At 48.4% G+C, this 57,671-nt stretch carries 56 protein-coding genes, 3 tRNA genes, 1 other RNA gene and 1 pseudogene; 22 read left to right on the top strand and 39 right to left on the bottom strand.

Going from position 1 to position 57,671, the window contains the following annotated elements:
* The first annotated feature begins 108 nt into the window (after positions 1–108).
* Positions 109–1,332 carry a NupC/NupG family nucleoside CNT transporter gene (locus BZG81_RS04550; RefSeq protein WP_021022502.1) on the top strand — a complete coding sequence of 408 codons (1,224 nt, stop codon included), beginning with the start codon at positions 109–111 and terminating at the stop codon, positions 1,330–1,332.
* A 122-nt stretch (positions 1,333–1,454) separates the two neighbouring features.
* Positions 1,455–2,126, top strand: coding sequence for a pyrimidine 5'-nucleotidase (yjjG, locus tag BZG81_RS04545; RefSeq protein WP_077676834.1), 672 nt, complete (start codon positions 1,455–1,457; stop codon positions 2,124–2,126).
* 128 nt (positions 2,127–2,254) lie between these two features.
* Here the strand turns inward: yjjG and BZG81_RS04540 are convergent, their stop codons facing one another.
* On the bottom strand, positions 2,255–2,560 hold the full coding sequence (locus BZG81_RS04540; protein ID WP_077676833.1) for a hypothetical protein: 306 nt from the start codon (positions 2,558–2,560) through the stop codon (positions 2,255–2,257).
* Positions 2,561–3,003: 443 nt separating this feature from the next.
* On the opposite strand from BZG81_RS04540, the gene BZG81_RS04535 reads away from it, so the two are divergent.
* Entirely contained in the window at positions 3,004–3,501 is a 498-nt protein-coding gene (locus tag BZG81_RS04535) for a fasciclin domain-containing protein (protein WP_077676832.1), read from the top strand.
* 98 nt (positions 3,502–3,599) lie between these two features.
* Here BZG81_RS04535 and choV read toward each other — a convergent pair whose 3' ends face one another.
* The 9 genes from choV to BZG81_RS04490 form a co-directional block, all read right to left on the bottom strand.
* A complete protein-coding gene (choV, locus tag BZG81_RS04530; RefSeq protein ID WP_077460136.1) occupies positions 3,600–4,802 on the bottom strand; it encodes a choline ABC transporter ATP-binding protein in 1,203 nt (400 codons plus the stop codon).
* A gap of 9 nt (positions 4,803–4,811) precedes the next feature.
* Positions 4,812–5,654: a choline ABC transporter permease subunit gene (gene choW, locus BZG81_RS04525; RefSeq protein WP_021022506.1), complete on the bottom strand. Its 843-nt coding sequence runs from the start codon at positions 5,652–5,654 to the stop codon at positions 4,812–4,814.
* A gap of 54 nt (positions 5,655–5,708) precedes the next feature.
* Positions 5,709–6,668, bottom strand: coding sequence for a choline ABC transporter substrate-binding protein (locus BZG81_RS04520; RefSeq protein WP_077575887.1), 960 nt, complete (start codon positions 6,666–6,668; stop codon positions 5,709–5,711).
* 44 nt (positions 6,669–6,712) lie between these two features.
* A complete protein-coding gene (betA, locus tag BZG81_RS04515; protein WP_021022508.1) occupies positions 6,713–8,413 on the bottom strand; it encodes a choline dehydrogenase in 1,701 nt (566 codons plus the stop codon).
* Positions 8,414–8,433: 20 nt separating this feature from the next.
* A complete protein-coding gene (gene betB, locus BZG81_RS04510; RefSeq protein WP_021022509.1) occupies positions 8,434–9,894 on the bottom strand; it encodes a betaine-aldehyde dehydrogenase in 1,461 nt (486 codons plus the stop codon).
* A gap of 53 nt (positions 9,895–9,947) precedes the next feature.
* Positions 9,948–10,550 carry a transcriptional regulator BetI gene (gene betI / locus BZG81_RS04505; RefSeq protein WP_021022510.1) on the bottom strand — a complete coding sequence of 201 codons (603 nt, stop codon included), beginning with the start codon at positions 10,548–10,550 and terminating at the stop codon, positions 9,948–9,950.
* Between the two features lie 622 nt (positions 10,551–11,172).
* Positions 11,173–12,171: a cytochrome d ubiquinol oxidase subunit II gene (gene cydB, locus BZG81_RS04500; RefSeq protein WP_021022511.1), complete on the bottom strand. Its 999-nt coding sequence runs from the start codon at positions 12,169–12,171 to the stop codon at positions 11,173–11,175.
* Complete coding sequence (locus BZG81_RS04495) at positions 12,168–13,517, bottom strand: cytochrome ubiquinol oxidase subunit I (RefSeq protein WP_021022512.1); 1,350 nt, start codon at positions 13,515–13,517, stop codon at positions 12,168–12,170. The genes cydB and BZG81_RS04495 overlap by 4 nt, the downstream gene beginning before the upstream one ends.
* An 18-nt stretch (positions 13,518–13,535) precedes the next feature.
* Positions 13,536–14,099, bottom strand: a complete 564-nt coding sequence (locus BZG81_RS04490) for a GbsR/MarR family transcriptional regulator (protein ID WP_021022513.1) — start codon at positions 14,097–14,099, stop codon at positions 13,536–13,538.
* A 397-nt stretch (positions 14,100–14,496) separates the two neighbouring features.
* Here BZG81_RS04490 and BZG81_RS15910 point away from each other — a divergent pair.
* The 4 genes and pseudogenes from BZG81_RS15910 to BZG81_RS04475 all read left to right on the top strand — a co-directional run.
* Positions 14,497–15,288: pseudogene (locus BZG81_RS15910) on the top strand (PAS domain-containing protein); the annotation flags it as partial.
* Positions 15,283–15,816: a methyl-accepting chemotaxis protein gene (locus BZG81_RS15905; protein ID WP_269087428.1), complete on the top strand. Its 534-nt coding sequence runs from the start codon at positions 15,283–15,285 to the stop codon at positions 15,814–15,816. The pseudogene BZG81_RS15910 and the gene BZG81_RS15905, both read left to right, overlap by 6 nt.
* A 56-nt stretch (positions 15,817–15,872) precedes the next feature.
* Positions 15,873–17,264: an HD-GYP domain-containing protein gene (locus BZG81_RS04480; RefSeq protein ID WP_077676830.1), complete on the top strand. Its 1,392-nt coding sequence runs from the start codon at positions 15,873–15,875 to the stop codon at positions 17,262–17,264.
* A 157-nt stretch (positions 17,265–17,421) separates the two neighbouring features.
* Positions 17,422–17,898 carry a Dps family protein gene (locus BZG81_RS04475; protein WP_021023831.1) on the top strand — a complete coding sequence of 159 codons (477 nt, stop codon included), beginning with the start codon at positions 17,422–17,424 and terminating at the stop codon, positions 17,896–17,898.
* 95 nt (positions 17,899–17,993) lie between these two features.
* Here BZG81_RS04475 and BZG81_RS04470 read toward each other — a convergent pair whose 3' ends face one another.
* The 6 genes from BZG81_RS04470 to BZG81_RS04445 form a co-directional block, all read right to left on the bottom strand.
* Entirely contained in the window at positions 17,994–18,881 is an 888-nt protein-coding gene (locus BZG81_RS04470) for a DUF2861 family protein (protein WP_021023830.1), read from the bottom strand.
* Entirely contained in the window at positions 18,878–19,522 is a 645-nt protein-coding gene (locus BZG81_RS04465; protein ID WP_077460130.1) for a response regulator transcription factor, read from the bottom strand. The genes BZG81_RS04470 and BZG81_RS04465 overlap by 4 nt, the downstream gene beginning before the upstream one ends.
* Entirely contained in the window at positions 19,519–20,898 is a 1,380-nt protein-coding gene (locus BZG81_RS04460; RefSeq protein WP_241827349.1) for an ATP-binding protein, read from the bottom strand. Before BZG81_RS04460 ends, BZG81_RS04465 begins: the two co-directional genes overlap by 4 nt.
* 264 nt (positions 20,899–21,162) lie before the next feature.
* An RNA gene (ffs, locus tag BZG81_RS04455) (signal recognition particle sRNA small type) lies at positions 21,163–21,259 on the bottom strand.
* Positions 21,260–21,383: 124 nt separating this feature from the next.
* Positions 21,384–22,115 (bottom strand): hypothetical protein, encoded by a 732-nt coding sequence (locus tag BZG81_RS04450; protein ID WP_077676828.1) that lies wholly within the window; start codon positions 22,113–22,115, stop codon positions 21,384–21,386.
* A gap of 41 nt (positions 22,116–22,156) precedes the next feature.
* Positions 22,157–22,576, bottom strand: a complete 420-nt coding sequence (locus tag BZG81_RS04445; protein WP_021023827.1) for a YbaY family lipoprotein — start codon at positions 22,574–22,576, stop codon at positions 22,157–22,159.
* A 99-nt stretch (positions 22,577–22,675) separates the two neighbouring features.
* On the opposite strand from BZG81_RS04445, the gene tesB reads away from it, so the two are divergent.
* Entirely contained in the window at positions 22,676–23,539 is an 864-nt protein-coding gene (gene tesB, locus BZG81_RS04440) for an acyl-CoA thioesterase II (RefSeq protein WP_077676862.1), read from the top strand.
* 70 nt (positions 23,540–23,609) lie between these two features.
* Here tesB and BZG81_RS04435 read toward each other — a convergent pair whose 3' ends face one another.
* The 3 genes from BZG81_RS04435 to BZG81_RS04425 are packed head-to-tail and all read right to left on the bottom strand — an operon-like array spanning position 23,610 to position 27,632.
* Positions 23,610–25,370, bottom strand: coding sequence for an ABC transporter transmembrane domain-containing protein (locus tag BZG81_RS04435; RefSeq protein ID WP_077676827.1), 1,761 nt, complete (start codon positions 25,368–25,370; stop codon positions 23,610–23,612).
* Positions 25,363–27,123, bottom strand: a complete 1,761-nt coding sequence (locus tag BZG81_RS04430; RefSeq protein WP_077676826.1) for an ABC transporter transmembrane domain-containing protein — start codon at positions 27,121–27,123, stop codon at positions 25,363–25,365. The genes BZG81_RS04435 and BZG81_RS04430 overlap by 8 nt, the downstream gene beginning before the upstream one ends.
* 41 nt (positions 27,124–27,164) lie before the next feature.
* Entirely contained in the window at positions 27,165–27,632 is a 468-nt protein-coding gene (locus BZG81_RS04425; RefSeq protein ID WP_021023823.1) for an Lrp/AsnC family transcriptional regulator, read from the bottom strand.
* A gap of 133 nt (positions 27,633–27,765) precedes the next feature.
* Here BZG81_RS04425 and BZG81_RS04420 point away from each other — a divergent pair, with 133 nt between their 5' ends.
* Positions 27,766–28,827 carry a PLP-dependent cysteine synthase family protein gene (locus BZG81_RS04420; RefSeq protein WP_077676825.1) on the top strand — a complete coding sequence of 354 codons (1,062 nt, stop codon included), beginning with the start codon at positions 27,766–27,768 and terminating at the stop codon, positions 28,825–28,827.
* 850 nt (positions 28,828–29,677) lie between these two features.
* Here the strand turns inward: BZG81_RS04420 and BZG81_RS04415 are convergent.
* Both BZG81_RS04415 and dbpA read right to left on the bottom strand, forming a co-directional pair.
* Positions 29,678–30,172 carry a DUF1003 domain-containing protein gene (locus BZG81_RS04415; RefSeq protein ID WP_021024566.1) on the bottom strand — a complete coding sequence of 165 codons (495 nt, stop codon included), beginning with the start codon at positions 30,170–30,172 and terminating at the stop codon, positions 29,678–29,680.
* Positions 30,173–30,298: 126 nt separating this feature from the next.
* Positions 30,299–31,681 (bottom strand): ATP-dependent RNA helicase DbpA, encoded by a 1,383-nt coding sequence (gene dbpA, locus BZG81_RS04410; RefSeq protein WP_077676861.1) that lies wholly within the window; start codon positions 31,679–31,681, stop codon positions 30,299–30,301.
* 245 nt (positions 31,682–31,926) lie between these two features.
* Here dbpA and BZG81_RS04405 point away from each other — a divergent pair, with 245 nt between their 5' ends.
* Positions 31,927–32,358: an acyl-CoA thioesterase gene (locus BZG81_RS04405; protein ID WP_021024564.1), complete on the top strand. Its 432-nt coding sequence runs from the start codon at positions 31,927–31,929 to the stop codon at positions 32,356–32,358.
* Positions 32,359–32,442: 84 nt separating this feature from the next.
* On the opposite strand, the gene BZG81_RS04400 is transcribed toward BZG81_RS04405, so the two are convergent.
* From BZG81_RS04400 to BZG81_RS04390, 3 genes are all read right to left on the bottom strand, one after another.
* Complete coding sequence (locus BZG81_RS04400) at positions 32,443–32,742, bottom strand: type II toxin-antitoxin system RelE/ParE family toxin (protein WP_077676824.1); 300 nt, start codon at positions 32,740–32,742, stop codon at positions 32,443–32,445.
* Positions 32,730–32,987, bottom strand: a complete 258-nt coding sequence (locus tag BZG81_RS04395; RefSeq protein WP_077456206.1) for a type II toxin-antitoxin system Phd/YefM family antitoxin — start codon at positions 32,985–32,987, stop codon at positions 32,730–32,732. The genes BZG81_RS04400 and BZG81_RS04395 overlap by 13 nt, the downstream gene beginning before the upstream one ends.
* A gap of 316 nt (positions 32,988–33,303) precedes the next feature.
* A complete protein-coding gene (locus BZG81_RS04390) occupies positions 33,304–33,603 on the bottom strand; it encodes a hypothetical protein (protein ID WP_077676823.1) in 300 nt (99 codons plus the stop codon).
* Between the two features lie 181 nt (positions 33,604–33,784).
* Between BZG81_RS04390 and queC the strand changes: the two genes are divergently transcribed.
* On the top strand, positions 33,785–34,480 hold the full coding sequence (gene queC / locus BZG81_RS04385; RefSeq protein WP_077668875.1) for a 7-cyano-7-deazaguanine synthase QueC: 696 nt from the start codon (positions 33,785–33,787) through the stop codon (positions 34,478–34,480).
* An 81-nt stretch (positions 34,481–34,561) separates the two neighbouring features.
* Here the strand turns inward: queC and BZG81_RS04380 are convergent, their stop codons facing one another.
* Complete coding sequence (locus BZG81_RS04380; protein WP_077676822.1) at positions 34,562–37,711, bottom strand: multidrug efflux RND transporter permease subunit; 3,150 nt, start codon at positions 37,709–37,711, stop codon at positions 34,562–34,564.
* A complete protein-coding gene (locus BZG81_RS04375) occupies positions 37,711–38,832 on the bottom strand; it encodes an efflux RND transporter periplasmic adaptor subunit (protein ID WP_077676821.1) in 1,122 nt (373 codons plus the stop codon). The genes BZG81_RS04380 and BZG81_RS04375 overlap by 1 nt, the downstream gene beginning before the upstream one ends.
* 286 nt (positions 38,833–39,118) lie before the next feature.
* Between BZG81_RS04375 and BZG81_RS04370 the strand changes: the two genes are divergently transcribed.
* The 3 genes from BZG81_RS04370 (at position 39,119) to BZG81_RS04360 (ending at position 39,416) form a co-directional block, all read left to right on the top strand.
* A tRNA-Tyr gene (locus BZG81_RS04370) sits at positions 39,119–39,203 on the top strand.
* 22 nt (positions 39,204–39,225) lie between these two features.
* Positions 39,226–39,310 (top strand) — tRNA-Tyr (locus BZG81_RS04365).
* A 21-nt stretch (positions 39,311–39,331) separates the two neighbouring features.
* Positions 39,332–39,416, top strand: a tRNA-Tyr gene (locus BZG81_RS04360).
* A 61-nt stretch (positions 39,417–39,477) separates the two neighbouring features.
* Here the strand turns inward: BZG81_RS04360 and BZG81_RS04355 are convergent.
* Positions 39,478–40,446, bottom strand: coding sequence for a glutathione S-transferase family protein (locus tag BZG81_RS04355; RefSeq protein ID WP_077676820.1), 969 nt, complete (start codon positions 40,444–40,446; stop codon positions 39,478–39,480).
* A gap of 212 nt (positions 40,447–40,658) precedes the next feature.
* Here BZG81_RS04355 and BZG81_RS04350 point away from each other — a divergent pair, with 212 nt between their 5' ends.
* Positions 40,659–41,012: a DUF4168 domain-containing protein gene (locus BZG81_RS04350; protein ID WP_158011530.1), complete on the top strand. Its 354-nt coding sequence runs from the start codon at positions 40,659–40,661 to the stop codon at positions 41,010–41,012.
* 45 nt (positions 41,013–41,057) lie between these two features.
* On the opposite strand, the gene arsJ is transcribed toward BZG81_RS04350, so the two are convergent.
* The 8 genes from arsJ to BZG81_RS04310 form a co-directional block, all read right to left on the bottom strand.
* Positions 41,058–42,281 carry an organoarsenical effux MFS transporter ArsJ gene (gene arsJ / locus BZG81_RS04345; protein ID WP_077676819.1) on the bottom strand — a complete coding sequence of 408 codons (1,224 nt, stop codon included), beginning with the start codon at positions 42,279–42,281 and terminating at the stop codon, positions 41,058–41,060.
* A gap of 81 nt (positions 42,282–42,362) precedes the next feature.
* Positions 42,363–43,370: an ArsJ-associated glyceraldehyde-3-phosphate dehydrogenase gene (locus BZG81_RS04340; protein WP_077660918.1), complete on the bottom strand. Its 1,008-nt coding sequence runs from the start codon at positions 43,368–43,370 to the stop codon at positions 42,363–42,365.
* 11 nt (positions 43,371–43,381) lie between these two features.
* Positions 43,382–43,723, bottom strand: a complete 342-nt coding sequence (locus tag BZG81_RS04335) for a metalloregulator ArsR/SmtB family transcription factor (protein WP_021024015.1) — start codon at positions 43,721–43,723, stop codon at positions 43,382–43,384.
* A gap of 177 nt (positions 43,724–43,900) precedes the next feature.
* The gene (locus BZG81_RS04330; RefSeq protein ID WP_077660917.1) at positions 43,901–44,134 is read right to left on the bottom strand and encodes a thioredoxin family protein; all 234 of its coding nucleotides are present in this window, start codon (positions 44,132–44,134) and stop codon (positions 43,901–43,903) included.
* A 9-nt stretch (positions 44,135–44,143) separates the two neighbouring features.
* Positions 44,144–45,145 (bottom strand): permease, encoded by a 1,002-nt coding sequence (locus BZG81_RS04325; RefSeq protein WP_077660916.1) that lies wholly within the window; start codon positions 45,143–45,145, stop codon positions 44,144–44,146.
* 101 nt (positions 45,146–45,246) lie between these two features.
* Complete coding sequence (locus BZG81_RS04320) at positions 45,247–45,810, bottom strand: sigma-70 family RNA polymerase sigma factor (RefSeq protein ID WP_077660915.1); 564 nt, start codon at positions 45,808–45,810, stop codon at positions 45,247–45,249.
* Entirely contained in the window at positions 45,803–46,861 is a 1,059-nt protein-coding gene (gene arsB / locus BZG81_RS04315; protein ID WP_077660914.1) for an ACR3 family arsenite efflux transporter, read from the bottom strand. Before arsB ends, BZG81_RS04320 begins: the two co-directional genes overlap by 8 nt.
* 64 nt (positions 46,862–46,925) lie before the next feature.
* Positions 46,926–47,258 carry a metalloregulator ArsR/SmtB family transcription factor gene (locus tag BZG81_RS04310; RefSeq protein WP_077660913.1) on the bottom strand — a complete coding sequence of 111 codons (333 nt, stop codon included), beginning with the start codon at positions 47,256–47,258 and terminating at the stop codon, positions 46,926–46,928.
* 220 nt (positions 47,259–47,478) lie between these two features.
* Here BZG81_RS04310 and BZG81_RS04305 point away from each other — a divergent pair, with 220 nt between their 5' ends.
* The 7 genes from BZG81_RS04305 to xthA all read left to right on the top strand — a co-directional run bounded on the left by BZG81_RS04305 (position 47,479) and on the right by xthA (position 54,322).
* Positions 47,479–48,498, top strand: coding sequence for a sensor histidine kinase (locus BZG81_RS04305; RefSeq protein WP_108743373.1), 1,020 nt, complete (start codon positions 47,479–47,481; stop codon positions 48,496–48,498).
* A gap of 2 nt (positions 48,499–48,500) precedes the next feature.
* Positions 48,501–49,205 (top strand): response regulator transcription factor, encoded by a 705-nt coding sequence (locus BZG81_RS04300; RefSeq protein ID WP_021024011.1) that lies wholly within the window; start codon positions 48,501–48,503, stop codon positions 49,203–49,205.
* A complete protein-coding gene (locus BZG81_RS04295) occupies positions 49,198–50,658 on the top strand; it encodes a TrkH family potassium uptake protein (protein ID WP_077660912.1) in 1,461 nt (486 codons plus the stop codon). Before BZG81_RS04300 ends, BZG81_RS04295 begins: the two co-directional genes overlap by 8 nt.
* Positions 50,659–50,673: 15 nt before the next feature.
* A complete protein-coding gene (locus BZG81_RS04290; RefSeq protein ID WP_021024009.1) occupies positions 50,674–51,327 on the top strand; it encodes a potassium channel family protein in 654 nt (217 codons plus the stop codon).
* 1 nt (position 51,328) lies between these two features.
* Positions 51,329–52,693 carry a TrkH family potassium uptake protein gene (locus tag BZG81_RS04285; RefSeq protein WP_077660911.1) on the top strand — a complete coding sequence of 455 codons (1,365 nt, stop codon included), beginning with the start codon at positions 51,329–51,331 and terminating at the stop codon, positions 52,691–52,693.
* A gap of 494 nt (positions 52,694–53,187) precedes the next feature.
* Positions 53,188–53,388 (top strand): hypothetical protein, encoded by a 201-nt coding sequence (locus BZG81_RS15460; RefSeq protein ID WP_077460110.1) that lies wholly within the window; start codon positions 53,188–53,190, stop codon positions 53,386–53,388.
* 130 nt (positions 53,389–53,518) lie between these two features.
* On the top strand, positions 53,519–54,322 hold the full coding sequence (xthA, locus tag BZG81_RS04275) for an exodeoxyribonuclease III (RefSeq protein ID WP_077460109.1): 804 nt from the start codon (positions 53,519–53,521) through the stop codon (positions 54,320–54,322).
* A 119-nt stretch (positions 54,323–54,441) separates the two neighbouring features.
* Here the strand turns inward: xthA and BZG81_RS04270 are convergent, their stop codons facing one another.
* The 4 genes from BZG81_RS04270 to BZG81_RS04255 all read right to left on the bottom strand — a co-directional run bounded on the left by BZG81_RS04270 (position 54,442) and on the right by BZG81_RS04255 (position 57,536).
* Positions 54,442–55,119, bottom strand: a complete 678-nt coding sequence (locus BZG81_RS04270; protein ID WP_021024004.1) for an ABC transporter permease — start codon at positions 55,117–55,119, stop codon at positions 54,442–54,444.
* A gap of 6 nt (positions 55,120–55,125) precedes the next feature.
* On the bottom strand, positions 55,126–55,866 hold the full coding sequence (locus BZG81_RS04265) for an ABC transporter permease (protein ID WP_077460108.1): 741 nt from the start codon (positions 55,864–55,866) through the stop codon (positions 55,126–55,128).
* 38 nt (positions 55,867–55,904) lie between these two features.
* Complete coding sequence (locus BZG81_RS04260; RefSeq protein WP_021024003.1) at positions 55,905–56,681, bottom strand: ABC transporter substrate-binding protein; 777 nt, start codon at positions 56,679–56,681, stop codon at positions 55,905–55,907.
* A gap of 84 nt (positions 56,682–56,765) precedes the next feature.
* Positions 56,766–57,536, bottom strand: a complete 771-nt coding sequence (locus BZG81_RS04255) for an ABC transporter ATP-binding protein (RefSeq protein WP_077460107.1) — start codon at positions 57,534–57,536, stop codon at positions 56,766–56,768.
* Positions 57,537–57,671 lie beyond the last annotated feature (135 nt).

Below are 57,671 nucleotides of genomic sequence, written 5' to 3'. Positions count from 1 at the left end.
AATGAACACAAAGAGGACAAAAAGTGACTCTTGTCACATTATTAAAATCGCGTACAATACCGCCGCAATCGTTTTCCATCCTAAGTTTAACGTTTGCGGAGCAACATCATGCAGTTTGGCATTGGCCTTTTGGGGATTAGTGTCCTCTTCCTTATCGCGGTTGTCTTTTCAGAAAATCGCTCCGCGATTAATTGGCGCACAGTGGGAGGTGCGTTCCTGATACAAATCGTCTTTGCTGGCTTTATCATCTCTGTTCCGCTTGGTCAGCGTATTCTAGCTAACGCATCAGAAGCCGTGTCGGCGATTATTAGTTTTGGCGATATTGGCGCTGAATTTCTGTTTGGTGATCTGGCTAAGTTTAAACTTGGTTTTATTTTCGCTTTTAATGTACTTCCCACCATCGTTTTTTTCTCTGCACTGATCGCTGTGCTTTACCACATTGGGGTCATGACTTGGATCATTCGCCTCATTGGTGGCTTATTGCGCCGCGTACTTGGCACTTCTCGCACTGAGTCCATGTCAGCCACGGCCAATATTTTTGTTGGCTCTGTTGAAGCGCCGTTGGTTGTGAAACCTTTTCTTTCTACCATGACTCGCTCCGAGCTGTTTGCTGTTATGGTAGGCGGGCTCGCCTCAGTCGCCGGCGGCACCATGGTGGGTTACGCAGGCTTGGGGGTAGAGATGAAATACCTGATTGCAGCGGCGTTTATGTCGGCACCTGCTGGGTTAATGATGGCCAAGATAATGGTACCGCAGACCGAATCCCCCATGAATCATGCTCAACACCAAGCGCTCGAAGACGATCAAGATAAACCAGTGAATGTGATTGATGCTGGCACGCAGGGCGCCTTGAGTGGCTTACAAATTGCGATGGCCGTGGGGGCCAGCTTACTCGCCGTGATCAGTATGATTGCGCTGATTAATGGTGGGTTAGGGAAACTGGGGCCTATTTTAAACTTGCCGCAACTAAGCCTTGAGTGGCTATTCGGCTACCTATTTGCACCAGTGGCTTGGCTGATTGGCATTCCCTGGCAAGAGGCGATGACAGCAGGCACCTTGATTGGTAAGAAAATTGCTGTGAATGAATTTGTGGCGTTTGCGGATTTTATGAACCTAAAAGGGGCGCTCTCTCCCCATAGCCAAGCCATTGTTACGTTTGCGTTATGTGGCTTTGCCAACCTCACCTCAATAGCAATGTTAATGGGTGGCTTGGGCGGCATTGTCCCAGAGCGCCGCGGTGATATCGCCAAATTAGGCATGCGCGCCATTCTTGCCGCAACCTTAGCCAACCTCATGAGTGCCACCTTGGCAGGGCTATACCTCTCCCTTTAATAGCAACATTACTTTGTGTTTTCGTTATTTATCACCATGGACGGTGAGTCGCTTGTGGAGGCTCGCTAGCAAACCTCTGGGTCTGTTACACTCTTTCACTTTACATTAAGAGAGTTAAATCGATGCGATATCCTTGGGTGCTTTTTGATGCGGATGAAACCCTGTTTCACTTCGATGCCTTTGCGGGACTACAACGTATGTTTTCGCGCTACAATGTCAATTTTGACCATCACGCGTTTGCGGAATACTCAGAGCTAAACAAGCCTTTGTGGGTACAATATCAAGATGGTGAAATTGATGCTCATACGCTACAAACCGAGCGTTTTACGCGTTGGGGAGAGCGTCTTAACGTGGCGCCTGCAACATTGAACCAGGGTTTTTTAGATGCAATGGCTGAGATTTGCGAACCATTGCCAGGCGCGCGCGATCTTATTAGTGCGATCAAGCCACATGCACATATTGGTATCATTACTAACGGATTTACCGCTCTCCAAGATATCCGCCTGGAAAGAACCGGGTTGAAGTCTGCGATTTCAACCTTAGTGATATCCGAGCAAGTGGGCATCGCCAAGCCGGACCCTCGGATCTTTGAACATGCCTTTGAAAAAATGGGTAATCCCCCCAAGGACAAAATCTTAATGGTTGGAGATAATCCACATTCTGATGTGCTGGGTGGCATGCGTGCAGGGATTGATACATGCTGGCTTAATAGCGATAACATACCGTCACCAGCAGGCATTACGCCAACCCATCAAGTCGAGTCACTTTTTGATCTAAAAGCATGGTTGATCTGAAAACGTGGTTGCTCTAAAAACGTGGTTGTGGTTAACCGAAAGGCATAAAAAAAGAGAGCGTAATGCTCTCTTTTTTATGCTCAATGACTCGTGGACAAGATTTGTCCACGATGGCTCACGAACAATGCTTAGCTATGGTCGCCACGTACAAAGGCTGCTTTTTCAGCGTGCTGGCCTTGATCTGTGTTAGCGACATAGTTGACTGAACGGCTGTTCTGGTTTTGTGCATGAATAAATACACGACCAGACTCGTCAGTGACTTTCGCATCCAGACCGGATTCGCTGGTCACTTTCGCACCTTCAACCGCTTGGCCTTGCTCGGTAACGGCTACCCAAGCGCCGCCTTCAGCTGGGGTGATATCGAGGTTTAAACCACCAGCCATTACAGAGGTTGAAGCGAGCGTCAGGGCGAAAATTGCTGCAAGTTTTTTCATGGTTATTTCCTCTTTCGTATCGGGTTGACTGCTATTAAACGCCAATAACGCGGATGCTTTGTCACCTCACTGTCTCTATTTTGAAAAATGGCTATTTTTTTGAAAATGCTATTTTTCGCAGAAACTTGCTCACAAAGCATACTCCCTAGAATCGACAGTATGTTCGCGTTATTGCGTTGGAACGAGCACGAGATTACGCCGATAAAAGTGTGCGGACAATCACAATTATGCGAATGAGTTGTTCGAAAAATTTCACGTGAATATCAAGGTAATCAGGCGTAAAAGAAGGAATCGTGGCCAGGAATATTTTTGCCGCTGTGATCGGCTTCATCTCTCTCTTCGTTTTCTACAAGGCAGTCAATTAATCATTCCCAGGAAGTCACCAAGCGTTTGCAATGTTGCATCGCCGTCATGGTGGGGAGTAAAAAATGAAAGGGAGAACAATGATGTTAAAACACACAATGACCAAATTTGCAGTCACTGCCACGTTCCTCGCAAGCATGGGCTCCGCGGTCGCTGCTCACCACAAGGGTGATCATGATATTGTTGATACTGCGATGAAAAATGATGACTTTTCAACGTTGGTCGCAGCAGTAAAAGCCGCTAATCTGGTTGATACATTGAAAGGTGATGGCCCATTTACAGTGTTTGCGCCGACCAATGCGGCCTTTGATAAGCTCCCAGATGGCACCGTAGAAACACTGCTGAAGCCAGAGAATAAAGACAAACTAACCGATATCCTCACTTACCATGTTGTCCCCGGTAAGGTCACAGCCGAGCAAGTTATGGGTATGTCATCAGCAACCACGGTGCAAGGTAGCGATGTGATGATCAAAGTCTCTTACGGTGATGTGAAAGTGGACAACGCGACTGTGGTGAAACCCGATGTCATGGCGTCCAACGGCGTAATTCACGTGATTGATACCGTGATCATGCCGTAGTATTTATTCGGTTATCAACAAACTTCGCAATGATCAGAAAAGGCCTGCTCTCGAGCAGGCCTTTTGTATGGCTAGACATGGGGCTGACTCGTGGTGAGTTATGCCGCTTGGTCTGTGTCTTTTTTCTGAAATTTACCCAATAAAGCATGATAGAAGTCATGATCAGACAAGGTACCGAGAAATTCACCATTTTCTACCAGCAATACAGGCGTATTGGTGTTATAGCGAATTTCAATCGCGTCACGCATCTCAATATCGGGTGAGGCCACAACAATGGTGTTATCGCCAACTTGTGAGAAATCGAGCGTGTCTTTGTCCCACTCAACCACACGCAATGGTTGATCGCCTGCGGTTGCAGAGAAAGTGCCATCTTGCTCAGCCGTGACCCAGATTTCACGTCGATCACAGATTTTCCAACGATTCTCAACGCGCGTTAAGTTATCAGCCGTTTTCATCATTGAGCGTCCTTTTAAGACATTCAATGGGTTAGTATGAGCCACAAAGTCACGGACGTAGTCAGTTTCTGGACGTAATACAATGTCTTCCGGCTTGCCATGCTGAATCAATTGGCCCGATTCCATAATCGCAATGTTGTTACCAATCTTTAACGCTTCATCCAAGTCGTGACTGACGAACAGAATGGTTTTATTGAGTTTTTTCTGTATTTCTAACAGCTCATCTTGCAACTGGGCTCGGATCAGTGGGTCAAGCGCAGAGAAAGGCTCATCCATCAGCAATATATCGCTGTCCATGGCAAAGGCCCTTGCTAAACCAACACGCTGCTGCATACCACCAGACAGTTCATGAGGATATTGGTTAGCCCACTCATCTAGACCAACGAGCTCCAATTTCTCAAGCGCTTGCTTGCGGCGCTCTTTTTTGCTGATCCCCTTCATTTCCAAGCCAAACGCCACATTGTCGACAACCGTCATCCAAGGCATCAAGGCAAATTTTTGGAACACCATAGAAGCACGACTGGTGCGCAAGTGACGCAATGTCTGCGAATCAACAGTCGCCATATCGACCATTTGATCGCCGTCGCGGACTTCGAGGCTACCACGACTAATAGGGTTTAAGCCGTTAACTGCACGGAGTAAGCTCGATTTACCTGAGCCTGAAAGGCCCATGAGCACACAGATTTCGCCTTCTTTAACATTGAGCGATACATTATCGACACCGACAACTTGTCCAGTTTGTTCAATAATTTCTGACCGAGAAAGGCCTTTATCCAACAGATCAAGTGCTGGCTGTACGTTATCGCCAAACACGACATCTAAATTTTTAATTGCGATTGCGTCCATGGTTACCTCTTATTCGTTGCCTTGGTTGGGTGCTTTACACAAGCGGTCAAGAATGATGGCGACCAATACAATCGCAAGACCCGCTTCAAACCCTTGAGAAATGTTCACTGTATTCAGTGCACGGACAACCGGTTTACCCAGGCCATCAGCCCCCACCAGCGCAGCAATAACCACCATCGACAGCGACAACATAATACACTGAGTCACACCTGTCATAATGCTTGGCAATGCCGCCGGCAATTCCACTTTAAACAACAATTTCATACGAGTGGCACCAAATGCACGTCCCGCCTCGACCAATTCTTCAGGCACCCGCGTGATCCCTAGATACGTCAGGCGGATTGGCGATGCGATAGCAAAGATAATGGTCGAAATAAGGCCCGGAACAATCCCTAAACCAAACAACACCAGCGTTGGGATGAGATACACAAACGGTGGTACAGTTTGCATTAAATCGAGCAATGGCCGCATAAAGGTGTATACCAAAGGCCGGTGCGCCGCCATTATCCCCAGCGGTATGCCAATTAATACGGAAATCGTTGTCGCGGCAAAAACCAGAACAAAGGTTTCCAGCATCTCTTGCCAGTAGCCCAGGTTGAGGATCAACAAGAGCGCACTCACAACAAAGATCACGATAGAAATTCGACGTTGCAGGTACCAAGCAAGGGCCGCGGTCATAAGAATCGGACCAGCTGCTGGCATCCATTTAAAAATATCGACCAATAGTGTGATGCTAGTATCTAACCCAATTGAAATCGCATCAAAAAAACCGGCGGCATTCATGGTCAACCAATCAACACCGCTTTCCATCCATTGACCGAGTGGGATCTTGTTATCTGTAATAATATTCACAATAAAACCTTAGGGGCGGCGTTAACACCGCCCTCTCCTTCTACACTTTTATAGTTACGCTTCAGTCTTTTTTAGGTATTCAGTGACCGCTTCAACAGCGTCTTTACCATCAACTGTGGTGACACCGTCTAGCCACTTGTTCAACACACTTGGGTTGTTGCGTAGCCATTCACGTGCAGCCATTTGTGGCTTCTCACCGTCGTTGAGGATTTTGCCCATCATTTCGTTTTCCATCTTGAGACTAAACTCAAGATTCTCGAGCATTTGACCCACGTTTGCGCACTGCTCGACATAGCCGCTACGTACGTTGGTATGAACCGTGGCACCACCATAGTTCGGGCCGAAGTACTCATCGGCACCAGATAGATATTTCATATCAAAATTGCTGTTCATTGGGTGCGGGGCCCAGCCGAGGAAGGCAACCCATTTGTCACGACGAACGGCACGTGAGACTTGCGAAATCATGCCCGCTTCACTGGACTCGATTAGGCGGAAATCACCCAGATCAAAGTCGTTGGTGTCGATCATTTTTTGAATTTGCGTGTTGCCATCGTTACCGGGTTCAATGCCATAAATGCGTGAATCAAATTTGTCAGCATATTCCGCGATATCTGCAACACTAGTCACACCGGCATCGTACACATATTTAGGCACAGCTAAGGTGTATTTTGCCCCCGTTAGGTTAGCGCGAACGCTATCGACAGTGCCGTTATCAATGTACTTCTTAATATCGCCTGTCTGTGTTGGCATCCAGTTACCGAGGAATACGTCGATGTCGCCCGACGCCAGTGATGAGAAGGTCACAGGCAGTGACAGTAAATCTGTCTCTGTGGTGTAACCCATACCTTTAAGCACTTCCGTGGTGATAGCCGTCGTTGAAGTGACGTCTGTCCAACCGATATCCGAGAAACGCACGGTTTCACACTGATTCGCTGCAGCGCCGAACGCCATCATTGAGCTCAAGCCAACGGCAGTCATCAGCGTTTTGGTGGTTTTACGTTTATTCATTGACATATTAGTTTCCTTGTAATGCTTACTAATTAGTTTCTAGTGTGTGCTCACCCTTGGGTGGCATCGTCACTCTGCGCGTTTTGATTGCGTTGCTTGTCTTGCCACTCACCCGCAATCCATACTGGCACCTGCTCGGCAGGTAAGAGTGGCTTCTCAAGGATCATGTCAGCGGCGCGCTCCGCTACCATGATGGTTGGGGCATTCAGGTTGCCATTAGGAATCGTCGGGAAGACAGAGGAGTCCACCACGCGCAACCCTTGAATTCCACGCACACGGCATTGCTCATCGAGTACCGCCATTGCGTCGTCTTCGGCGCCCATTTTGCAAGTACACGATGGGTGATAAGCACTTTCCACATTCTCTTTCACCCAACGATCGATCGCTTCATCCGACTGAACATCCTTACCCGGCTGGATCTCATCACCACGGAATGCGTTCATCGCGTTTTGATCCATAATTTCGCGGGTTAAACGAATAGTGTCGCGCCAATCTTGGCGGTCTTGCTCAGTCGTAATGTAATTAAATAAAATTGCCGGCTTAGCATGCGGATCGGCAGACTGAATCCGAACATGGCCGCGACTTTCTGGTTTATTAGGGCCAACATGCACCTGGAAGCCATGGCCATCAAATGCCGCTTTACCGTCATAACGCATAGCAGCAGGCAAAAAGTGATACTGCACGTTTGGCCACTTCAGTCCTTCGCGTGAGCGAATAAAGGCGCAAGATTCAAAATGGTTGGTGGCACCCAAGCCTTTACGGGTCAGGATCCACTCGGTACCAATCATGCCTTTGCTAATAAGGCCCAGTTTGCTGTTCAGCGTGATGGGTTGCTTACAATGGAATTGAAAATACACCTCGAGGTGGTCTTGCAAATTTTCACCGACGCCCGGCAGCTCGTGCTGAACATCAACACCTGCACTTTCGAGCACGTCACGCGCACCAATACCGGATAGCTGTAAAAGCTGAGGCGACCCAACAGAGCCGGCACTAGAGATCACTTCTTTATCCGCCATCACATGCTCGATGTTGCCGCCTTTTTCAAATTCCACACCGACAGCACGCTTGCCTTCTAGCAAGATACGGCGCGTCACCACGCCTTTTTTCAAGGTGAGGTTGCTACGCTTCAAGGCACGGCGCAGATAGGCGTTTGATGTTGAGGCACGCACACCTTTATCGACGGTCATGTGCATTGGGCCAAAGCCTTCTTGCTGATAACCGTTGTAATCTTTGGTTTCTGGATACCCAGCTTCCACCCCTGCATCAATAAAAGCTTGATACAATGGGTTTAATTTCATGTCGTTACCGTTGCAAGTGCCGACAGGACCGTTACCACCACGGTAGGTATCTGCCCCGCCTGACCAACTTTCAGCACGCTTAAAGTACGGCAAGCAGCTAGCGTAATCCCAGCCATTGGCACCGTGCTCAACCCACTCTTCATAGTCACAAGCGTGACCACGGACATACACCATGCCATTAATCGATGAGCTGCCACCGAGCACTTTACCGCGGGGACAATGAAGTTCACGTCCATCAAGGCCTGGCTCTGGCAATGTTTCGAACTGCCAGGCATAGCGCTTGGTGTTCATAGGAATCGACAAAGCCGTCGGCATTTGGATAAAAATACTCTTATCGGTACCGCCCGCTTCAAGCAGTAGCACTTGATGTTGGCCAGATTCGGTCAGCCGATCGGCCAATGCGCAGCCGGCCGAACCCGCGCCGACGATAATATAATCGTAGCGTTGTGACATATTGGTCGCTCCGTTAGAAATTAGGCGTAAGGGCTGGCGAAGTCGCCAAGCTCAATCAGGACACTCTTGGTTTGGGTATAATGTGTGAGGGTTTCGACACCATTCTCACGACCGACACCTGAGTGTTTGTAGCCACCAACTGGCATTTCTGCGGGTGAGTCACCCCAGGTGTTGACCCAGCAAATACCGGCTTCAAGCTGATGAATAATGCGGTGAGCACGCGATAGATTCTGCGTAAAGATACCTGCCGCTAAGCCATAATGGGTATTGTTGGCACGGGCAACGACTTCTTCCTCATCAGAAAAACGCAATACCGACATCACGGGGCCAAAGATCTCTTCACGCACGTGCGCCATGTTGTCATCACAGTCTGTAAAGATGGTTGGCGCGACAAAGTTACCCTTATCAAGCCCGTTCTCAGTGACGCGGTAGCCACCGGTCAGCAAGGTTGCACCGCTTGCTTTTGCCGTTTCAATCGCCGTCATCACTTTATTAAGGTGTTCAGTCGAGATCAGCGCACCGACCTGGGTGTTCATATCGGTTGGGTCACCGATAACGAGCTTTTCTGTACGCGCTTTCAGTTGCTCAACGAAGGCGTCGTAAATGCTGTCGTGAACAAATACACGGGTGCCGTGTGTACACACTTCGCCTTGGGTATAGAAGTTCGCGACCATAGCTGCCGATACCGCATTATCAAGGTCTGCATCATCAAACACGATACAAGGTGATTTACCGCCTAGCTCCATAGTGACCGACTTGAGTGTTTTAGCCGCGTCACCCATGACCGTTTTACCGGTTCCGACTTCACCCGTGAACGAGACTTTGGCAATCTCAGGGTGTGCAGTCAGCATTTGGCCCACACGGTAGTCACCTTGAACCACATTAAACACACCGGCTGGCATCCCTGCTTCGGCAAAAATTTCTGCCAGTTTTAAGGCGGTTAGCGGTGTTTCTTCGGACGGTTTAAACACCATAGCGTTTCCCGCTGCCAATGCTGGTGCTGACTTCCACATCGCAATCTGGATCGGATAGTTCCATGCACCAATGCCTGCACACACGCCAAGTGGCTCACGACGGGTATAGAAGAATTGGTTTTCAGAAAGCGGTTGTTGCTCGCCCTGCATGGACGGGACAAGATTGGCGAAATACTCAATCGCATCCGCACCGGTGACCACGTCAACCTCGACCGCTTCTTGCATCGGCTTACCGGTGTCGAGTACTTCGAGCTTCGCTAATTCATCATTACGCTCACGTAACAGGGCAACGGCTTTTAGTAGAATACGGCTACGCTCCATCGCTGTCATACGCGACCAAACTGCAAAGCCTTGTTTGGCAGCATCGACAGCCGCTTGTACATCGTCTGCCGAAGCTTGATCAATTTGTGCAAGCGTTTCACCCGTGGCCGGGTTGACGGTTGCAAAGTGCTCACCACTGGTTGCAGCGGTCAGTTGCCCATTAATAAATAGCGTTTTCGCGTCCATAATTAATCCTGAATTCTTTTGTGTTCGAGTGTATATGTCAGGCGTTTGCGGCCTTAGCTCTGAGGACGACCATAAAAGGTCAATTGCTTATCCAAATAATCATTGATGATGGTCCGAGCGTTGTTGGCATCAATACCTTTAGGGTTCAATGCACCGCGCAACCAAATACCATCGATCAACGCCGCAATCCCCTGAGCGACCATCACCGCCTGATCAAGCGGCAATAATGCACGTAGCTCAATGCGCAAATGCGACAGTAGGCGCTTTTCGTTCACGCGTTGTAAACGGTATAATTCATCGTCATGCATGGCATACGACCAGAACGCTAACCACGTTTTAACCACATCAGATTTGGCCTGAAACCCTTCAAAGTTGGCGTTAATGATCGCGTTGATGCGCGCCTGATGGTGGTGGCGTGGGGTTTCGCGCAATGCGCTAATCACCGTTGCCGATAGCTCACGTAGAACCACGCGCATGGTTTCTTCTAGCAAGCCATGCTTACCACCAAAATAGTGGTTAATAATGCCTGTTGATACGCCGGCTTCCTTACTGATCAAAGAAATCGTGGCTGCATGCAGCCCTACTCGACCGATGACCGTCATCGTGGCCTTAACCAGCTGCGGTTTCCGTACTTCCGGCATCCCTACCTTAGGCATTACGTCTCCATTCGTTTTTTTAATTGAACGATTAGTTAAAGATAATCTTACACGCTAATCATTAGATCTCAAACATTATTTTTAACCAATTCGCTACACCCCATCCCACGAAAAAACAGCTAGATAAAGCAAAAACAATGATTTAAGTCAATTTTAACCTCACTCTTTTGTCACCTAATTGTTTGTACTGATAGCAGTATTTATCACCAAATCGCTCAATAAATGACCACAAATAAAACTATCATAAGCGATTATTAAGGGCCATAAACAAGAGAAGCGCTATGATTTAGCCTCACTCATTACCAGCGACATCATCATCAAAAACGCTAAAAAGCGTAAAAAACCAACGAAAGTCCGCTCATATCGCCGATCATCAGATAAAATAAGACAAAAATGGAATCGAGCACCAAGCTCTAACGTAATGGTCTCAGAAAAAATCAAGTCTTTGCTTGATAGACAGGAGGGCTAATCCAGCGAGATGTAATATTTAACGCAGCCAATGTTTAGGGTGACTATCTTTTTCCGCGTTAATGACAAATATGTAGGGATAAAAAAGCGCCCAGGCCATCACAAGATGGACTGGGCGCTCATAAAACAGTTAAACGGCTAACGGTGAGAGAGATTACTCGTAGTTAAGATCCGTTGCTTTACCGGAGAACACACGATAGACAAACACGGTGTACAAGAAGATCATCGGCAACACAAACATGGCACCATAACCCACAATTAATAAGGTACCTGGTGCACTCGCTGCCTCTTGTGCTGTCATTACTCCTGGGACGATGTCCGGAAAGAAACTATAGGCCAAGCCAAAAAAGCTTAATGCGAACAAGAATATCGCGCCAATGAATGGGAATTGGTATCCCACGTCATTTTCAACCGGTACATGGCGTAAATATCGGTCGACCAGCACCATAATCGCCAGACACACTAATGGAACGGGGGCGAGAAGCAAGATCTCAGGGAAGCCAAACCAACGCGCGGCAACGGTTTCACTTACCAGTGGGTTCACAATGCTAATGGCTAAGACACCTAGCGCGGCTAACCAACCACCACGACGCGACCATTTAGCCGCTCGCTTTTGTAAATCGCCTTCAGTCTTCATCACCAGCCAGGTTCCGCCGATATAGATGTAAGCTGCGGTCACACAAAGGCCACTTAATAAGGCAAACAAGTACGCCCCGATGCTTTCATCAAATGCCAACACATAACGGCCTATCATGTAGCCTTGGGTCATCGCTGCAATAAAAGAGCCGGCTTTAAAGCAACGATCCCAGAGATCTTTGCGTTCAGGCCGCACCTTGGCACGGAAGTCGAAGGAGACCCCGCGCAAGATTAATCCCGCTAACATCACTGAGGTCGGCAAGTATAGCTCAGTCAAAATCAAGCTATGTGCGGTTGGGAATGCAATCAACAAAATACCAACCGCCAACACTAACCACGTTTCGTTGGCATCCCAAAAAGGACCAATCGATGCAATCATGCGATCGCGCTGTGCTTGGTTACAGCTCGGGAGCAACATGCCAACCCCGAGATCGTAGCCATCTAATACGGCATACATAAATACCGTAAATCCAAAGAGCAATAGATAGATTTCAGGTAAATGTGGTGTGATGGTCATACGTTCACCTCTTTAGTTGACTGCGCGGTGTTTGCGTCGTCAGATTGATACTCTGGCAAACGTTTTTTCGCCAAGAAGAACAGGGTTCGAATGTAGGCCACCATCAACACGGCATAGAGGGTGAGATAGATGGTTAATGAAATCCCTACATTAGAACTGGCGACTGTCGTCACCGCATCCGCCGTCTTCAATACACCTTGAACAAGCCAAGGCTGACGACCAATCTCAGTGACATACCATCCCGATAAGGTAGCGACCCAGCCTGAGAAGGTCATCGCCACAAGCCCCATCAGATGCCACTTAGGCATTGGCTGGTTTCGCCATACACGGTACGCGGTGTACCAGCTCACCAGCAACATGAGCACACCTACGCCTACCATGATTCGAAAACCAAAGAAGAGTGGTTTCACCGGTGGATGATACTCAAAGCTTTCCAAGCCTTTGATTTCACCATCGAGTTTGTGAGTCAGAATCAAACTGGCCAGATTCGGAATACCGATTTCATAGTCGTTTGAACGTGTTTGTTCGTTAGGTACCGCAAAAAGCAGTAATGGCGCGCCTTGCTCGGTCTCCCAGACCCCTTCCATCGCCGCAATTTTCTGCGGTTGATGTTCTAGGGTGTTTAACCCGTGCATGTCGCCGATAAAGATTTGCAGTGGGATCAAAATAGCGGCCGCCGTAATCCCCACTTTCAGTGGCTTGTCTGACACACCGGACGTGGGTGATTTCAATTTCTGATAGGCGGAAATACCGGCAATTAAGAAAGACGCGGTCAGCCCTGACGCTAATAGCATATGGCTTAAGCGATACGGCATTGATGGGTTAAAAATAACCTCGAACCAGCTGGTTGGGTGGACCACCCCTTCAATGATCTCAAAGCCGGTTGGTGTGTGCATCCAGCTATTGAGTACCAGGATCCAAAAAGCAGAAATCGTGGTACCAATCGCCACCAGCAAAGTTGCCAGCGTATGCACCCAGTTAGGCACCCGGTTTTTACCGAATAACATCACACCGAGGAAGGTCGCTTCCATGAAAAACGCCGTCATCACCTCATAGCCCAATAAAGGACCCGCAATGTTGCCCACTTTTTCCATGAAGCCCGGCCAATTGGTGCCAAACTGAAAACTCATGGTGATACCAGAGACCACCCCAAGCGCAAAGGTCAGCGCAAACACTTTGACCCAGAAATAATAGGTGTCGAGCCAAATTTGCTCACCCGTGCGATTGTGTCTGAATTTGAAAAACACCAGCATCCATCCGAGTGCAATCGTGATGGTGGGAAAAAGAATATGGAAGCTGATGTTGGCCGCAAACTGCATTCGCGACAACATTAATGTATCTAACATGACATTACCCTCAGGACGTTACTTACCCGATTCTTCGTTGGACTTGCTGTGAAACAACTTGCCCGACAGCTCAAGAAGCCGACCGACACTGCTACCCAGCTTCATCAAATTTTTCAGATGTTCAGGTTTCATTTGCTGCACATCATCAAACCAATGGTTGAACAGCTCCAAAAGATCGTGGATCTCATGTAACTGCGTCACCGCGTGACTGTCTGCGTCGTCTTCGCTTCGCATAAAATGTGAACGCAACATCGATAAGGTGGGGTCGACTTCTCGCTTTTTCCTTTCAGCAAGCACCTGCTGCGCCAACTCCCAGATAGTGCCATTGGGCACGAAGTAATCCTTTCTATCTCCGGGGGTACGCTGTGAACGGATTAAATTCCAGCCTTGCAACTCTTTGGTTGCCATACTGACGTTGCCGCGAGAAATGTTGAGTGCAGACACAATGTCGTCAGCGCTTAAAGGATGTTCGCTTAGCACAATCAGCGCTAGCATTTCACCGACTGAGCGATTAAAGCCCCAACGGCTTCCCATCTCACCAAAGTGCATCACGACGTTGCGTAATTCTTGTGACAACTCCATTTTGATCTCCCTCACAATGCGTCTGAGGGATAATACGGAGTTTCTTTGCGTGGGATCAATGAAAATTTGGAATTTTCAGAAATTATTGAAAATAGAAAAGGACTTTAGTTACAAACTGTAAGGATGCTTTATGAAAATGTTACACAGGCTGATATGTGAACATGATCTTAATCACAAAGAATACGTAAGAACGCAGGGAAAAGGAAGCACGGCGACGCATAGATACACATAATTATTGTGTTTCTAAACATGACTCAAAACAGCAAAAATCACAGGCTACGCTAGATTCCATGATGACATGAGAGAAAAGATCAAACGCAACAAACGTTGCACTCTATAATAAGCACATGTGCGTAAACTTTTTGCACAACAAGTTGAATACGCTCATACCTAACCAATGAACAGAAGGAAGTTTGCTGTCATGTTCAAAAAGACACAGCGAGAATTGGATACCTGCCAAACGGAAAAAGCCGCACTCCAAGCTGAGCTCGATGCCATCAATACACATATTGCGACTATTACCTTCTCGCCTGACGGCACCATTACTAGTGTAAACGATAAACTCCTAAGTATTATTGGTTACGGTCGTGATGAGGTTATCGGCCAGCATCACCGCGCGGTTTGTTTCGAAGAAACCGTTAATGACCCAAGTTACCAACAATTTTGGCAATCACTCACGCAAGGTAAACCACAGAAAGGCATATTTCGTCGCCGCCATCAGCATGGACAAGAAATTTGGATGGAAGCGACTTATGTACCGATCAAAGATACCAGCGGCAAAGTAGTCAGCGTTCGAAAATTGGCAGCGGATGTCACTAAACAGCACAAAGAGAGCTTACGACAACAATCTATTCTGGCTGCTATCGATCGTTCATTGGCGGTGATTGAATTTGAACCTGACGGCACAATTGTTCGTGCAAATGATAATTTCCTGGCCGCGGTGGGCTACCAAGCACGAGAAATTGCAGGCCAGCATCATGAGATATTTTGTGATCACGCGTTTTATGAAGATAACCCAAACTTCTGGGCATCACTAGCCAGCGGCCAATTCACGTCTGGCCAATACTTGCGTCGTGATAAACATGGTAATGAAGTTTGGCTCGAAGCAACGTATAACCCCGTTTTTGATGTCAATGGTAAAGTCTATCGCGTGATCAAGTTCGCGACTGCAATCACTGATACAGTGAAGAAAAATCAAGCCGTTAATCAGGCGGCAGAGCTTGCTCAAGCATCATCAGAACAAACACTCAAGCATAGTGAAAACGGTAGCGCCTTACTACAAGAAGCCGTTCAGCTATCGCAAAACGTCACCGACCAAGCTGTCGAAGCCGCTAATCAGGTAAATCAGCTCAGTGAGCATGCACAGAGCATTGAAAACATCGTCACCACGATCAAACAAATCGCCGAACAAACTAACTTGCTCGCACTCAATGCAGCGATAGAAGCAGCGCGCGCGGGTGATCAAGGCCGTGGATTCGCGGTTGTTGCCGACGAAGTTCGAGGTTTATCACAACGCACCAGCAAGTCCACCACAGAAATTGCCGATGTCGTCGATGAAAACCTACAACTGATCAAAGGGGTGAGTGAGGCAATGGAAAGAGTCACTGAACAATCAACCATGGGGCAAGAAAAAGTCACCGCAGCCGATAACGTGATGAGTGATATTCACGCAGGTGCAGAAGAAGTGTCGGCAACCGTTCGCGGTCTCACACATTAAAAGTAGACCTTCACCACCAACGCGTAATGGACCAATAAAGTGGATGAGAAAATAAGATGCAACCCCATATAAATGACGTGACTTCGTTAAAGTTGTCAGAGCTAATCCTAGCCTTGAGTACGGCGCTCGATATGACTGAAGGACAGCCACCCGAACATTGTATGCGCTGCACGTGGTTAGGAATGAAACTCGCTGACGCCTTAGCGCTCGATGATCAACAACGTCATGATCTTTTCTATACATTGCTGCTAAAAGATGCGGGCTGCAGCAGCAATGCGGCACGGATCTGCGAACTGTACCTCACCAATGATTTAGCATTTAAACAAAGCTACAAGGTAGTGGACGGTAGCTTATCCAGCGTACTGAATTTCGTACTAAAAAATACCGGCGTAAAGCGTGGGTTTATGCAGAAGCTCTCGACCACACTCGATATCATTCGTCATGGCGACATGTATGCGCAAGAGCTGATCGAAACGCGATGTACCCGTGGTGCCGATGTCGCACGCGATTTACGTTTTAGTGAAAGCGTTGCTGAAGCCATCTACGCGCTGGATGAACACTATGATGGTGGTGGGCGTCCTGATCAGTTAAAGGCCGATCAGATCCCCTTGTTTTCGCGCATCGCATTGATGACGCAAGTCATTGATGTATTCCGAACCGAGTCCGGTGTCGACGCCGCACTCCGCGAGCTGAAAAACCGTCGCGGCACTTGGTTTGACCCCGACCTCGTCGATACCTTTTTACAGCTGGCTCACGAACCGCAATTTTGGCAGCAACTGGATAGCCCCACATTAAAAGAAGAAGTCCTGTCGATGACGCCTGCCAACACATGCATTTGGGTCGATGATGATTATATGGATGACATTGCAGCTGCCTTTGGGCGTATTGTTGATGCCAAAAGCCCTTTCACCTCGGGTCACAGTGAACGTGTCTCCGTATACGCTAGCTTAATTGCTGACGAGTTAAACATCAGTGAACATGATAAAAAATGGCTAAAGCGTGGCGCGTTACTGCACGATATTGGCAAACTCGGCGTAAGCAATAATGTGCTCGATAAGCCGGGAAAACTGGATGACGAGGAATGGGAGCACGTTAAACGCCATGCTGCACTGAGTAAAACCATCTTATCGAAAATCCACCAATTCGATCACCTCGCCAAGTTCGCTAGCGCCCATCATGAAAAGCTCGATGGCTCAGGGTATCCAGACGGCATGCAGGGCGATGACATTTCCCTGCTCACTCGCATTATTACCACCGCAGATATTTTTGATGCTATCACTGCTGAGCGTCCCTATCGTGGCCCTATCCCAATGAACAAAGCCTTATCCATCATGAAAGAAGAAACTGGCACGGCAATCGACGCGCGCTGCCTACAAGCGTTAATCGCAGGTCTCGAGCGTCTTCCTGAGCATTTTATTGTTCATGACGATACATCGATCACATCATAGGCTTAACCTATCAGGTATATAGGTTAACTCCATTTTCCTTTTTTAATTCGGGACGTTATTCTATTTTCATCAATCGAAACAACACAGTTTCCAGTGTTCAATTTTCGCGATAGCGCGACGATTTAACACATTGATTTTGCCACTAAGGAGGCATTAGATGAGTAAACAATCAGCATTGATCGGATTGGACAGCACCAAAGCTGCAGATTTAGCAGCTCGCCTAGATACGCTATTAGCAAACTACCAAGTGCTGTACACCAATGTGCGTGGTTTTCACTGGAACATCAAAGGCGGCGACTTCTTTGAGCTACACGTAAAATTCGAAGAGATCTATACCGATCTGCAAACTAAGATCGATGAAGTAGCCGAGCGCATTCTTACTATTGGTGGTACCGCTGAACACCGCTTCAGTGAATATTTGAAAATCAGTGAAATCAAAGAGCATGCACCAGAGGCGAACGGTCAAGCCGGTCTACGCGCCATTGTTGATGGGTTTAGTGTATTAATTAGCCTACAACGTGACATTATGAGCCTCGCTGGTGAAGCTGACGACGAAGGCACATCAGCACTAATGAGCGATTACATCCGCGAACAAGAAAAACTACTGTGGATGTTCAACGCATACTTGAACTAATCACCTGTTCGATAACGTAAAAATAGCCCGCTTTGTCGGGCTATTTTTTTATGTCTCTCGCCTTTAAACACGTTTGATAGATCGCTCGCCTAGCGTCATTTAACTCGCCTGGCGTTAACTGATTCAGCGGTGTAAGGTGTTTCTGGTAAAGGCAAAGCTAGCCGTTCGACGTAATTCACTTTGATAGCGCCTTGGTACTCAAAATGCGTCACGATCGCGCTCAAGTGTTCCGATTTAGCGGGACGTTTAACGGGAAGCGAGACCTTCACCGGGCTCGGTGTGTTTTCCGCGCTACTTGTCACATAAATTGGCGTTTGCTCGATCCATCGGTACGCATCATCTAGCCATAGCCAATAAGCGGCTGCCGGCGCGCAACTGGTTGGCGTGTTGGGCAAATCCACCGTTAATTGTTGATCAGGATGGCCGATTAGTTTCACCCAAGGGCGCCGCGGTAATCCGTAAACGACCAAGCTGTAGTGCTGCCCACCTAAACGCAGTTCGTAAACACCTGGATCCACTTGGGTAAAAAGTTGTCCTGATTCAATTTCTTGAAATCCAGTTTGAGCGCCTAATATTTCACTGATCACCGTCTGACCATTGGGATCAGTGAGCGTAACCAAAGTTGCACGCGATACATGCTCAGCCGATAGTTTGATTTCATAACCTAGGCTTGATGCTCCTGCGCGTCGCACAAAAGAAATGGTAAGCCCTTGTGGAATATCCTTTCCATTCGGCTCAGTCAGGCGTTGACCACAATCTGTTTGATTGATGATCGCATGTTTGAGCGCGGCCCAATGCTGGGTAGCAATCTGTTCTTGCGATAGTGCAAAAATAAGCTCCTGCCAAGCAACAGTAGGTCGGTCGGCGGCTAATGCCTGGTAGGTCTGTTGCATGGGCGTATCACCAAACCAGGCTTGCTCAGCGTTTACTTTTACGCTTAGCATCGCGAATCCGAGAACCAGCAAGCGTCCCCATCGTGTCATAGCATCACCAATCGATAGCCCACTCCTCGATGCGTCTCTATTGCTAAATCGGGCAATTTTTGTCGTAACCGCAACACATGATTATCCACAGTACGAGTGGTGGGAAACGCTTGATAACCCCAAATCTTGTTGAGTAATTCTTCACGATGAAAAACTCGCCCTGGGTTTTGTATTAACAATAATAACAGGTCAAATTCTTTCGGTTTCAACATCACGGATTCATTCTGCCAATAAACATTCCGCGATCCCGGCTCAACCTTGATCGGTCCATACAAAAGCTGGCTCTCGCCCAAAGGTCGAAGCTGGGCATAAATTCGCGCGAGCAACTCTTGATGTGAAAAAGGTTTAACCACATAGTCTTTTGCTCCTGCCATGAGCCCTTCAACTCGTTGTTCTACTTCAATTTTCGCGGTCAGTACAATAACAGGGAGCGCTTTTAAGGAAAGCCAGTGAGGAAGCTGAATCAAGCTATCACCGTCGGTCAGTTGCCGGTCTAAGATAACGAGATCGGCGTGATACCAGTGCTTCTCTACCTTGTGGCTATCAACTAACCAAGTACATTGGAAACCGTAGCTCTCAAAAAATTGACGTAGGCCCTCACCCAACAAGGTGTCATCTTCAATCAATAGCAAATGGCTCATTGGGGTAACTCCAACATGCAGCAAGTAGGATGACGTCTAATCAAAAGTTTACCCCCCATTTGCCGCATTAACCGCGCGACTAAAAATAATCCAATCCCCATATTATGCTCAGACTTTGGTGCTTTACAGCGGCGCCAAACGCGTTGCCACCATGAAGGAAAAGCGCCATCATCATAGACACACACTCGAATTCGCTTGCCGACATGTACTCGGATCCAAACTTTATTGCCTCCGTGTTGATGCGCATTTTGTATCAGATTTTTCAAACAAATAGAGAGCCAGTAGAAAGGCAATGTTAATGTCTTATCTTGGTTTAACGTGTAGTCAATGTCATAGCAGTCACACACGTTATCTAACCACTCGGATAACGAGGCTGTTTGCGTTTTAAACTGCTCGCTTTTATCGGTACTTAAATATCCCTTGCTGGTTTCCGTCAGTTGGTTGAGCCGTTGATGGTCGGCCAATAAACGCCACAACACATCTTGCGTACAGTCATCCAGCTTATCGAATTGATTGCGCAACATCTCAACCGTCAGACCCAAACTGGCAATGGGTGTTCGCAGTTCATGGGTGAGTAACTGGAGGATAAACTGGCGCTCGCGCCGCTGTTGGTACCTATCATAAACACTGCGCGCTAACCCCAGCACTAGCGCCCCAAAAATAGCCACCAAAATAGCAATCATGACGCCTCGATAAGCGGGATGTAACTGATTACAAATATTACCATATCGGTAGTCACAGCCCGTTGAGTGGGTCGATAGGCTCAAACGATAATTATCGGCGATCGACATCCATTGTGTACGAGGTAACGCTTTCCACCCTTCTTCCCCATTTAACCACAGACGGTCTCCATCCAAATAGGCACGGTAACCGTTAAGCAAGGCATCACGCCCTGACTGACTAAGCGCGGCCAGTGCGTCATGCAAAGGGTGATTTTTATTGGCGAGAGTCACACGCTCTACCAGTTCAGGCGGTGGTGTCTTTATTGCGTAATGGCTTAAATAACGTTCGGCGTAACTCCCCCCAGCAGGATGAAGCAGAGGATTTTTTTCAAACCATTCAACCGGTAAGGGCTGTTCTCGACAAAGCGCAAGCTCGAAGCGCTGAGCAACGAACAGCCTTGGTACCACAATGTGCGGATTAGGTTGGCAGGTTTGAACGACCTGGTAAAGAGCGCTCAGATCTTGCCAATCAAAATGTTCAAAATCTGGATATTGTGCCTGGCTCACTAAAAGCGCTTGAGGATAAGCGTTTAAAGCCGGCTGAGCGACCATCAGGGTCCCTGCTTGCCACGCTTCATCGTAAAACCCCTTAAGCTGCGTTTGTAGATCGCTCGCCATCACTTGGCTACTCACCAAGATAGCTATCCATGCCACCCACATTCGCCTTATCACCACGTCACGCCTCCATTGGGCCCACTGCTGCCTGTATATTTAATGATCATAGTCGAGTCATGCCAGGCTGTGTCACCCAGGTGTCAACAGACGATAATAGAAGACAGACTCTCATATCATCCCAAAAAATCAGTTGGTTGTGCACATATCAGTTTGTTGTGTAAATAGGCGGTGGAATTCACAGGAAAATGATGGTGTATTGTTCGAGAAGCATTTGATTTTAGGGGGGAGCAGAAAGGGCGGAGACCTCCCCAGCTACATCCCGGCACACACGTCCCAAGCGCGGGCTGCTTCCTTCCGGACCTGACCCAGTACACAAGATAGTGTTGCGGGAGAACCAAGGAGGCCTCCATCGATATGTCGTTAAGCTTGCTTAACTGCGGGGCATTATGTGGCAAGGTTGGATGCAATGCAAGGAGGATTCGTTTTCTTACCGATTAACTGTTGATCTTATAAGCAATTATCACTTAATCATCGTCTGAGTCTTCCAAGAGTAAATACTCACCTACCCAGATAGCCGCCAGCATAGTGGCCCACGCCACCAGTAACGACATCGTTAATTGATAGGGAACACGCCAAGCAATAACTAAAAACGGCACGCACGGCAAAATGTGCATCGCAAGGTGACGTGAAGCGGCTAAACGCGGTGTAAGCGCCACCCACTGTAACAGCCCAATCATCGCAACCACTGCCACGCTCCACAGCGCGGATGGCCACCCAACCGCCGCGGCCAGAATGGGAAGCACTAGCCAAGCGCCACGGCGAGGTGGTTGGTAGCCCGGCCAATATTGCATCGATAGCCATAACCCGCATAACGCCGCAAGTTGAAGAGCCAAAAACCAGGGAGCCCCGCCTAATTTTGCTTCCGACTGCAAAGCCATTATCCCTGCGAAAATAGCGAGCATCACAGCCCCAAGTAACCACTTAACATGGGGATGCCGGTCAGGATTAAACCATAAAGATAACGCTGGCAAGATCAGCAAAGTACTTGCCGCAAGCAAAGCAGGTAACTGCGGTAAAGAAAGGGCCAAGGCCGCCATTCCCAACAGCAATAACCAACTCGCCAATTTGTCTGGGTAGAAGAAAAACAACGCAGGCGCCATGATCGCTAGCCCATGTAATGCATCGCCGGCACTGATACTTGCAGCAATAGCAGTCGCTAGCACGATCGCGGGCCAAACTAATGAGGAAATCCGCATGCACACTCCTTGTGCTGTGGTCATGATTCCCAGTGTAGCGACTAGTTGTCGGATCGTACCAGCGTAATGGTTGGATCATAGGTGTGATTCGTATCCGTGATCACTTTATTAACCGTATTGGTGATAAATAACGGACGTTCACTGACATCAATTTGCGCGGTGATCACATAATCATGAGAAGCAGAAATTTGGCTTGGATCGTAATTTAGCGCGAAGTGGAGGGGCACTTGCTGACCTTCAGTCACAAAAGACTGTCGGCTAATCACTTTACCCGGCGAGTCCATTTTTTTTATTTCTACCAAACGCACAGTGACACTGGCAGTCTCGGGTAAAGCAAGGCGCTCACGATAGACCAAAGTACCAGAAATATTCGCTAAATCATTGGGTTGGCTATTACCAGAGCAAGCGGTAAACACTAGAGCAGTAAATAAGGCGAACAACAGAAACGTTAGTTTCTTCATTAAAGAATCCTCACCGAAACGCGTTTGAATGCGGCAAAAACGCTAAGGTTATGATAGCTTGAACAATAACAATGGAAGCATAGCATGAATCAAGGACTTATGAGCCAACCACTGACAGAACTCTTACAACTGCTGCAGCTTGAGCGATTAGACACCGGCCTATATCGCGGCCAAAGTGAGAATCTTGGACTGCCACAAGTGTATGGCGGGCAAGTGATTGGTCAAGCGCTCTCTGCCGCGAAAACATCCATCGAAGCCGATCGCTTTTTGCACTCATTTCACAGCTACTTCCTGCGTCCAGGCGACCCGGAACAACCGATCATCTATGATGTTGAGATACTCAGAGATGGAAAAAGTTTCAGTACTCGACGAATAAAAGCCGTACAGTACGGCAAACCGATTTTCTATCTTACCGCATCATATCAAGAGGAAGAGGAAAGTTTCGAGCATCAAAACTCAATGCCGACAGACGTACCCGCTCCGGAAACTTTGCGCTCGGAGCAATCACTGGTCGCAGATATTGCCCATAAACTACCCGCCAATGTTGTCAAAGCGTTTGGCAGTGATAAACCAATAGAAGTTCGCCCTGCGACTGTGATCAATCCACTGAAGCCAGAACCGGCCCCAGCGAAGCAATATCTCTGGATCCGTGCTAACGGTGAAGTCGGCGATGACTACCATGTCCACCAATACTTGCTGGGCTACGCGGCGGATTGGGGGTTTTTGGTCACTGCGCTACAACCTCACGGGGTAACATTACTGACCCCAGGCATGAAAGTGGCTACTATTGATCACTCTATGTGGTTCCACCGCCCGTTTAGAATGGATGAGTGGCTGTTGTTTGCAATTGAAAGCCCCTCCGCCAGTGGTGCACGTGGATTTGTTCGCGGAGAGCTTTTTAACCAACAAGGTGACCTAGTGGCTTCTGCTACTCAAGAAGGGTTAATGCGTAAGCTCTCCTAGCGCTCAGCGACGCTATTCGCTGCAAACAAGGGGCCTGAGCCCCTTTTTAATTTTCTTACCTATGACACGACTAAGCCTGCGCTTCTTCCTCAAGCGCCGCCAAGTGAGCGCTGGCTTGCTGAAGCTGGTACATCTGCCAGTAACGCCCTTGCTGGCGTAGCAGGCTTTGATGACGCCCTTGCTCAATCACGCGGCCGCGATGCAAAACCAAGATGTTATCGGCCTCGGCAATAGTCGATAAACGGTGCGCAATCACTACCACTGTCATCTGCTGACGTAACCTATTTAATGCTTGCTGAACAAGCTCTTCGGTACCGGAATCGATATTGGCGGTGGCTTCATCAAGGATCAATATTTTAGGCTGACGGACTAACACCCGCGCTAGAGCCAATAGCTGACGTTGCCCAGCTGAGAACGTCATCCCCCCCTCGCCCAATGGAGTCTCTAAACCAGCAGGTAAGCCTTTCACGTACTCTGCCAATGCTACTTGCTCTAATGCATGCCAAATCACAGCATCGTCCAGTGACTGACCCAGCGCGATATTTTCTTTTAAGCTGCCAGTTAACATGTGCGGATCTTGTTGCACCATCGCCACGCCCTCGCGCAAACTTTGATGGCTTAAGGTTTCAATCGGCAAACCACCCAGCGTTAACGTGCCTTCTCCTGGGCGATAAAACCCCATGAGTAATGACGCTAAGGTTGATTTACCGCTCCCCGTATGACCGACCAACGCCAGAAAGCCGCCCGCAGGAACGTCTACATTCACGTCGGACAACACTGGCGTTTCGCCATCATAAGAGAAGGATATATCACGCAGTGCAATGGCACCGTCAGGAATCGGTGTACTGTCATGACCATATTGCTCAGGCGGCGTATCCATCATTTCAAACAATCGCTCTCCCGCTGAAATCGCCTGCTGCAACAGTGATAATTGTTGCATCATCTCAATCAGCGGCTCAGTGATTCGACCCAGGTAACTCAAAAAAGCATAGAGCACCCCGACGCCAATCACTTCCATTCCACTGACGCCGAAAATTGCCACTAAGGACAGCAAGGCGGCACCGGAGAGCAAATCAATCAAGGGACGGAGATAGATCCCGTTAAGGCGCTGAATCGTGACCATGGCATCCAAGTGATCCGCGGTCATCGTTTGAAAACGGGAAGAAAACGCCTGCTCTTGCTGCATCAATTGGATAAGATTCATACCCTGTACCGACTCGTTCATCACCCCGTTGATATCAGCAAGTCGGTCTCGCGCTCGGCGATAAGCGGGCGCTGAGCGTTTTTGATACCGTACCATTACCAAGATGACACAGGGCAATAACACCAGCACGACTAACGTCAGTTCAATACTGAGCATCAGCATCGCCACCAGCATCACGCTAATCAAGGCGATGTTGCGTAAAAAAGTCGAAAGCACCGACACATACAGCTCTTTCAAGGATTCGGTATCATTGGTTAAGCGCGAGACAATCCGCCCCATCGGCACATAGTCAAACGCGGATAACGGCTGTTTGATAACGTTGGCAAACACGGTTTTTCGAATCCGCTGAATAATCGCCACCGCCATAGTGTTAAAGCGTAACTCGTACTGATACTGGAAGCCGGCCGAAACAATAGTGGATACAATGTACCCCACCGCAAGCGCCCACATGATCATCGCCGGATAATGGTCTTTGGCAACATAGCTATCAAGAAAGATTTGCACCAAATAAGGGCCGGTCACTTCCGCCACCGCGGCTACCAATAAGAAAATGGCGGCAATCACAAACTGGCGACGATCGCGACGCATATAGCTTAATAGCCGATATAAAATCTCTCGCTTAGTCATTGCGCGGCTCCTCATCGGCATCCAGTGCCGCTTCCAGCTGCTGATATTGATGCATTTCTTGATACCATCCTGGCTGTTGAATCAATTGACGATGCTGACCGCGCTCGCGTATTTGGCCATGACTAAGCACCACGATTTCGTCGGCGCTTTCCAAGGCCGATAAGCGGTGAGCAATCACGATCGTGGTACGCGTTTGTTGATGCTGTTGTAGATTCTGCAAAATCCGATGTTCGGTGTCACCATCAACCGCCGACAAGGCATCATCCAAAATCAAGCACTCGGCACCCACCAATAATGCGCGAGCAATCGAAATGCGCTGCTTTTGACCACCGGACAGAGTAATCCCCTTTTCTCCAACAGCCGTTTGATAGCCCTGCGGCAACTGACGAATATCCTCGTCAATACAAGCCAAATGGGCCGCGTGTTCAATCTCCGTTTGAGTTGCGTCGGGGCGACCGAGGGCGATGTTTTCCGCAATCGAGCGCGAGAACAAAAACGGTGTTTGCGTCACCACCGCAAAACGTTGTCGCCACGACGACAAATCAGCGTTCGCAATCGATACATCACCATAACGAATATCGCCTTTTTCCAACTTAGTCAGATGCAATAGAAGTTGTAACAAGGTGGATTTGCCACTGCCAACCGGGCCCGCAATCCCCAGCATTGCCCCAGGCGGGAGGATCACATGGATATCTTTGAGGGCAAAACTGTCATCCGGTTGCCACTTAAACTGCTCAATGGCCAGCGTCAACGGCTGCATGGTGTCAGGCAGCGGTGTGTCACCACCAACAATGTCTGGCTGCTCTTGCATCAGCGCATCAATACGGGTCCACGCCGCTCGGCCCCGTTCGATAATATTGAACAGCCAGGCGATCGCGAGCATCGGCCAAATCATCAAACCTTGGTACAAGGTAAACGCCGTCAGATCGCCTAACGAAATCTCACCGTTAGCAACCAAATAGCCACCACCGGAAACGGTAAAGAAAAACGACGCGCCAATGGTGCCTTGAATCACCGGCGAAAACAGCGCATCGACCCGCGCTACGGCGAGGTTTTTCTCCCCGGTACGATCCGCAACCTGGTCGAACTGATTCATTTGGTGCTGCTCTAGACCAAAGGCACGTACCATTCTAACCGCAGACAGTGAAGACTGACTCACCTCTGACAGCTCAGAAAACGCCGCTTGTGACTCGGTGAAGGTATGATGTAAACGGCGCCCAAACCGATTGACTAAAAAGGCCATCACCGGCATCGGCAACAGCGCTAAAATCGTCAGTTGCCAACTGATTTGGCTGACCATCACAATCAATACCGCCGCACCTGTGATAATGGAATCACCCGCGGTCAGGACTCCCTCTCCGGCGGTCATCACCACCGCTTTCACATCATTAGTGGAGCGCGCCATGATATCGCCACTCGGATAGCGACGGAAAAAATGCGGAGATTGGCGAGTAAAGTGATCATAAAGCCGATTACGCAGCACAGAGCCAAGCTCCGCCGCCGCACCGAAAAGCCACACTCGCCAAACAATGCGCAGCAGATACACCACCCCCCAGATAGCCAGCATGCCCGCTAATAGCCATAACAGTGTTTGCGTAGAAATATCCCCCGCAACCACGCCGTCGACCACATGGCCCACGGCCATCGGTGGGATCAGCTCGAAGACAGAGACAAATACCAAAATAATCATGGCGCCGACATAGCGACGCCATTCACGTTTAAAAAACCAGCCTAACTGCCAAAACACCTTCATGAGGGCTCCTTATTCTCCCCGCCTTTTATTATTTATCTGACCTATCCGATCGGTAGGGCGGTGGTGTATTTAAGTGCTTCCATTGCGAACGTTGATGTCACATTATTCAGACTTGGCACAGAATTGACCAGCTTTTTATAAAAATGATCAAATCGAGTCATATCAGCCACCTGCACCTTCATCATGTAATCATACTCACCTGCCATGCGATAGAATTCCATCACCTCAGGAAACTCAGTCACCACCTCCGTAAAGGTTTTGTACCACTGCTCACTGTGATCATTAGTTTTGATGTGGACGAAGGCGGTAAACGCGAGGCCAACGGTTTCGGGGTCAAGCAATGCCACCCGACCACGGATCACGCCTTGTGATTCCAGCCGTTTCAGCCGCTTCCAACAGGGAGTCGTGGTTAAATTCACCCGTTCGGCCAGCGCGGACACAGACCAGTTGGCATCTTCCTGCAGCGCCGCGAGTAAAGTGCGATCTATCTCATCTAATGTGACAACCATAAAAATATATTCTCTTTAATCGTTTTATATGAGTTTTATTTTCTCTTTTGGCGTCATTATAGAGCAAAAATAGCAAGGTTTTTATCCTGCGCTTTGCGTAAACTGGTACTAATCACGTATTCGGAGACGCATGATGACAACCCCACCTCTTTGCCATACTTGGGTCGGTAACGCGATTCGCCTGATTGAAGCGGACTTTAAACGCTCTGCAGATACCCATTTAATCAAGCTCGACCTCCCTAGCTTCGCGGATATCGATATCTATCTGAAAGACGAAAGTACCCATCCAACCGGTAGCCTAAAGCATCGCTTGGCGCGCTCTTTGTTTTTGTACGGCTTATGTAATGGTTGGATTGATGAACACACCACCATCATTGAAAGCTCATCAGGCAGTACTGCCATTTCCGAAGCGTATTTTGCTCGCCTACTTGGCTTACGGTTTATTGCTGTGGTGCCCAAAAACACTGCGTGTAAGAAGATTGAGCAAATTCGTTTTTATGGCGGTGAAGCGCACTTTGTCGAGCGGTCAGACCAAATCTATGCCGAGTCTCGCCGCCTTGCTAAAGAGCTCAATGGCCATTACATGGATCAGTTTACCTATGCCGAGCGAGCAACGGACTGGCGTAGCAATAACAACATTGCCAACCGTATTTTTGAGCAAATGCAGTACGAGCGCTTTCCGATCCCTCGCTGGATTGTGATGAGCCCAGGCACCGGCGGTACCTCGGCGACCATTGGCCGCTACATTCGCTATCGCTGCCAACCCACTCAACTGATGGTGGCCGATGCTGAGCACTCGGTATTTCACGATTACTTCCTCACCGGCGATAAAAACTTAACGACGAATGAGAGCAGTCGGATTGAAGGGATTGGACGGCCACGTGTCGAGCCCAGCTTTATTCCCGGCGTGATTGATAGAATGACCACAGTGCCGGACACTCACAGTATCGCCACCATTCACTGGCTAGAAAGCCAGCTTGGCCGCAAAGCCGGTGCGTCCACGGGTACTAACCTGTACGGCGTCTTGATGCTGGCGAATGAAATGCGCGCCAACGGCGAGAAAGGCTCTATCGTCACCTTACTATGTGACAGCGGCGAGCGCTACCTAGATACCTATTACAACCCTGATTGGGTACGCAAGCACATTGGCGCACTCGACCAAGCGACCCATGATTTGCAGACTTTGTTGGGGTAACGCGCCATCGTCTATACAGACGTTTGATAAACAGGCGCATTAGTATACAAATCAGGTGTAGGTCGGCATAAGCGCCGGGACGATATTAAACTTGTCACTCGGTGCAGCCGGCGCGCCCGTTGGCAATTTGCACATATCCATCCTCGAGCCGGGGCTTGTGTAATCGTCGCCAATGGCACCACCGATATATAAATCAGGCGTAGGTCGGTATAAGCGCCAGTGCGGTGCCAATCATTATCACGATATGGGCCGCGCGCCATCCGACATCAAAGCCAAAGATTAACCTCGATGTCAAATTTGGCACCGATTGTGACAGGCGCCCGTTGACAATGTGCACTTATCCAACAATGTCCCGGGGCTTGTGTCACCTACGCCAATGGCACCATCAATGTATAAATTTTGTCATTGTATGCATTCCCACGCAGGAGCGTGGGAACGAGCAATCGTCGCCGATGGCACCACCGATATAGAAACCAGGCGTAGGTCGGTATAAGCGCCAGCACAATGCTAATCATTATCACGATATGGGCCGCGCGCCATCCGACATCGGGGTCAAAATTGGCACCAATCGTAACAGGCGCAGTGCAACTGGCACCCGTTGACAATGTGCACTTATCCAACAATGTCCCGGGGCTTGTGTCATCGTCGCCAATGGAATCATCGACGTTAAATATTAACGCCTTGTGGCATCGTCGCCAATGGCACCACCGAAACATAAATTTCGTGTAGATCGGGCAAGCGCCGGGGCGATATTAATCTTGTCACTCGGTGTAGCCGGCGCGCCCGTTGCATGGCGCCTTCGACATTTGAGCCAAACGATTAATAAAACTCACAACAAAGTGTCAACACGCTAGTCCGTATCTCTATCTATTCGCGCCTGCAGGGCATCAAACTTGTCGTGCAGGCGCATTAGCTCGAGCTCGAGTTTTAGGTTGATTTCGTAGGTGGCTTTTTGCTCCATCCTATCTTTTGCCGCTTGGCGGTTTTGCGACATCATGATGATAGGCGCTTGGAAAGCCGCCAGACTGGACAATCCTAGGTTAAGCAAAATAAATGGATAAGGATCAAAAGAAGTGTCCCCCACCAACCAAACCGTATTCACGACAATCCAGCCAATAATGAAAGCGAAGAAAAGTCCGATAAACGACCAAGAACCACCAAATGAGGCAATTTTATCCGCCACCATTTGCCCGGGTGTCAGACTTTCGTGAAAGGACTTGTTAACGTTTTCAGAGACAGACGTATTATTGGCAATGCTTTCAATGACTTTTTTCTCACCTGAACTCAGGCTACCAAACGGCTGGCCGAGCAAGGCTTTTGCTAAATTCTCAAAATACTTTTTCATTTTCCACTCCGTGTAAATACGCGCGACACGAAAAACGGTGTCGTGCGTACCTCTTCAATTAAGCGATTGAAATAGAGTAGGTTAATTTAGCAGCTTAGCAAGCTAATCTATAGCTTACGGTAAAGATCAAACCCGGCGGGCGCGAATGGTGCGGCCTTTCACTTTTCCATCATTCAGCTTACGCAACGCGGCTTTAACGCAGGATTGCGACACTGCAATAAACGCCACATTATCGAGCACATTGATTTTACCCACCTGTTTACCGTCAATACTATCTTGACCGGTTAGTGCGCCTAAAATATCGCCCGCGCGTACTTTTTGTTTTTTACCTGAGTCAATCATCAAGGTTGCCATCTCAGGCTGGTAAGGCGCAGTGTCAAGCAAGTGCTGCGACGGCAGAGATTCAGGGAGAAAATCGCGGTCATACTGATCGCCAATCATCGCCAGCTTATAGTGCTCAGCATCGTTATACAACGAACACGCCACCCCTTTTTTGCCAGCGCGACCGGTACGGCCGACGCGGTGCACGTGAGTTTGCGGATCGTGGGCGAGTTGATAGTTGATCACCATATCCATGTCATCAATGTCTAAGCCTCGCGCGGCGACATCAGTGGCCACCAGCACGGACGCACTTTTGTTGGCAAATTTTACCAAAGTGCGCTCACGGCCACGCTGTTCAATATCGCCATGCAAGGCAACAGCGCTAAAACCATCACCTTCTAAGTTATCGCACACTTGTTGTGTTTGGACTTTGGTCGTACAGAACACCACACAACTTTGCGGCTGAAAGTGCAATAACAGTAGTTTTAACGCTTGGTAACGCTGCCTGTTGTCATCAACTTTATAGACGTGTTGCGAGATTGTACTTTGCGTTTGCACCTCATCCACTTTAACGGAGACAGGGTGGCTCAGCACTCGCTGGGCAATAGCATTGATCGAGCGCGGGAAGGTGGCGCTGAATAATAAGGTTTGGCGATGAGCGGGAACACGCGCAATGATAGCATCCAAGGTATCTTGGAAGCCCATATCCAGCATCTGATCGGCTTCATCCAACACCAAGGTTTCAACATCATCGAGGCGCAATGTACCCTTGCGTAAATGATCGTCGACACGCCCTGGAGTGCCGACAATAATATGTGCACCATGCTCCAGTGAGCCAATTTGCGGGCCAATCGATACCCCGCCACACAGTGTCAGTACTTTGACATTATGGCGGCCACGCGCCAACTTGCGCATCTCCTCAGCGACTTGCTCGGCCAACTCACGGGTTGGACACAGCACCAAGGATTGCACGCGAAAGCGCTTCACGTTCAGTTTGGCTAACACGCCAAGGCTAAACGCCGCTGTTTTCCCTGAACCTGTCTTTGCTTGAGCAATAATGTCTTTACCATCGAGCACAGACGGCAAGCTCTGCGCCTGAATCGGTGTCATTTCGGTGTAACCCAGCGTCGCTAAGTTATCGAGTAAATCAGCAGGTAACGCGAGCGAGGAAAAAGCGGTATCAGTCAAAGTCGTATCCACAGCAAAAGTAAACAAAGCCGCGCCCAAGCACGGCCAAAAAGGGGGCGTATCATACCAGAATCTGGCTGCTGCCACATTAGTCGATTATAGCCACACGCTTTGCTCCCTGCTTTGCCACTTTATTCATTTTGTTACGCAATTGTTAGACCAAGCTCCGTATTTACACTTGCCCAGCTTGTCTTGTCATTGTGCTTGGTGTGCAATCAAGGCACACAATAAAGGAGGATTGTCTTGTGGCAAATATCCCAGTAGAAAACTACCCACTCTCTCATACGCAGGCGATTGTTTGGAACGACATGGACGCCCTGCAACACATCAATAACACCGTGTACTTTCGCTATTTTGAAGATGTGCGCGTGGTGATGCTTGAAAAACTGGAAGTGTTCGAGCTAGCTAAACGACTGCATGTTGGCCCGGTGGTTGGCTCGACGCGCTGCGATTATCGCGCCCCTTTGGTGTATCCAGATACCATCACCACCGTGGCTTGGGTGGAGGATATTCAAGAAAAGCGCTATGCGATGAAGTATGAAATCTACAGTCACAATCAAGAACGCTGTGTGGCCGAAGGCGAGGCTTTGATTGTCTATTGCGATTTTAAAACCGGTAAAAGCTGTCCTATCCCAGCCGAAACGCTCGAAGGGTTAAAAGCCTTTGTGGCGAAATAGTAAGCATAGAGACGAGCACTGCRCGTTGCCTGACGTGACGCGCAGTCAGTAATCAATAGAGAACTTTTAAGTGTAATGACAAATTTAACGCGATAGTAAGAACTTACGTAGATCCTGCTCTGAACGCATAACGAATAAGATAAACACCGTGTCTTCTTCTTGTTTATAGAAAATACGACAAGGGTTCACCACTACCTCTCGGTAATTCAAGTGCGGTAGTTCAGGTGGCACCCGACCAGAATCAGGAAAAAGCACTAACCGCTCCACTGCGGTAAAGGCCGCTTGCACTAGCGCTTTCGCTGCAACCAGATTGTCCAGAGCAATATATTCAGCAACGTCATTCAGATCCGCCAGCGCAGGCTCAGTCCAAACTATTTGAGCCATTTGGACATTTGTTCCTTGGCATCATGGTGACTCAAGAGCTTCTCTTCGGTAATTGCGCGCTCGCCACGCGCGATCCCTTCTAAGATAGCAAGACGACTCTGCATTAATTCGTAATCATCCACACTTAATAAGTACGCTGAAGGCTTACCATGTTCGGTGATCAAAACAGGCTCTTTATTCGCCTTCAATTCAGACAAAATTTTGGTTGCCTGACGCTTCAGTGTGGTCACAAGTTCTACTTTCATCGCTCGCCCGAATAGTGGTATTAAAGTATCAGTATTGTAGCACTTAAGTATCACTGAAAAAGTTTTTTTTGATTCGCCTTATCAGCGACCGTCATTTCAAACTAATCTCTTCAGGCTCGCCCACTCTGGTCACAGTCGGCGCGCCTGGGGCGTTCCAGCGAAACAAGGTGATATGCCAAGTGCTGGGATCTTTTCGCGACGGGTCAATTAAGCCAATTTCATTACCACTTCTCAGCTTATCGGCCACCAACCAACTGGATGGTGCTTCGCCATTTGCTAAGGCGGCTTGCCAATCAACGCTGGATAAGGCTTTGTATTACAGAAGTTCAGGATGACGCAAATCCACCAGCTCACAGAGGTCAACCTGATACCGCACGAGCACGCGTGGCGTCGTGATCTGGCTGGCGTACTTTTGCATGGCCACGCGCACACTCTCTGCACTCTCAGTCAAATACAGCGCGCTTTCACCCTGACGATTATACCGACCGCTCGGTCTGTCTTTACTTTCTCGCACCAAGGCAGCGTCGATGTGATCAGGGTGACATACTCTGACAAAAATACCCGAGATAGGCGTGCGGCACAGGCAGGGGATAGTTTTCGGTTCAAGTCCGTCCATGACTTGTGAATGTCCTTTATAAATCAATTATCAAGGCGTAGCTTAGCAAACAAAGAGGGTACAAATTGCGTGCTGACTAACGGATTACATCATCGCGTCTGGCTTGCTGTCGATACCACACAGGGGTACCATCCGTGCTCTGTGTAACACTGGGTAAGTAGCACCGCCAGAGGACAAACCGATGAAAAAAGCCGTTGTGGTATTTAGCGGAGGACAGGACTCAACCACCTGTTTGATTCAAGCGCAGGCAGAGTACGACGAAGTGCATTGCCTCACTTTCGACTATAACCAGCGTCACAAGCAAGAAATTGACGTTGCCCGTGAGATTGCTGCAAACCGCAAAGTCAGTGCGCACAAGGTATTAGATGTTGGCTTGCTCAACGAATTAGCGATTAGCTCGCTCACACGCGACAACATTCCCGTTTCTAACGCGCTGAACGAAAACGGCCTGCCCAATTCTTTTGTGCCGGGACGGAATATCTTGTTTTTGACTTTGGCCGGCATCTACGCCTATCAAATTGGCGCTGAGGCAGTGATCACCGGTGTCTGCGAAACCGACTTTTCTGGCTACCCAGATTGTCGCAACGATTTTATTCAATCAATGCAGCAAGCCCTTGAGCAAGGCATGGATAGACAACTCGCATTAGTGACGCCGCTGATGTGGCTGAATAAAGCCGAGACCTGGGCACTGGCCGACCAGTATCACGCCCTCGATTTTGTGCGCGACCACACCCTAACCTGTTATAACGGGATTAAAGGCACTGGCTGTGGTGAATGTCCAGCCTGCCACTTGCGTCAGCGTGGCTTAGATGACTACCTCGCCAATCAAACGGACGTACAAGCCGCACTGCAATGCAAACAAGCCGAAAACGCGTAACAACGAGCATCCTTGGTAGCAACAAGAAATAAAAAACCGCCTCATCGCGAGGCGGTTTTTGTATCGAGCATACAACAGCGGCTATTTACGCGGCTCATCATGCGGATGGGTATCAAACTCACCATGACTGGTCCGATGCACGGTTTCCACTGCCAACGCTTTATCTAATTGCTGCGCCACATACTCAGGCGAATGGGTATGTACCGAGAGCAAGCGATACATCGCTGGGATCACCAGCAAGGTGACAAAGGTCGCAAAGGCCATGCCGGTGAAGATCACCGTCCCAACCGCGATACGACTCTCTGCCCCCGCCCCGGTTGACAGGATCAGCGGGATCATCCCTGCCAAGGTGGTAAACGCCGTCATCAAAATCGGTCGCAAGCGACGGACTGACGCATCGATAATCGCTTTTTCAAATGCAATACCACGATCACGCAATTGGTTGGCAAACTCCACGATTAAGATACCGTTTTTCGTCACCATCCCAATCAGCATGATCAAACCAATTTGGCTATAGATATTGATCCCTTGGTTGGTCAGCCACAAACCTAAAAAGCCACCTAGCATCCCCATGGGCACCGTCAACATCACTACCAAGGGGTTGATAAAGCTTTCAAATTGCGCCGCTAACACCAAGTACGATACCAAGAGGGCTAAACCAAACACCACCAGCACACTGGTTTGGTTGTCCCGAAAATCTTTCGACTCGCCCGAGTAGCCCACCGAGATATCAGCTGGCAGCGTCTCGGCCGCCGCGGAGTCGAGATAATCGAGTGCTTGGCCGAGCGTCACATCCTCACCTAAGTGCGCCGATAAGGTGATCGATTTTTGCTTGTTGGTATGGCTTAGACGCTGCGCAGAGGCGGTTTCTTCCACCGTGGTTACCGCATCCAGCGAGACCAATTGACCACTACGACTGCGCATATAGATACGACTCAGATCGCTCTTGCTGCTAAACGCATTTTCATCGCCACGGACATACACATCATATTCTTCACCGCGATCCACATAGCTGGTCTGCGCGCGACCACCTAACATGACTTCCAAGGTGTCGGAGACGTCCCGTACCGAAATGCCAAGTTCAGACGCACGACGGCGGTCTACTTTGACGACTAGCTCAGGCGTATTTTGGCTGTAGTCATAGTCTGGGCTATCAATCATGCCCGCATCACGACTCATTTCACCCAAGGTCTCAGCCCAGCGATGCAACTCAGGGTAGTCTGGGCCGCTGAGTACAAATTGTACCGGCTCAGAGCTTCGACCGCCAAAACCAGGGGCAAATGGGAAGACTTGCACATCTGGCACGCCATTCAGTACCTGACGCACTTCCCCGAGAATGGCTTGTGCTGAACGGTCGCGCTCATCCCAATCCGGTAAAAGCATGATCACAAAGCCGGTTTGATCGCCGGCACGACCACCAAACGCGGGCGTCTGCAAGCTCACCGAACTCAAGGTGCCCGCTTCCACCAGTGGCATTAAGCGCTGTTCAATTTGCTCAATGTTGCCCACCATGCGGTTATAAGCCGTCCCTTCAGCGCCTTTCACAAAGGCTAACAGTACACCACGGTCTTCTTGCGGCACCAACTGAGACGGTAAAGATTGCATTAACGCCCCACTGCCACCAAGGCAAAGTAGGATTACTACTGGGGCCATCCAACGCCAGCGCAGCACCTGCACTAAAGCGCGCCGATAATAGCTTTCAAGCCGCTCAAACCCACGTGTCACAATGCGGTTGACCGGACTGGATGAAACATTTAAGCGCAGTAACTTACTGCCCAGCACGGGCGTCAGCGTCAGGGCAATCAAGGATGAACACAACACGGTCACGGCCAGCATCACCGCAAATTCTGTGAATAGCTTGCCTATCATGCCGTCCATATAGGTAATGGGTAAGAACACCATCACCAGCACCGCCGTGGTCGCAATCACCGCAAAACCAACTTCTCGCGCCCCGCGGTACGCGGCCACCAAGGGTTTATCGCCTTGCTGTAAATGATGGAAGATATTTTCGACCACCACGATGGCATCATCCACCACTAACCCAATCGCTAAGATCAGCGCCATTAAGGTAAGAAGATTAATCGAGAACCCCAATGCTGAGGCAACGATAAAGGCCGAAATCAATGACACAGGCACGGTCACCGCGGGAATCAGTGTTGCACGCGCTTGGCCGATAAAGATATACAATACCAGCACCACCAACGCACCAGTAATAAAGAGCGTGCTGTACACTTCCTCTATCGATCGCTCGATAAATATGGTGGTGTCATAATCGACCCACAGACGCATGCCTTCAGGGAGAAACGCCTGCATATCATCCACGAGCTTATGGGCACGATCAGAGATATCAAGTGGATTGGCATCGGATTGTGGGATCAAGGCCAAACTCAAGTTGTTGATACCATTGTTTTTATAGGTCGCATCTTCATTGCGTGAACCAATCGCCACGTCCGCCACGTCCGACAAATAAATCGCGGTGCCATCGGCTGTGGTTCGTATCACCAGCTGTTTAAAATCTTCCGCATCACGATACAAACGATCGCTACGCACCGGCATGGTCATCACGTCATTGCGGATTTCCCCGCCCGGGCTTTCTAGGTTTTCCTCCCGCAATGCATCGAGAATATCTTGGGTCGTGACGCCATGTCCTGCCATCTGCGTCGGATCCAGTTTCACATACATCACTTTATACAGCGCACCGTATAAATCGACCGAGCTTACGCCGGAGATCAAACTGAATCTATCTTCCAGGGTGCGCTGGGCGTATTCGGTGAGCTGGTTGCGATCCATTTCCGATGAGGCAAGATTAATGTATATCGCGGCCTCACCGGTGCCGTTATCTTTATACACAATCGGATCATTGGCATCATCGGGCAGTCCACCTTGCGCACGCGCCACCGCATCGCGCACATCACTCACGCCTTCAGTCAGTGGGTGATCGAGGTTAAATTCCACCGTGATACGCGATGAGCCATTACGACTGACTGACGTAATTTCATCAATACCGCTGATCCCGGACAGCTCATCTTCAATCAACTGTGTGACTTGGCTTTCCATAATGCTTGCCGACGCGCCCGAATATCCGGTGTAAATACTCACCACAGGGCTATCAATATCCGGCATCTCACGCACAGAGAGCGTCGAAAAAGACACAGCACCAAACACACATAGCAGTAAACTCAAAACCACCGCCATCACCGGCCGCTTCACCGACACATCAGATAACCACATTAGCTGGCCTCCGTCTCAGATGCGGTCTCATCGACACGGCTTTGATCATCAGCTTGATGTTTAGGCGCTTCTGCATTTAACACTGATACTTGTGCGCCATCGCGCATGTTCACCAAGCCTTGTATGACGATGTTTTGCCCCGGTTCAAGTCCTTTACTCACTACCACTTGGTTATCAATGCGTGCACCGAGGGTAATTTCGGTACGATGGGCGATACCTTCATCATCAACACGAAACACATAGCGACGGGTGCCGGAATACTGCAGCGCTTGCACCGGGACAATCACCGCTTGCTGTTGTGGTAAGGCCAATTTTGCTTCCATCAGCATACCAGGTTGCAGTTGGCTTTCAGGGTTATCCAACGCGACCCGGACACCAACAGATAACGCGTCTTGATTGATACGAGAGTCCACGACCCGAATCTCACCATTGAACGTTTTGTCCGGCCAAGCTTGGGAGGTCACTACCACTGGCATATCAGGATATAAGCGGCTGAAATACTGCTCTGGGACTTGAATATCCAGATTCATACGCGACAGATTATCGAGACTGAACAAGGTTTCACCGATGTCCACACGCTGACCGACGCTAAGATCAAACAAACCGATACGCCCGGAAAATGGCGCGGTTAGGCGATGATCATCTAAATCAGATTGCGCCGACTGCAAACGGGCTTTGGCAATGTTGACGCTGGCTTGTTGTGCTTCCAACTCGGTTTGCGTCAATGCTCCGCGCTGCGCCAGCTTGTTGTATTCTTTAAGTTTACGCATTTCATCATTCAGATAGGCCGACGCTTCCAACACAGCCGCTTGGGCTTTAGCACGGTTAAATGTCACCAAAGGTGCGCCCTTTTCAACCGTTTCCCCCGGCTGCACATGGACGGTTTCAATCCGTGCCGACACTTCCGATTCAATACTGATCTGTTGATAAGCTTTGACGTTTCCCACTAACGACAGAGACGGTGAAACAGACTGGGTTTCTACCGGCGCGGTCATCACATCCACAGAGCGAGCGCCTGGTGGTGGCGCAGATGTCTCGTCGGTCGATGGCGCCGAGTCACCAAACTGCCAGTACGCGATCCCCGCCAACACAGCGACGCCCAATAGCATCCATTTTTTCATTGCATGACACCTTATTATTTGAATAGCACCAGTGTACTGATCTACTTTTTTTTTGTCCTTAAAGAATTGTAAAGGCGTTGTTTTTTATCGTTATTACATCCAAATTCGAGATTTAGCTACATAGCATTCAGACTGTGAAAACTCAGGCAGGTTTCAAAAAGCGATAAAAACAACGCTTATCGCTGATTTTGGACGCAAGACGTTGAAAAAAACACCAACCGCATTCTGAGATTAAGAAAACCCTTTACAGCTCCAATCGGTTTGGTAAGATTCGCCTCAATCGCGTGGTGGAGTTCCCGAGCGGTCAAAGGGATCAGACTGTAAATCTGACGGCTCAGCCTTCGAAGGTTCGAATCCTTCCTCCACCACCAATTTTACAAAGCAAGACTCCGTGGTGGAGTTCCCGAGCGGTCAAAGGGATCAGACTGTAAATCTGACGGCTCAGCCTTCGAAGGTTCGAATCCTTCCTCCACCACCATTTTATAAAGCAAGACTCCGTGGTGGAGTTCCCGAGCGGTCAAAGGGATCAGACTGTAAATCTGACGGCTCAGCCTTCGAAGGTTCGAATCCTTCCTCCACCACCATTTTTAAAGGGCCAGCATTTGCTGGCCCTTGTTCGTTGTGCGAAACAACACATTCTATTCGTTATCCAGTCAAGGCCGCCCGCCCATGCGGCGACCACAAATCTTGCTCTGGCCCTTTAGGCACAATGCGCGTCGGATTAATGTTGCCGTGGCTGTAGTAGTAATGGGTTTTGGTATGGTGCATATCGACCGTTCCTGCCACGCCTGGCACTTGAAATAACTCTTTCATATAGCAGAACAAATTGCAGTAGTCGGCGATACGTTGTTTGTTACATTTAAAGTGACCCACGTACACAGGATCAAAGCGGATTAAAGTGGTAAATAATCGCCAGTCTGCTTCTGTGATCTGATTCCCAGCCAGATAGCGGTTGCGACTCAGATGATCGTCCAATACCGTCAATGCACTGAATAGCTGATCAAAGGCGTCTTCATAAGCCGCTTGTTCGGTGGCAAAGCCACATTTATACACGCCGTTGTTCACGTTCGGATAAACAAATTCATTCCACTGATCTACCGCTGCACGCAGGTTTTCTGGGTAATAATCGTCATCATTCCCCGTAATGGCATTAAAGGCCGAATTAAACATCCGAATGATATCGGCCGATTCATTACTGACAATGGTCTGGGTTTTCTTATCCCACAAAATCGGCACAGTGACCCGGCCGGTATAGTCAGGTTTGGCTTGCGTGTAAAGCTGGTGAGCGTACTCAAACCCGTATAAAGGCTCGGGCTCGGAAAACGTCCAGCCATACTCCAACATTTCGGGCGCAACGACAGTGACATCAATGTGAGGCTCAAGCCCTTTCAAATGACGCATAATCAAGGTGCGATGTGCCCACGGGCAAGCGAGAGATACATAGAGATGATAACGATCGGACGCTGCTTTAAAGCCAGCATCCCCGCTTGGGCCGGCTTCACCGCTCGCGGTTATCCAATGTCGGAATCCAGCATCTTCACGAACAAAGCGCCCGCCTGATGCTTTGGTGTCATACCACACATCGTGCCAAATACCGTCAATCAGTTTTCCCATAGGTCCTCCTTTCTTTCTATGTGCAGTATATGAAGCAACAATAGAAATGTCGGCAGACCCGATTGTTGGAGTTATTCGAAAAAGCTGAGCAATGGCTCCGACATTGAGAATGTCATGATTTTGTTAGAACTTTCTTAATCGCCTTTTTCGCGTTTGACCTTCACTCACCATGTCCTCTACTGTGAATAGCGATGAATAAAAGGAGAAAATTGATGAAACGTTTATTAGCGACCCTATCTTTTGCGTTTGTTGTTGCAGCCAGTCTGCCAAGTTTCGCTGCCAATGAGACAACCGAAATGTCGGCAGATCAGCTGACTGACCAAGTGGTGAGCAGCTACGCTGAAGCGGCTGAACAGGTTGTTTCAATATCTAAAGACTATCAAAGTAAGCTCGAGAGCATCAGTGATGAAGAGCAAGCTAAAGCACTAATGGCGGAGACGCAGAAAGAAATGGCGCAAGCCATTGAGGCAACAGGCCTATCCATTGAAGAATATAACAATGTCTTTCGTCAAGCGCGTGAAGATAAAGAACTGCAAAAGAAGATCAGCAACATGATCAATGAGTAAATATAGCTTGGAACAAGGGCAAGTGTATTCTCTTGCCCTTATTGTTTAGGTTTGAGCCACCGAGACGTGCGATCTAGGTAGCCACAGCGAAATCACCGTCGTAATGAACAAGAAGACGAACGAGACCCACAAACAGGCCGCTAACCCCCATACTTGGAAAACCCAGCCCGACAACACCGTGCCAATTAATCGCCCCATCGCGTTGGCCATATAGTAAAAGCCCACGTCCAACGATACGCCATCGCCTTTGGCATAGCTCACAATCAAGTAAGAATGCAGCGACGAGTTAACCGCAAAGATAACGCCAAACAGCATTAATCCGACAATGATGACCGCTTGTGGGTGCCATTGCTCGCCAATTGCGTAAGCAATGACGCCGGTCACCACAGTAAGCCCAAGCGCCCACCCCAGCGCCGCTTTACCACCCGGTGAGTGCCCTGCTTGACGCCCAGTAATTTTTGGGGCAATCCCTTGCACCACACCATAGGCAATCACCCACAGCGCAAGAAAGCCACCGACCATACTATGGCTCCAACCGAATGTGTTGCCCAAATAAATCGGTAAGGCGACGACAAACCACACGTCTCGCGCACCAAAGAGAAACATGCGTGCCGCTGAGAGGATATTGACGCTGCGCGACTTGGAAAATATTTCTGAAAACTTAGGCTTACTTTTGGCTTTACCTAAATCCGCTTTTAGTGACACCACACTGCCAATAAAGACCACAGTCAGCACACCGGCCATGGCTGCCACCGCGTATTGAAAGCCAATGAAAGACAGCAGTGCGCCACCGACAAAAAAGCCTGCCCCTTTGAGCGCGTTCTTAGAGCCGGTGAGGATCGCAATCCACTTAAACAGCGCACCCTGTGCATTATCGGGCACCAGGGTTTTGATCGCACTTTTCGCACTCATTTTATTGAGATCTTTCGCAATCCCAGATAGCGCTTGTGCCGCCATCACCCAAGGGATGGTGAGCCACGCCGCGGGTACCGCCAGCATAGTAAGCGCCACAATTTGCATGCCTAGGCCAATATTCATGGTGCGGTTAAGCCCTAATCGAGCCCCTAACCAGCCGCCGACAAGATTGGTCACTACCCCAAAGAATTCGTAAAACAAAAACAGCGAGGCAATTTCTAAGGTGCCGTAGCCTAAGTCATAAAAGTACAGCACCACCAACATGCGCAATGCGCCGTCGGTGATGGTGAAGTTCCAATAGTTAAAGGTAACCAGCATGTACTGGCGCACAGATTGGCTTAATTGAGCAAACATAGTGGCCGTCTATTTAGGTTTGATAAAAGCGGTAAATAAAGGCGATGCACTGTATGCACCGCCACCGTTAACAAGCATCACTTACTGATCGATAAGACCGACGTTGCGCACCAACTCAGCGGTGCGCGTGGCATACCCCATTTCGTTGTCATACCACGCATAGATTTTGACCATACGCTTACCCACCACCATAGTGGACAGCCCATCGACAATGGTAGAGCGCTGATCGCCACGATAATCAATCGAGACTAAAGGACGCGCCTCAAAGCCAAGAATGCCTTTAAGCTCGCCGTCCGCGGCCTGTTGCAACAGTGCATTCACCTCGTCGGCGGTGGTATCGGTTTCCACATCAAAAATCACATCCGTCAGTGACGCATTGGCGAGCGGGACACGCACTGCATGGCCATTAATCTTGCCTTTTAGATCCGGGAAAATTTCCACAATGGCCGTTGCTGATCCTGTGGTGGTCGGGATCAAGCTCATGCCACACGCACGGGCGCGACGTAAATCTTTGTGCGGCGCATCTAAAATCGTTTGGGTATTGGTTAAATCATGAATGGTGGTGAAGGTTGACTGCGCAATTCCCAGTTTTTCATGGATCACTTTCACAATCGGTGCCAGGCAGTTCGTGGTGCACGACGCCGCAGTAACAATTCGATGTTTGCTCGGATCAAAAATCGCGTCATTAACCCCCACCACGATATTCGCCACACGCTCATCTTTGACCGGTGCAGAGACCACTACGCGCTTCACGCCTTGGTCCAAGTATTGTTGTAGCAAATCCGCGTCACGGTGTTTTCCGGTTGCCTCAATCACCACATCACAACCTGACCAATCGACTGCATCAATCGCTTTCTCTTGGCTTGTCGTTAATGTTTGGCCGTTAATCTGCACGCGATTGCCTTCCGCACTCACCGCGTGATGCCAACGCCCTTGTACCGAATCAAACTCCAGCAAATGCGCCAGCGTTTCGGTATCACCGGCCACATCGTTAATGTGCACAAACTCGAGCTCTGGCCAATCAAATGCAGCCCGTAATGCCAAACGACCAATTCGACCAAATCCATTAATCCCGACTTTAATTGTCATTACTCTCTCCTTTACACGCAGCAGGTGGGGCGTGACGCCATCTTGGCAAGCCGCGTGATATCTTCTTGATAAGTGTCTTTTAGGCAGTTGGAATCAACTAAGCCCTGAATTTGTTTGCGCATCCAGCCCGGTAAATCAGCGGCTAAGCGATAAAACACCCATTGCCCTTGGCGCGTATCAACCAACACCCCACTGGCCCGCAGTTGTGCCAAGTGGCGTGAGATCTTAGGCTGTGAGGTATCCAGCGCTTCGGTGAGCTCGCACACACATAACTGCCCTTCACGAGCAATGAGCAGCAAACACCGCACGCGCGTTTCATCCGCTAACAATTTGAAAAACTGGTGAGGCAACATAGGCTCTCTCATTACGCTTTATTAAATGAACATATGGATATACGTATATTATAATTCACGCGCAGAAATGCAAGCACCGAGGAAAACTGTCATAAAAACTTCACAGTTTTTGTGGATCAATAAAAAGCAGCCCATTAGACTGCTTGAGTACCTTAAAACGCGTTAGTCTTCCATTGACTAGATAAGCCATTGTTTAATGGTATCGTCACTGGGTACACCACCTGCGTGTATGACTTGCTCATCCATCACTACCGCCGGTGTCGACATCACGCTATAAGCCATCATGGTTTCAAGATCGGTGATTTTTTCAACTGAAACGTCGACGCTCTGGTCTGCCGCAATCGCTTCGATCTTTTCCGCTGTATGGGTGCAATTGGCACAGCCTGATCCAAGAACTTTAAATTGTTTCATTGTTTTCTCCTAAAATTGCCAAAAAGGTAAATTAAATACCCATCCTGTAACCGTGAACCCGGTCAGTAAAAGAGCAAACAGGATCGCGAGTAAGCGCCACTGCATCACCTGCTTTAACATCACAAACTCAGGGACACTGGCCGCAACAGTGCTCATACAAAACGCCAGGGTCGTTCCCAGCGGCAAGCCGTTGCGTAGTAAGCTTTCCATGATTGGGATAACGCCTGTCGCATTCGAGTACAGTGGGATCCCGATAAAGACAGAGGCAGGTACCGACCACCATTGTCCGGCCCCTAAATGGGATTCGATCCAGCCATCAGGCACAAAGCCATGCAATGCGGCACCAATGCCCACACCAATAAACACCCATTTCCAAATGCGGCTAACAATGCCTTTCATTTCTTGCTTAGCAAATTGATGGCGAGCATTCAGCGTTATCTCCGATGTGTTAGAGGGCTGAGTATGCGTCGAAGTGTCAGGTTTTGCTTGCGCCTTTTCCATCGCATTAGCCGCAAATGGCTGTAACCAGCGCTGCGCGCCGATGGCATCTAAAAAACAGCCACTAACGATGCCAATAGTGATCCCCAATGCGACATATGCAAGCGTAAACTCCCATCCCAGAAGACTAAATAAAAGCAAGATGGCCACTTCGTTAATTAATGGTGAAGTAATTAAAAAGGCCATAGTGATGCCAAGCGGGATCCCTGCGGAGGTAAAGCCAAGAAAAACAGGAATGCTCGAACATGAACAAAAGGGTGTTATGGCGCCGAAAAAGCTTCCCGAGGCATAACCGAAGAAACGCTTTTTACCGGCTAAATAGTCACGGACGCGCTCAACATTGAGCGACGCGCGCAAAAGCGCAATGAGATAAATCATCACGATCAATAGAGCGAGGATTTTGGTGGTGTCTTCAATAAAAAAGTGAATCGCCTCACCCAGTCGAGTATCTGGTGATAGCCCAATGAGTTGATAAACGAGCCAATCGGCAAAATAGGTAAAGACTTCAAACATAATGCGTCCTCTTATCGCTTGTTAGCGCGCCGGTGGTTTGAAGGTCATCAGCGCTCGTTATGGATAAGACGGACACGGGCTAAAAAGGATGCAAAAAAAAATCAGTCTGAATCTCGCAAGTGGCAACATACCCGATTGTGATCATCAAACTGAATATTACACTGTACCAGCAGTATCTCACGTAAGTGCTGTCGCGCACGCTGAATACGTGATTTAACAGCTGGCAGTGAAAGTTGATGAGCATCGGCATAATCACGCTGAGTGACGCCGCCGAGATCACATTGCTCTATCACATCACGTTGATCGTCTGGTAAGCGCCGCAACGCTTTGGGTAAACACGCCATGAGTCCAGTAATAGCTGGCGGCGCATCGTAGCTCTCGGGAAGTGGTTCAGGATCCGCAACAAGTAATGTTTTACTTTGTTTTCTATATCTGTCGATCAACAGATGATGGGCGGTGCGATACAACCAGGCGCGCGGCTGTTGCACCGCGCAAAATTGCTCATTTTGTTGCAATGCCTTGAGGAAGGTTTCCTGTAATACATCCGCACTCAACACGTCATCATGCGTTTGTTTAATCAGCCAGCGATAGAGCAACGACTCATAATCACGCCATGCTTCAAGCAAGCATGGCGTCGTAGACGTTGAAGACAACTGACTAGTCATAGCGCCGTTTCATTCTTAGCGCTACATTCACTAAGGCAATCAACACCGGTACTTCCACCAGCGGCCCAATCACTCCTGCAAAGGCTTGATCAGAGTGAATGCCGAATACCGCAATCGCCACCGCAATCGCCAGTTCAAAGTTATTACCGGATGAGGTAAACGCAATTGATGCGTTGCGGTCATAGGGGATCCCCAGTTTTTTACCCACAAAGAAGCTAATAAAGAACATCAACACAAAGTAAGTTACCAGCGGTACGGCGATACGTAACACGTCAAGCGGCAACGCAATAATCGCCTCCCCTTTTAGGCTAAACATCAACACAATGGTCGCCAACAAAGCGATTAACGTTATCGGGGAAATACGTGGCAAAAAGACGTCTTCGTACCATTGTTCACCTTTTTTAGCGACCAGCACGGTACGTGATAGATAGCCCGCCAAAAAAGGGATACCCAGATAAATCAGCACACTTTGCGCGATGTCCCCCATGGTCACATCCACCACATAGCTTTGTAACCCCAGCATAGGAGGTAAAACGGTGATAAATAGCCATGCCATCACACTGTAGGTCAGGATCTGAAATAAGCTATTCAGGGCCACTAGGGCCGCGCCATACTCTTTATTGCCACCACTGATGTCGTTCCACACCAAGACCATGGCAATACAGCGTGCAAGGCCAATTAATATCACTCCCGCCATATACCCTGGCTCATCACGTAAAAACAGCACCGCCAGTGTGAACATCAGAATAGGACCCACCACCCAGTTCATGATCAGCGACAGCGTAATGGCTTTTTTATCGCGCGTGACCGAGCCTAGTAAACGATAATTTACCTTTGCCAGTGGCGGGTACATCATGAAAATCAAGCCAATCGCCAGCGGTACATTGGTGCTCCCGACCGATAAGCGTTCACTGATGGTCGCAACGTCGGGAAAAAGCCATCCCACACTGACCCCAATGGCCATGGCGAGAAAAATCCACACGGTTAAATACCGATCGAGCCATCCCATTTTTTGCGCGGCCGACGGTGCACAGGTTTCAGATTGAGACATAAGACAAATCCTTGGTTATTGCTGACGTTGAATCACTCGTGTTGCTGATGGGACACGCTACCTATTAATGATGTCCACAAGCCGTATTGCCCTGCATTACAGGCGTGACAGAGCTCAGAAGCGAGGGGTTATTGATGGCTGTGGTGCGCAAAACACCGCGCATCCACTCAGGTAAGGTTGGGTGTAATTGGTAATAGACCCACTTACCACGACGCTCTCCGACGACTAACTGATGCTTGCGTAGCTCGGCCAAATGTCGAGAAATCTTGGGTTGACTCAGGGCTAACGCCTCCATCAGATCACATACACATAACTCACCATGCTGTGAGAGCAGCAATAGAGAGATCAGCCGAGTGGGCTCAGATAAGGCTTTATAAAATGTTAGGGTGTCACACATCGCTATAGTCTACTTTGCATACATATGGCATATCATATATATGGAGTTCCATATGTCAATCTGGGCACTGGTAAATAATGATTAATTAAAAAGAGCGTGGTTTCGTCGAAAAATTCTACCTCTTTGCCATCACTCGAATAGACTTTACGCTTTTTTTACGCGGCGAATGGCGACGTTTTTGATACATTACGGGCCTTCGTGAATGGTGTGAGCTTCGAGAATGTTACAGTCTCTTCGTCGATACCCTGTGTGGGCATCTTTTAGTATGCTCGGCGTCACTCTCCTACTTTGCTGGGGATTGAATGCCTTCTTCCCAGTGACGATTGCCGTATTACTGCTTCTTCAACTCGCCGTGGCCATTGTTGCCCTGCAATCCGGCCCCTCTCTGGCTGTGCCGATATCTTTAGTGGCAGCACTGAGCTTTAATTTTCTTTTCACCGCCCCGCGCTTTTCTTTACAAATGAGCGACGTCACTGACGTCATTAATTTGGTGGTATTTATGTTGGTCGCTGGCGTGACAAGTTACATAGCACACTTTTACCGCCAACAACGTGATGAATTAGAGCAAACCCGATTAAGAAATAGCATCTTACTCTCCGTTTCACACGACTTACGTACCCCGTTAGCGACAATTATTGGTACCTTGACAACGTTGCAAGCGTATATGAATAAACTGTCGCATACAGAAAGAAATGAGCTACTCGATAGCGCGACGCAAGAAAGCCACCGCCTACATCACTACATAGAGAACTTGCTGCAAGCAACTAAATTGCAACACGGTAGCTTAGTGATCAATAAAAACGCTGAAAACATCATCGATGTTATCAATGTTTCTGTCTCTCGGTGTCATGAGCCTGAACGAGTAAAAATTACCAGCACTGAATCTCCTACTGTGCCGGTCAGCCGTGCACTAATAGAACAGGCCCTGTTTAATATTATTGATAACGCCTTAAGATATTCTCCGGCAAACACCATTGTGACTATCCATGTATATAGTCAATCAAATAGTATATACATCGATATAAAAGATCAGGGTGAAGGGATCCCCCTAAAACATGCACATAAGATATTTGATCTTTTTTATACAACGCACGAGGATAAAAAAAGCGACAGTGGATCAGGGCTGGGGCTGGCGGTTGCTAATGGAGTTATACGGGCACATCAGGGCAGGATTGAGTTAGCACACTCAGAAATAGGCTGTTTAATGAGAATTCGTTTGCCTGTGGATGGTGGAGAGTAATGATGGCATACCGCGTATTATTGGTTGATGATGAAAAACAAATCCATACATTTGTACGAATATCACTGAATGCAGAAGGGTTTGATTATCTCGGTGCATATTCATTAGAGAGCGCATTAAGTGTTATTCAGCATCAGTCCCCCGATGTGATTGTTTTGGATTTAGGCTTACCCGACGGAGAAGGTGTTTCTTTACTCAATTACATTCGAGAAAAAGGACATACAACACCGGTTATTATTCTCACCGCGCGCGATCAGGAAGAAGAGAAAATTACGTTACTCGAAGCCGGTGCGAATGATTATATAAGCAAACCATTTGGCGTGAAAGAGCTCATTGTCAGAATAAAAGTACTCGTTAGAGATTTAATCGCGCCTTCAAAGAAAACCGAGGACCTCATTCAGTGTGGTGAGTTAAGTCTATCTTTGTCAAGCCATCAATTTTGGTATCACTCTCGTTTAGTCTCGTTAACGAAGAAAGAGTTTCATTTTATGAAAATACTGATGGAAGGAAACGGCTGTTTAGTAAAACAAGATGACCTTCTCATCTCAATTTGGGGTGAGACACACAGGCAAGACAACCATTATCTGCGTGTTTTAGTCAGTCAAATAAGAAAAAAGATATGTAAGGACGCGAGTCAACACAACATAATAAAAACGGAACCTGGCATTGGTTATCGCCTTTGTGTTAACGAGGATGACCATGATTAACCCTAAAAGCACCATTCGTTTATTATCGATGCCCATTCTATGGATGGGCATTGTCCAGTTTGTATTTGGCCTGTTGTCGCTTTTTTTATTTAACGATCATATATCTAAACTTTTTTTTGGCCCAGCCATCGCAATATTGTTTATGTCGTTTTTGATCTCATTCTTCTTCAGAAGAGAAACACTAGATAATGTAGCATTTAGAGAAGCACTTATTTTTGCAACCTTGACTTGGGTTGTCACTGGTATTCTCGGTGCATTACCCATTTATTCAGTGACCGGCGTTAACTTTACTGATGCGGTGTTTGAATCTATCAGTGCATTAACCACAACAGGTGCTACGATTTTATCAGGCCTAGACGCAATGCCGCCTTCTTTTTTAATGTATCGTCAATTTCTACAATGGATGGGTGGGCTCGGTGTTGTTATTTTTGTTGTGGCGGTCTTGCCGATGCTCAATGTCGGCGGAATGCGTCTCCTTAAAGCAGAAACACCTGGCCCAATAAAAGACGACAAGCTTTCTCCTCGGATCACAAAAACCGCCCATTATCTATGGGGAGTCTATTTATCTATTACGGCATTGTGCGCTCTTTCTTATTACGTATCAGGCATGTCTCTCTTTGACGCCATAGGCCACAGCTTTACAACCGTCTCTACCGGTGGCTTTTCAACGCATGACGCTAGCATGTGGTACTTTGAAAGCCATAGCATTTTAATGATTGCTAATGTTTTTATGCTATTAGGGGCTATCAACTTTGGTTTGCATTTTCGTGTTTTTCAGCGCGGTGCAAGAGGCGTGAAGTTATACATTCAAGACGAAGAAGCCAGAATATTCGTACTCATTGTTCTTTTTTTGGGGAGTGTGTTAGGCCTCTATCTCTATAAAACCGAAACTTACCCATCATTGGCATCCTCGGTAAGCTTTGCACTTTTCCATGTCGTGTCTTTTATTACCAGTACTGGTTACGGCGCTGCTGATTTAGGTGCATGGCCGGCAGCAACTGCATTGTTTTTAGTTTTCTGTGCTTATCTTGGCGGCTGCTCTGGCTCAACAGCAGGTGGTAATAAAATCATTCGAGATATCATCACATTTAAAGTGATACGTCGTGAAATCCAACAGCTTTCACATCCGCGTGCAGTGATCCCAATTCGATACCAAAATAAGGCCGTGTCGTCTGATGTTACCAATGCCATTATGGCGTTTATGTCATTGGTAGTATTAACCACGGTTGTGTTTACGATTTTAATGATGATGACTGGGCTTGATTTTTGGACATCGTTCACTGCTGTTGTCGCTTGTATTAATGTATTAGGCCCTGGTTTTGGTGATGTAGGTAGCAATTTCCAGCCTGTAAGTGATATTGGGATATGGTTGCTTAATTTGGCAATGATTCTTGGTCGGCTAGAGTACTTTACGGTTCTAGCTATGTTATTACCCCATTTTTGGAAAATATAATAAGGTTATCATGCTATGGCACATTTTACTGTCATTGGGTTAGGTCGTTTTGGTATCGCAGCGAGCCTCGAGCTTATTCACCTTGGTCATACCGTTACCGGTGTCGATAAAGATTCTAAAATGGTTGAGCAATATGTGGAAGATTTGACCCAAGCGGTTATTTGTGACTCCACAGACGAAAATGCACTACGCGAACTTGATTTAGCAAATAGTGATGCTGTGCTTGTCGCGATTGGAGAAGATATGCAATCCAGTCTCTTGTGTACGCTTGCGTTAAAGAACCTAGGTGTCAAAGAGATTTGGGTTAAAGCCAGTACCAAAGCGCACCATACGATTGTCTCTAAATTGGGCGTGTCTCGTATTATTCATCCTGAAGAAGAAATGGGCATACGTGTTGCCCAGTCTTTAAACTATCCAATGGTTAATAATTATCTTGCCATTGGTCATGGCTTGTACGTTGTAGAAATTGAGATAAAACCCAAACTTCATGATAGGACAATTGCACATGCACTTGGCGATGCGCGGACCAGCATCACGCCATTGCTGGTTAAGCGCGGTCAAGAGGTAATCACGGGGTTAGATACAGGCTTTGAATTGCGTAAAGGCGATCAATTACTTTTGTGTGGAACCCGAGCCGAACTGAAATATATTGCCCCGAGGTTAGTGTGACATGGTGTTATGGCATCCCTCTGTTAGCCCCGTAGAGCGTAAACCGAAAGCGGGTAAGAAACTGTTAGGTGCACCACCGCTGATTCTAAGTGGTAGCTTTGCATTGTTGATTCTATTAGGAACATGTCTTTTAAAATTGCCTTTCGCAACGACTGCGCCTATCTCTTGGATTCAAAGCCTATTTACAGCAACCTCAGCAGTGACAGTCACTGGGCTTGTTGTTGTTGATACAGGTACCCAGTTCACTATGTTTGGGCAAACGGTGATTGCACTGCTTATCCAGTGTGGTGGGCTGGGTTTAATGACCTTTGCCATTGTGACGTTAATTGCGTTGGGCGGACGGATAGGTTTTTTACAACGAACCGTCGCGCGTGAAGCGTTCAATCAGACAGATGCCTCAACGTTAACGTCAACAGCTAAGTCGGTACTTGTTTTCGCGCTACTGGTTGAAGTGATTGGGATGGCAATACTCACACTGCGCTGGCAGGGCGAGCTAGGTTGGAGTGACAGCTTATTCCACGGTTTTTTTTACACCATTAGTGCATTTAATAATGCAGGGTTTGCCCTCAGCGCCGATAGCCTAATGCCATATGTCGATGATATTACAGTCAATCTGACCATTACTGCGCTCTTTATTATCGGGGGCTTAGGCTTTACCGTATGGATCGACTTGCGGCGTCATCGGCGTTGGTCAAAACTCACGGTGTACAGCAAAATGATGATCATAGGGACATGTTTAATTAATGGTGTAGCGTTAATTGCCATTTACCTCATTGAATACGACAACCCCAATACACTGGCTCCCTTGAGTGAATCTGGAAAATGGCTTGCTTCGTGGTTTCAAGCAGTAACACCGCGTACCGCTGGCTTTAATACATTGGCTATTGATCAGCTCGAGGATGCAACCACCGCCATTATCTTGGTGCTAATGTTTATTGGAGGAGGATCGCTAAGTACCGCTAGTGGCATAAAAGTCGTCACCTTTATGGTACTTGTTTTGGCAACATATGCATTTTTACGTCGTGATGAAGCGATTTACGTCTATAAGCGTGAAATAGCCAGAGACACCGTCAGTAAAGCGTTAGCACTGTCTCTTATCTCGATAGGGATGACTTGGTTCGCTATTTTTTGCTTGTTGTTGAGTGAAAGCGCAGAAATGACGGATGTGGTGTTTGAAGCCGTGTCCGCATTAGGAACGGTAGGCCTTTCACGAGGACTCACTGGGTCATTATCTGATGTAGGTGAGTTTATTATCATTTTTATGATGTTTGCTGGCCGACTGGGTCCGCTAACTTTGGCTTACTTTTTAGCCAGCCCAAGAAAGAAAAAGCTACGCTATGCCGAGACAAAGCTGGCGATAGGATAAGCGAGCGCTAGAATCATTAACGCGGTGCTGATGTGCCGCGTTGGTGGTCGTCAATACCAAAGAATTATTGGTTAAAACCCTTTACATCGTAAAAAAATGCTGTAGTGTGGCTAAAGCTCTAGATACGGAGCATCATAAGACATCAAGTCAAAGTCGAGACAGACCACGCTATTTCCCGCATAGACTCTCTGCAGTATTCCACTTTCGCTTTTTTCCTACATTGATAACCCGTTAACTTGAACACTTTATTTGCTACCACGCTGTTTATTTGCAAAAACCGATGCGCTGGTATCACTTTACTTGTGGTAATAGCTTGACTGACAACGTGCTGACTTATTAAGCAGCACAAACTGTAAAGCACCACGATCTGTTAAATATATGGAGATCCAATATGGCTGCAACAAACGGCAGACTGCGTCACTGGTATCATTTGCGCCGTGCGCAAACACAACCACAAACACCATCAACCACATTTAAATCAGTAAGGAACGCCATTGATAGTTAATTTTGCTCTTCCTAATCTTGCCAACTGGCAGGTCGTGATCCATCAGTTTAACGGGGATATTATCCTCAAGCATTTGCTTCATCGTCTTCCTGTTTTGTCTCAACCTACCCTGCGTTTTGACCCCTGCACCCAAGAAGGCGCGATTTTTAGTCAAGGTGAGTGCTTAGGCGCCTTTTCGATCGCAAGCTAATTTCCCCCATTACGTACCACGCATCCTCGTCACCATACGCCGAGCATTGCATTGAGGCCGCCTTTCCGTTCATTGAACGAAGCTGGTAAAGTGTCTTACTATCAATAAGACAACAAAGGCAGCCTCACACGTGAAAATCATCTCTTTTAATATCAACGGTATTCGAGCGCGTTTACATCAACTGCAAGCCTTAATTGAAAAACACCAGCCTGACGTGATCGGGTTGCAAGAAACCAAGGTGCACGATGATGCCTTTCCACTCGCCGATGTCGAAGCCATGGGCTATGAAGTACACTTTCATGGCCAAAAAGCGCACTATGGTGTGGCGATGCTATGCAAAAAGTCGCCAATCAGCGTACAAAAAGGGTTTCCAACCGATGATGAAGACGCCCAACGCCGTATGATTATGGCCACGTTTGAAGGCGAAAATGGCCAACCTGTCACCGTTCTCAATGGTTACTTTCCCCAAGGGGAAAACCGTAGCCACGAAACCAAGTTTCCTGCCAAGCGTAAATTCTACCAAGATTTGATGACCTATTTAGAGGGTCGTGATCCCAGCGAACACCTGGTGGTCATGGGCGATATCAACATCAGCCCTAAAGACGACGATATTGGTATTGGCGATCACAATGCCAAGCGCTGGCTACGCACCGGTAAGTGCTCTTTCTTACCTGAAGAGCGTGAGTGGTTAGAGACGTTGATGAATTGGGGCTTCGTGGATACCTTCCGCACCCTACATCCAGCGGTGAATGATCAGTTCTCGTGGTTTGACTACCGTTCGCGCGGTTTTGATGATAACCGTGGCTTACGCATTGATGTGGTGTTAGCCACCCAAGATCTTGCCAGCCGCTGTATTGATGCGGGGATTGATTACGAGCTGCGCGGCATTGAAAAACCCTCCGATCACGCGCCAATTTGGGCCACCTTTAAATAAGCCCTCGAATTGGCCGCGCAAGCGCGCTTAACAATATCGCTTAAGACGCCGCTTAATATTATTACGCCGCAGCATGGCTATGCTGCGGCGTTTGTCATTTTGCGATATGCCTATAACAGCTAGCTCAAAGGCCGCATATGACGTAAAAAGCGACGCTCTGCTAAGCGGAACATCCATAGGATGCTAAATGTCAGCGCCATATAGAACACACCCGCGGTCAAAAAAGATTCAAAGGGCGCATAATAACGCGAATTTACAATCCGAGCCGCCCCAGTGAGATCAACAATGGTGATAATCCCTGCCACCGCTGAGCCGTGAAGCATAAATACCACTTCGTTACTGTATGCCGGTAAAGCACGGCGCATCGCACTGGGTAGAATGATCCGCGAAAAGGCTTTATACGGGCTCATGCCATAGGCAATCGCCGCTTCCACTTCTCCTTTGGGTAAGCCATTGATGGCGCCACGAATAATTTCAGCGGTATACGCTGCAGTGTTGAGGACGAATGCGACGAGCGCACAAAACCATGCATGTTGCCACAACGAATCTTCAACGTTTACCACTTGGCTTAGGCCGTAGTAAATCAAATACAGTTGGATCAGTAGCGGCGTCCCCCGAAAAAAGTAAATAAACGCCCACGCAGGATAACGCCAAAGGGGAAACTGTGCATTGCGCGCCACGGCGACAGGCACGGCCACCAGCAAACCAATCACTAACGCGGAGGCCACCAGCCATACGGTCGTCCAAAGGCCATCGAGATAAATCGGCCATGTTTCGAGTACAAGTGAAAAATCCATAGTCACCTACCGCGTATGAATACTAAAGCGACGCTCCATCCAACGCAGCCCGGTGGTCGAGATGCTGGTAAAGAGCAAGAAAATAAGCGCGACGGTAAAGTAAAACGTAAATGGCATTTGGGTCGAGCCGGCTGCCAACGCGCCTTTACGTACCATGTCATCCAAGCCAATAATGGACACCAGCGCGGTGGTTTTTAACAGTACCAACCAGTTGTTACCAAACCCTGGCAGCGCATGGCGGATCATTTGTGGCAACAAGATGCGGCGAAACGCCAAACTACTGCTCATACCATAGGCGCGCGCGGCTTCCATCTCGCCGGCGTCGACCGCCATGATGGCCCCCCGAAAGGTTTCAGCCATGTAAGCACCAAAAATAAAACCTATGGTTAGGATCCCGGCGATAAACGGGCTAACGTCGATATAGTCGGGTAAATAGGCAGTCCAGTCATGGTCGGGGTTTTGTCCGGCCATGTACTCATTGAGCCATTCATTCATGCCATATAAGCTGTTATTGAGCAGCATTTGACCGCCGTAAAAAATCAGCATCATCAATACCAAATCAGGGATCCCACGAATCACCGTGGTATAGACGGTCGCAATGCCACGCAACCAACCCAATTTAGATAATTTGGCAAGCGCCCCGAGCATCCCGAGTAACATGGCCAAGCCCAGTGATAATAGCGCAACCTGAAGGGTCACCCATGCGCCTTCAAGCAGGGACCACTCGTAACCTTTCAAATCAATCATATGATTCGGGCAGCACTTTCATGCTGCCCGCCTGCCTTTTACTCGCCGTAAACGTCGTAGTCGAAGTATTTGGCAGCAATCTCGTCATACACGCCTTTTTCACGTAATGAATCAATTGCTTGATTAAGTTTCTCAGTCAGCGCTTTGTCTTGTTTGCGTGTCGCAATCCCAAAGCCCTCGCCAAACCACTCAGGGTCAGTCAAAGAAGGACCGATAAATTCAAATTCATCGCCACCCTCTTTATCGAGAAGCCCTTGCTGCAAAGCGGAAGCATCCCCCAAAATGGATTCAATACGACCTGCTTTAAGATCCAGGTAGGCTTCGTCAAAGGTGCCGTAACGAACGATATCCACCGCGTCGCCATAGTTGTCGGTAAGATATTTGTCGTGTGTGGTTGCACGCTGTACACCAATTTTCACCCCGTCGAGTCCTTCTTTGGTGAAGGTGAGATCCGTGCCCTTTTCGGCCACAAACTTGTTCGGGATTAACGCGTATTTATTGGTAAAATCTACCTTTCTTTTACGCTCTTCTGTGATCGACATCGCTGCGATAATGGCATCGTATTTACGCGCCAACAGTGACGGAATGATCCCGTCCCAATCTTGCGCGACGATCTTACACTTGGCCTGCATTTCCTCACACAGCGCATTGGCCATATCGACATCAAAACCTTTGAGATCACCTTCGTTTGTGGTCCAGCTAAAAGGAGGGTAGGCGCCTTCAATACCAAAACGTACGACCTTCCAATCCTTGGCTGCAACGGAGGTTGACCCAACTGCGGCCATCACGGCGGCGGCAACTAGCCATTTTTTCATCTTCCTTTCTCCTGTCGTTTAACGATGTTGTGTGGGCAAAGGCCCTATTGCATGGTTATGCTATTGATAATTCTATTTAATTAATCAGTATATTGACGATATAAATTGCTGCAGACGCTCAGAATCAGGCGCATCAAACAGTTCTTTCGGGTTGCCCTGCTCTTCCACTAATCCTTGATGCAAGAACATCACATGATTAGAGACATCACGCGCAAAACTCATTTCATGGGTTACCACCAACATGGTGCGCCCTTCCTCGGCCAGTGAACGCATCACGCCCAACACTTCCCCCACTAACTCGGGGTCAAGCGCGGAGGTTGGCTCATCAAACAAGAGTACTTCTGGTTCGACGGCAAGCGCTCGTGCAATGGCAGCACGCTGCTGCTGGCCGCCTGACAAGTGGCCGGGATAGTAGTCACGGCGCTCGTATAAGCCAACCCGATGGAGAAAGGCTTCAGCATCTTCAATCGCTTTTGCTTTGGGCACGCCGAGCACATGCACTGGCGCTTCTATCACATTTTGCAGCACCGTCATGTGCGACCATAGATTGAACCCCTGAAACACCATCGCCAGACGAGAGCGAATGCGCTGTACTTGTTTATCGCTGACGGGCACCGGATCGCCTGCACGGTTATTTTTCATTTTGATCAATTCACCATTGACCCAAATTTCACCGCCAGTAGGGGTTTCAAGTAAGTTAATACAGCGCAAAAAGGTACTTTTACCAGACCCGGAAGACCCGATAATCGAGATGACGTCGCCGCGGTGGGCATCGAGTGAAATGCCTTTGAGCACTTGATGCTGCCCAAAGCTTTTTTTAAGTGACTTAACCTGTAGCGCTACTGCATCCGTCATGCGCTAACTCCTATCATCCGTGATAATTATTGTATTGAGTTTATCAATTGAAAATATCACCCCTTCTCTTAAGGAGCAACATTTTGTTAACCTTTAAATCTGTTTTATTATAGTCACTATTACTGCATAAAAAGT

Source organism: Salinivibrio sp. MA607 (genome assembly GCF_001996245.1).
GTDB lineage: Bacteria > Pseudomonadota > Gammaproteobacteria > Enterobacterales > Vibrionaceae > Salinivibrio > Salinivibrio costicola.
This window is presented reverse-complemented; position numbering and strand designations above follow the sequence as displayed.

Excerpts from the sequence above, each read along its gene's own strand:
- BZG81_RS04425 (WP_021023823.1), bottom strand. The coding sequence starts at position 27,632 with ATGGTTGTCACATTAGATGAGATAGATCGCACTTTACTCGCGGCGCTG.
- BZG81_RS04285 (WP_077660911.1), top strand. The coding sequence starts at position 51,329 with ATGGTGTTATGGCATCCCTCTGTTAGCCCCGTAGAGCGTAAACCGAAA.
- BZG81_RS04380 (WP_077676822.1), bottom strand. The coding sequence starts at position 37,711 with ATGTGGTTATCTGATGTGTCGGTGAAGCGGCCGGTGATGGCGGTGGTT.
- BZG81_RS04355 (WP_077676820.1), bottom strand. The coding sequence starts at position 40,446 with ATGGGAAAACTGATTGACGGTATTTGGCACGATGTGTGGTATGACACC.
- BZG81_RS04520 (WP_077575887.1), bottom strand. The coding sequence starts at position 6,668 with ATGTCAATGAATAAACGTAAAACCACCAAAACGCTGATGACTGCCGTT.
- BZG81_RS04330 (WP_077660917.1), bottom strand. The coding sequence starts at position 44,134 with ATGAAACAATTTAAAGTTCTTGGATCAGGCTGTGCCAATTGCACCCAT.
- BZG81_RS04490 (WP_021022513.1), bottom strand. The coding sequence starts at position 14,099 with ATGGAGTTGTCACAAGAATTACGCAACGTCGTGATGCACTTTGGTGAG.
- yjjG (WP_077676834.1), top strand. The coding sequence starts at position 1,455 with ATGCGATATCCTTGGGTGCTTTTTGATGCGGATGAAACCCTGTTTCAC.
- BZG81_RS04435 (WP_077676827.1), bottom strand. The coding sequence starts at position 25,370 with ATGACTAAGCGAGAGATTTTATATCGGCTATTAAGCTATATGCGTCGC.
- BZG81_RS04300 (WP_021024011.1), top strand. The coding sequence starts at position 48,501 with ATGGCATACCGCGTATTATTGGTTGATGATGAAAAACAAATCCATACA.
- BZG81_RS04265 (WP_077460108.1), bottom strand. The coding sequence starts at position 55,866 with ATGATTGATTTGAAAGGTTACGAGTGGTCCCTGCTTGAAGGCGCATGG.
- cydB (WP_021022511.1), bottom strand. The coding sequence starts at position 12,171 with ATGACCATCACACCACATTTACCTGAAATCTATCTATTGCTCTTTGGA.
- BZG81_RS04325 (WP_077660916.1), bottom strand. The coding sequence starts at position 45,145 with ATGTTTGAAGTCTTTACCTATTTTGCCGATTGGCTCGTTTATCAACTC.
- choV (WP_077460136.1), bottom strand. The coding sequence starts at position 4,802 with ATGGACGCAATCGCAATTAAAAATTTAGATGTCGTGTTTGGCGATAAC.
- BZG81_RS04335 (WP_021024015.1), bottom strand. The coding sequence starts at position 43,723 with ATGTTGCCTCACCAGTTTTTCAAATTGTTAGCGGATGAAACGCGCGTG.
- BZG81_RS04445 (WP_021023827.1), bottom strand. The coding sequence starts at position 22,576 with ATGAAGAAACTAACGTTTCTGTTGTTCGCCTTATTTACTGCTCTAGTG.
- BZG81_RS04430 (WP_077676826.1), bottom strand. The coding sequence starts at position 27,123 with ATGAAGGTGTTTTGGCAGTTAGGCTGGTTTTTTAAACGTGAATGGCGT.
- BZG81_RS04340 (WP_077660918.1), bottom strand. The coding sequence starts at position 43,370 with ATGACAATTAAAGTCGGGATTAATGGATTTGGTCGAATTGGTCGTTTG.
- BZG81_RS04350 (WP_158011530.1), top strand. The coding sequence starts at position 40,659 with ATGAAACGTTTATTAGCGACCCTATCTTTTGCGTTTGTTGTTGCAGCC.
- BZG81_RS04310 (WP_077660913.1), bottom strand. The coding sequence starts at position 47,258 with ATGTGTGACACCCTAACATTTTATAAAGCCTTATCTGAGCCCACTCGG.
- BZG81_RS04415 (WP_021024566.1), bottom strand. The coding sequence starts at position 30,172 with ATGAAAAAGTATTTTGAGAATTTAGCAAAAGCCTTGCTCGGCCAGCCG.
- betI (WP_021022510.1), bottom strand. The coding sequence starts at position 10,550 with ATGCCTAAGGTAGGGATGCCGGAAGTACGGAAACCGCAGCTGGTTAAG.
- BZG81_RS04465 (WP_077460130.1), bottom strand. The coding sequence starts at position 19,522 with ATGAGCCATTTGCTATTGATTGAAGATGACACCTTGTTGGGTGAGGGC.
- tesB (WP_077676862.1), top strand. The coding sequence starts at position 22,676 with ATGAGCCAACCACTGACAGAACTCTTACAACTGCTGCAGCTTGAGCGA.
- BZG81_RS04420 (WP_077676825.1), top strand. The coding sequence starts at position 27,766 with ATGACAACCCCACCTCTTTGCCATACTTGGGTCGGTAACGCGATTCGC.
- BZG81_RS04400 (WP_077676824.1), bottom strand. The coding sequence starts at position 32,742 with ATGGCTCAAATAGTTTGGACTGAGCCTGCGCTGGCGGATCTGAATGAC.
- arsB (WP_077660914.1), bottom strand. The coding sequence starts at position 46,861 with ATGTCTCAATCTGAAACCTGTGCACCGTCGGCCGCGCAAAAAATGGGA.
- arsJ (WP_077676819.1), bottom strand. The coding sequence starts at position 42,281 with ATGTTTGCTCAATTAAGCCAATCTGTGCGCCAGTACATGCTGGTTACC.
- BZG81_RS04535 (WP_077676832.1), top strand. The coding sequence starts at position 3,004 with ATGATGTTAAAACACACAATGACCAAATTTGCAGTCACTGCCACGTTC.
- BZG81_RS04540 (WP_077676833.1), bottom strand. The coding sequence starts at position 2,560 with ATGAAAAAACTTGCAGCAATTTTCGCCCTGACGCTCGCTTCAACCTCT.
- BZG81_RS04260 (WP_021024003.1), bottom strand. The coding sequence starts at position 56,681 with ATGAAAAAATGGCTAGTTGCCGCCGCCGTGATGGCCGCAGTTGGGTCA.
- BZG81_RS04495 (WP_021022512.1), bottom strand. The coding sequence starts at position 13,517 with ATGTTAGATACATTAATGTTGTCGCGAATGCAGTTTGCGGCCAACATC.
- BZG81_RS04480 (WP_077676830.1), top strand. The coding sequence starts at position 15,873 with ATGCAACCCCATATAAATGACGTGACTTCGTTAAAGTTGTCAGAGCTA.
- BZG81_RS04395 (WP_077456206.1), bottom strand. The coding sequence starts at position 32,987 with ATGAAAGTAGAACTTGTGACCACACTGAAGCGTCAGGCAACCAAAATT.
- betB (WP_021022509.1), bottom strand. The coding sequence starts at position 9,894 with ATGGACGCGAAAACGCTATTTATTAATGGGCAACTGACCGCTGCAACC.
- betA (WP_021022508.1), bottom strand. The coding sequence starts at position 8,413 with ATGTCACAACGCTACGATTATATTATCGTCGGCGCGGGTTCGGCCGGC.
- BZG81_RS04295 (WP_077660912.1), top strand. The coding sequence starts at position 49,198 with ATGATTAACCCTAAAAGCACCATTCGTTTATTATCGATGCCCATTCTA.
- BZG81_RS04320 (WP_077660915.1), bottom strand. The coding sequence starts at position 45,810 with ATGACTAGTCAGTTGTCTTCAACGTCTACGACGCCATGCTTGCTTGAA.
- BZG81_RS04290 (WP_021024009.1), top strand. The coding sequence starts at position 50,674 with ATGGCACATTTTACTGTCATTGGGTTAGGTCGTTTTGGTATCGCAGCG.
- BZG81_RS04550 (WP_021022502.1), top strand. The coding sequence starts at position 109 with ATGCAGTTTGGCATTGGCCTTTTGGGGATTAGTGTCCTCTTCCTTATC.
- BZG81_RS04475 (WP_021023831.1), top strand. The coding sequence starts at position 17,422 with ATGAGTAAACAATCAGCATTGATCGGATTGGACAGCACCAAAGCTGCA.
- BZG81_RS04450 (WP_077676828.1), bottom strand. The coding sequence starts at position 22,115 with ATGCGGATTTCCTCATTAGTTTGGCCCGCGATCGTGCTAGCGACTGCT.
- BZG81_RS04305 (WP_108743373.1), top strand. The coding sequence starts at position 47,479 with ATGTTACAGTCTCTTCGTCGATACCCTGTGTGGGCATCTTTTAGTATG.
- queC (WP_077668875.1), top strand. The coding sequence starts at position 33,785 with ATGAAAAAAGCCGTTGTGGTATTTAGCGGAGGACAGGACTCAACCACC.
- BZG81_RS04255 (WP_077460107.1), bottom strand. The coding sequence starts at position 57,536 with ATGACGGATGCAGTAGCGCTACAGGTTAAGTCACTTAAAAAAAGCTTT.
- BZG81_RS04270 (WP_021024004.1), bottom strand. The coding sequence starts at position 55,119 with ATGGATTTTTCACTTGTACTCGAAACATGGCCGATTTATCTCGATGGC.
- BZG81_RS04470 (WP_021023830.1), bottom strand. The coding sequence starts at position 18,881 with ATGACACGATGGGGACGCTTGCTGGTTCTCGGATTCGCGATGCTAAGC.
- BZG81_RS04375 (WP_077676821.1), bottom strand. The coding sequence starts at position 38,832 with ATGAAAAAATGGATGCTATTGGGCGTCGCTGTGTTGGCGGGGATCGCG.
- BZG81_RS04390 (WP_077676823.1), bottom strand. The coding sequence starts at position 33,603 with ATGGACGGACTTGAACCGAAAACTATCCCCTGCCTGTGCCGCACGCCT.